The sequence below is a fragment of the Streptomyces sp. CB01201 genome (genome assembly GCF_002803085.1).
Classification (GTDB): domain Bacteria; phylum Actinomycetota; class Actinomycetes; order Streptomycetales; family Streptomycetaceae; genus Streptomyces; species Streptomyces hundungensis.
In genome coordinates this window covers 55848-112965 of the sequence record NZ_NNBJ01000023.1, presented here as the reverse complement: position 1 = coordinate 112965, position 57118 = coordinate 55848, and the positions used below count along the sequence as shown (strand labels likewise).

Here is a 57118-nt window from a genome sequence, read left to right as displayed (position 1 = left end):
CTCTTGGGGGATTCGTGATCTTGGCCTCCACAATCCCAGGTCGAGGCACCGCAAACCGGGCCGCGGGGCCGGGCATCCACCCCCGCAGGGACTCAGACGTTTCGAGGCCCGCCCAACCACCTCGACGGCGGATGCGGACGTGACAGACTTGCGGCACGTGATGCAGAGGAGCCAAGCACATGACACCATGTCAGGTTCAGGTAGGCCGGGGAAGGTCATGAGTGGGCTCCCGGTGCTGATCGTCGACGCCGCGAACGTCGTCGGGTCCGTTCCCGACGGCTGGTGGCGTGACCGCAAGGGCGCCGCCGAGCGACTGCGCGACCGGCTTGCCCTGCGGGACGCCGGCGAGGAGGTGATTCTCGTCGTCGAAGGAGCGGCCCGGGGCATCGAGTCCGTGCCCGGGGTGCGTGTCGAGTCCGCACCCGGCAGTGGCGACGATCTGATCGTGGAGCTCGCCGCCGCCTACGCCGACCGACCCTGCACGGTCGTCACCGCCGATCGCGCGCTGCGCGAGCGAGTCCGGGCGCACGGTGCCGAGTACGTCGGCCCCCGCACGGTGCGACCAGGCTGATACCTGATCCCTGACCTCTGCTCTCCCGTATTGCCCCAGGTGCTGGCCCGAATGGGCCGGTGATGGGTTGAGGTTTGCGCCGACTGGGCTCGCCCGAAATCGGCTTTCCGATTCGCCTTGGGCCAGTGCTGCCCTCAGCCGCTTCACCTCGGCGAGGAATCGCGGGACGTCCAGGCGTGCGGCTGCGATGAAGTCGAGGTCCGCATCGAGTGCGGTGTTGCTGTCCTGGACCTCGCATCCCCGCGGTGAAGCGCCTGACGGCCAGCCACAGCCCGCGTGCGTTAACAATCCGCCCCTCGACAGCGACGACACCCCGCACGACCGTCAGACCGTCAGACCGTCAGCGCTCGGATCGGCGCGTTCGCCGAGCCCAAACGGGCGGAGTTCCGTACGGATGCCTATGCCGGCCGATAGCTTCATGTCCACGACGAAGGGGCGCGGTCATGACAGGGCGAGCGGTACCGCCTCGCGTGGTGGCCGCGCAGTGTGCCGCCTCCGAAGCGGGTTTCACGAAGAGTTGCACCCCTGAGGTGGGCCGGTTGCTCAGGCTGGCCGCTGCCGCGAAACCCCACGGAATCATCGCGGAGAGCGGCACCGGCTCGGGAGTGGGTACAGCCTGGTTGCACAGTGGACTTGGCTCTCGGGCCCGCCTGACAACGGCAGAGCATGACGTGGTGCTGGCCCGTCGAGCGGCCGGCCTCTTCGCGGACGACGACCGCGTCCACGTCCTCGCCGGAGACTGGCGGCTCCTTGAGCAGCACGCCCCCTTCGACGTCTTCTTCTGCGACGGCGGAGGCAAGCGAGACGATCCCGAGAGGGTTGTCGACCTGCTTGCTCCCGGTGGTCTTCTCATCCTCGACGACTTCACCCCATCGCCTCACTGGCCGCCTCGATTTGACGGCGAAGTGGACGAGCTTCGTACGTTCTACCTCACGCACCCGTCCCTGGACGCGACTGAAATACTCACAACACCCGTCAGCTCAGCGGTTGTTGGGGCCCGCCGCCTCTGACGAGGAGGGGGCCAGCCTCTCAGATCACCGGAGGCAAGACGCCGGGCGTCACCAGGACAAAGCAGGCCACGGTACGGCGAGCTCGTGGACGACGGCGGATTCTCTGGAATGGGGGGACGGGGGGACGATCAGGAGCCGTCGACTCGCAGGGTTCGGGCGAACAGGTCCAGGAGTGCGGCCCAGTGGCGTTCCGTCGCCTCGGCGTCGAATTCGGAGGTGTCGGACTGGGTGTAGCCGTGGCCGGCGCCGGCGTACACCTCGCAGCGGTGGGTGATACCGGCCTCGGTGAGGGCCTTCTCCAAGAGAGCCTGCTGCTCGGGCGGCATCGAGCCGTCCTGGTCGGCGTGGCCGAAATACGCCTCTGCCGTCATCGTGGCGACCGCCAGGTGGGGGCTGTCGGGCTGGTCCGTCGCGAGTCGGCCGCCGTGGAAACCGCCGAGCGCAGCCACCCGGTCCGGGTAGGAGCCTGCGGTGTACAGGCCGAGGCGGGCGCCCATGCAGTAGCCGGTGATGCCGACCGGCCCGTCGGCCGCCTGCGGGCAGTCGGCAAGCCAGCCAAGGTAGGCATGTGCGTCCGCGACCACCAGGTCCGGCGTCAGGCCCTGCATCAATGGCATCAGTGTGGCGAACAGCGCACCGCGGTTGTCGTGGTCGATGTGCTCGGGGAGCGGGACCAGCGGAGCACGGCCATGGCGGTAGAAGACGTGGGGAACCAGCACGGCGTAGCCCTCGGCGGCCAGCCGGTCGGCCATCGCGTTCAGAGCCGGGCGCGGACCGAACGCGTCCTGGTAGAGCAGCACCGCGGGGTGGCGCCCGTCGCCCTCGGGGTGGACGAAGTACGCGTCGGCCATGCCATCCTGCGTCGGGATCTCGACAGCGCTGCCTCGTACGGCCTTCATATCCGTATCCTTCCTTCAGCGAAATGGGCTTTCGTACTCCACCCTTTCACCAAACGGAACTGGCTAATCCATCGCCCCCGGCGCGTCCCCGAGATGGGGCGCGTGTTTGCGGGCACGGCGCCGGTCGGCCCCCTGCCCATTGGCCAGGCTCGACGCGTTGGCCAGGCTCGATGCGCCTCACCACGCATGCTGCGGATCGCGTCAGCGAGATGCCTGCCCTCATCCGCCTCCGTCACCGTGTCCGCGGGCCGGGCTGATGCTGCGAGCAGGAGGTGATCGCGCGCGGCGACCGGCATGCTACGAACTCCCTTACAGATCCGGTGAGTTCACCTCTGCGACTGAGCATCACCACATCCACCTCGGTCGCCATGCCGCGCAGGGGCCGGTAGACAAGTTCCGGCAGATCGATGCGCTGCGTGGCGGCCGGGATCACTGCGACGCCCACGCCGGCCGAAGCGAGGGTGAGTGCGCCAAGGGTCGAGGTCACCATATGGGCGCGCGCCCGGTGCTCGGCCTGAGCCGCTCCGAACCGATTGAGCACGCTGTCGTCGTGCTGGTCCGCCGCGTACACGATGAGGCGCTCGCCCTCCAGGTCGGCGGGCGTGAAGGCGGCGGTGGAAGCCCGTGGGTGGTCATGGCGCAGGGCGATCGACAGCGTGGTCTGTGCCACTCGCCTCACCACCAGGTCCGCCCCCTCGTCGATCCCGTCGCTCGGGCTGTATCCGATGTCGAGCGTGCCGTCACGCAACCCCTGCGCCTGCGCGGTCGGCGGGAGTTCGGTCACGTGCAGCTCAACCCGGGGGTGCGCCAGGTGGAAGCGGCGCAGGTCCGTGGAGAGGGGTCCTTCCAGGACGGCGATCCCGGCGAATCCGATCCTTACCGAGCCGGTCTCGCCCCTGACCGACTGCCGGGCGACCTCCAGAGCTCGGTCCGCCTGCGCGAGCGTCCTTCGCGCCTCGACGAGCAACAGCTCCCCCGCCTCCGTCAGTTCGACGCGGCGGCTGGTGCGAACGAAGACCGGCCCGCCCATCTCTCGTTCAAGGGACTTCACCTGCGTGCTCAGGGTCGACTGGGTCACGTGCAGCCGGGCGGCCGCCCGGCCGAAGTGGCATTCCTCGGCGACGGCCACGAAGTACCGCAGGTGACGAAGTTCCACGCACAGGCTCCGATCGTTTTCAGCGAACGATAGATCAGATCTATGCATTGGCACGATCGGTAGAGCGGTCGGAGACTATGAACATGCCGATTCCGATCACCCTTCAGGACCGCCAGGACATCGCCGACCTCATGACGGGCTGGGTCCATCGGGACCAGGGTCGCTGGGACCGCCTCCGGGAACTCTTCCACCCGGACGCCCGGATCGAGATCACCTGGTTCGAGGGCGCGGCCTCGGACTTCGTGGACGCGTCCGCACGGATGGCCTCCACCGGCCTGCGCAGCAAGCACCTCATCACGTCGCCCACCGTGACGTTCTCGGCCGACGGCACCCGCGCGGTCAATGAGACCAACGCGGTCATCGTCGTCGAGAACAGCAGCCTCGGCCTGGGCTGCAACGGCCACAACCGGTTCATCGACCGCCTCGAACGCCGTGCCGGTGTCTGGCGCATCACGGACCGGAAGAGCGTGTACGACTTCGCCACGTTCACCTTTCCCGCCGGGGTCACCGAAGTCGACGCCGAGGTGGTGGGCAAGTACCCCCGCGCATACGCGGCCCTGGCCTACTTGCTCGACAAGAGCGGGTTCCCGGTACTGCGCACCTTCGCGACCCAGGGCAGCGAGCTGGAACGCGGCATCACGGAGTCCGCGCTCGCGTGGCTCGGCGACGAGGCGGACGCTTAGCACCGTCCTGTACGGACATGGCACCGCTGCACGAGTGCGGGACCGTCCTGCACTCCATCGCCCCGCGGCAGTCGGGCGCGGCCGTGGACGCCAGGCTCTCCCGCCACGTCGGCGCGCGGCGGAGCACCCCGGCGGCCGGCCGAAGCGTCACACCTGCGGCGGGTCGAGTTGGGCGGCCACGGCGTCGAGAACCCACTCCAGGCCGGTCGCGAACGACGACTCGGCGTCCACGTCCGTGCCGGCGTGCACGGCTTCGGCCAGCGCCGGAAAGCGGCCCGAGGCCAACGTGCGCGTCACATGCGGGCCGTGGGCGCGCTGCCACTCAAGCTTGGAGAGGCCCGTGGTGCGCTCGGCCCGCAGGTTGGCGACCTCCCGTCGGATCGCGCCGGTGCAGTACGCGCTGACGGTCTCCGCGGCGCGCAGGACGGTGTCGATGTCGGAGAGCCCGTGGAGAGCGGCCAGCCTGGCCTCGGTCACGGCCAGGCCGTTCGGGCCCAGGGTCGGGCGACCCCCGAGCAGGTCGGCCAGCCATACGTGTCGCAAGGCGGCCTGCCTGGTCCGGTGGGCGAGGGTGCGCAGCGCCGCGCGCCAGTCACCGGCCCGCTCCTTCGGGAGGATCTCGGCGTGGACCTCGTCGAGCATGAGGTCGAGCAGTTCCTGTTTGGTGGAGATGTATCCGTACAACCGCATCGGGCCGGCGTTGAGCCGGGCCGCAACCTTGCGCAGGGACACCGCGCCCGGCGCCGAACCGGGCTCGTATCGCACGTCGTCGGGGCCACCGCTCGCCAGGCCGGCCGGACGCCGGCCGGTCGGCCGCGTGGGCGATATGGCTCGGCGTCCGGCACGGCTCTCAGGCGCGGGCTGCCGCCGCGGCGACGATCCAGTTCCTGAACTCGACGGCGTAGTGCCGCAGATGGTGGTCGAGAACCTCGTCCGGGCACGTGACCGGGAAGTAGACCGACAGGTTCGCAGTGAAGCCCTCGGCGGTGTCACCGAACTGGATCAGCGCCCGCCCGACGACCGTGCCGTCGGCCAGGAACAGGTTCGAGGACATCTTGCGCGGAAACTCGGACTCCGGGAGGAGTTCCTCCGCGTCCTCGGCCCAGGCCATGGCGTCGGTGCCCCAGCCGCCCATGTAGAAGGAGCAGACGTGGGGGCCGATGTTCTCGACCACACGGGCTCCGATGTCGTCGGTGCCCATCACGTAGTGCTCGGGGTGCGCCGCGAGCAGTGCGCTCCCGTCGCCCGCGAACGCCTTATCCATCCAGGCGAGGAACGCGCCCGAGGTGAGGCCCCTGGCCGCGAGCACGGTGGTACCTGCCTTGAACCTGCCGTCGGACGTACGCGCGCTCTCGCGCAGGAAGGCATTGCCCTTCTCGATGTCCGCGGCCAGAAGGTCGAGAAGCCCTTGGCGTCCCAGCAGCGTCCGGAAGCGGTCCAGGGCCCGGCGGGCGTAGAACAGCTCGAAGTCGTCGATGCTCCCGGGCCCGGCGGGCCCCGATTCGAGCGTCACGGTCACGGGCGGAGAAGTCTGCGTGTCGGTCATGATCGAACCTCCGATATGATGTGAATGCGAATTCACATTCACATCGGGAAGTTACCCCTGGGAGTGCATCACTTGTCAAAAGAGCCAGGTCAGGCCCTCGCGGCTACCATGCCCGGCATGACCGAGGACCCAGAACGATCAGCGCCCTACCGGGAGCCCCGGCAGGCGCGCAGCGCCGCGACGCTGGCTCGTGTGCTCCGGGCCGCCGAGGACATCGCCTCCTCATCGGGCCTTGAGGACATGACGATGACCGGTGTGGCGGAACGTGCGGGCGTCGCCGTAGGCACGATCTACCGCCGCTTCCAGGACAAGGAACAGCTGATCACTGCCCTGAGCGAGCGGATGCTGGAACGGCGCGAAGAGTACGTCGCGGAGCGCTTGCGTGCGGCCGAGCCCACGCTGACGGGCGTCATGGACGCCTACGCGCACGCCCTGCTGCAATCGTTCAGCGACAGCAGCAATCTCTTCCCCGAGTTGCTGCGCACGCGAGGCGCCAAGTCGCTGGAGCGCGGAGCCCGCACCATCACCGAAATCCACCGGCTCCTCCTGGAAGCGGCAGCCCCCTACGCCAAGGAGATCCGGCGCTCCGACCCCCAAACGGCACTGGACACCGTGGCCCGCGGCATCCTGGGGGCCTGCTTCCACAACTCCGTACGCCCCGACCCCATCACCGGCGATACGGCCACGCGCACGTACGCGGACGAGCTCAGCGACATGGCGATCGCCTACCTGATGACGCCCGGCCGTCGCCACACCTCCCATCCCTGAACTCGGCGCCGGCCGCCCTCGCCTCGATCCGCGAGCCGACGGGAAAGCCCGACCGCAGCCGGATGCCGACGGCTCGGGTTCAGGACGAGGGCTGCAGCCAGCGCCGCGCCGCAGCGAGATCCACCTCGACGTCATCGCTCCAAGAGCAGACCTCCAGCCATGAGAGGTAGCCGCCCTGCACGAAGACCAGGACCTCGCCAGGGCATTCGCCGGTCTCGGTGACCAGCGGGACATCGACAGCCACGACGGTGCCGGGCCCCGTCGCCGCGGGCTCCACCGAGTCGGCGTCGAGTTCGAAGTAGGCGGTACCGCACCCGCACGGACAACGGGACTGCACGCTGAGATGGGGCACCTGCCGTCGGAGGGCGACGTGATCGGGCTCGTCCGGGCTCAGCATCAGGCCGAGCACCTCGGCAACGTCCTCAGGCAGGCTGTCATTCATGCCGCCACCGTAGCTGACCAGCGGTTTTGTGGTTCCATCAATTTCGGGTCCGTCGATCCTCCGCTGCCCTCATGCCCTGAGTCCCGTGAACCGGCCGGCTGAGGTGGCGCAGCCGCGCGGGGGAAGGCCGGGGCTCCGTCGTACGACGTGACGTCACGGCAGTCGCCGGTGGCCCGCATGATCGGAACGCATCAGCGGGATGTGTCACAGAAGGTGCAGCGCTTGGAGATCTGCGACGTACTTGGTGATCAGGTCCGGTGTCAGGTGCGGAATGTCCCGCGCGGCGTCGAGCTCGGCCATGCGGACCGCCGCGCGGAATTCGTGTGCCGGCAAGGCGGAACCGGGCAGATGCGCCTGGGGGTGGGCGAAGGCGTGGAGCAGTGGGAGCAGGGAGTGCCGCTTCTGGCGGTCCGGCAGGCGGTGCATGGCGGCCTCGAAGCGGCGGAGCCATTCGTCGTAGTCGTGGATGCGGCTGACGGGATGGCCGGCGGCCACCAGCCAGTCGATGAAGGTGTCGAGTGAGATTCCGTCCTCGTGCGGATTCACGACGTTGAAGGTCCGGTGTCCTGCCCGCGCGTGGTCACCGAGGGAGGCCACGGCCTGCGCGGTGAAGTCGACGGGAAGCGCGTCGTAGTGGGCGCCGCCTTCGCCGTTGCCCGGTGCGTAGAAGCTGCCCGGCGCGATCCCGGTCGCCAGCAGGCTGACCAGCAGCCGTGTGAAGACGTCCGGGACGTTGACCTGACCCCGGTAGTGCGGGTGGGCGAGGATCAGATTCGAGCGGAATACGGCCACGGGCAGACCGAACGTGTGGTGGGCCTCGCGCAGAAGTACTTCGCCGGCCCATTTGCTGGCCGCGTACCCGTTCGCGTACTGCGTGTCGTCGGCGTACGCCGTGCCGTCCGCGTACGCCGTGTCGCTCGCGTACGCCCTCCCGATCGCGCGCTCGGGGCAGGCCGTGCGGATGTCCGACGTCTCGTCCGCTGCCGCCGGGGAGTCGAAGGCGACGGCGACCGTGGAGATGAAGGTGACCTGCTTGACCCGGGAGGCGACGGCGAGCTTGATCACTTCTGCCGTACCCAGGACGTTCGGGCCGAACAACTGGCCATAGGGCAGGACGTGGTTCACCAGGGCCGCCGAGTGGACGATCAGGTCCACGGTCTCGGCCAGCCGCTGCCAGGCCGGTCCGTCGAGCCCGAGGTCGGGCTCCCCCACGTCGCCGGCGATCACCTCCAGGTGGCCCTTGGCCAAGTCGGCGTACCGGGCGGCGAGTTCAGGGTCGCCACCCTCGAACACCTCGTCCAGCCGTGCCCGGGCCAGCTCATTGGTCCGGCCGCGAACGACACACACCACGGTTCCGTTGCGTTCAGCGACGCGCTGGAGCCATTCGAGGCAGAGGAACCGCCCCAGATAGCCGTTGGCGCCGGTCAGCAGGACCGTCCGCGCCTCGGGCATCGGATCGGTCGGCGGGCCGGAGTTCGTCACGAGGGCGGTGTCGAAGAACGCGTCCAGGGTCAGGTCCTTGGCGGCGAGCCGGGTCGCGCCCTGCCCATGGACGGTGTCGGCGGTCGGCCGTCGGCGTTGCGACGCCAGCTCCCGCTCGATGTGCTCGCCCACCTGCCGCAGTGTGTTGACCGGGTTGATGATGACATCGACGGGGACGTCGACACGGTGGATGTCCTTGAGCAACTGGGAGTACGCCACCGCGGAGAGGCTGTCACCGCCCAGTTCGTGGAAGTGCGTTCCCGGGTGTACATCGCCCTGCTGCCGTCCGAGCAGTGCCAGAGCGGCCTGGAGTACCGTTTCACGCACCGGTCGGTCCGGGCCGTCCCGGCGCAAGGCCCCGATCTGGTCACTCTCGTGGTCGGCGATCTCGTTGTACAGCGTCTCCAGACGCTCGCCGTAGCGGCGTGCGAGGGCGGGTCGCAGCGGCTTGCGCAGCCCGGAGAGCAGGCCGTTGTCCTGGCTGAACGGCTCGACTTCGATCAGGAAGTCCCTCGGTATTTCATGGGAGTTGAGGCCGCTCTCGGCGGCCACTTGCCGCATGGATGCGCGCAGGCCCGGCCTGAGCTTGTCAGCGTTCCCGCCCACGTCCGCGAGTGCCTGCGCGGTGGGAACGACGACCGCGAGCAGATGGGGGCGCGAGCTGTTGGCGTACAGGAACACCTGCCGCACGAGCGGGCCGGTGGCGAAGAGGTTTTCCAGGCGGGAAACAGCCACGAACTCGCCCTGCGAGAGCTTCAGGACGCTGGAACGACGGTCGACGTAGGCCAGCTCGTGGCGGCCCGTACGGGCCATGATGTCGCCCGTACGGTAGAAGCCGTCCTCGTCGAAGGCCTGCGCGGTGGCGTCGGGGCGATGGTAGTAGCCCGGGATCAGCCGGTCGGACTTGATCAGCAACTCGCCCCTGGGGTGGGGCACGTCGGTGCTGGAGTAGCCCAGTTCGGGTACGTCCACCAGCTTGTGCGCGGTCACCGGCGGGGAGAGGACGCGGCCGTCCAGAAAGACGATGCCGGCTTCCGTGGATCCATAGCCGTCCAGGATCCTGACCCGTAGACAGCTCTGCGCGAACGCCTTCATCTCGGCGCCGAGGGGCGCCGAGGCGTTCACGGCCCACAGGAGGCGGCCTCCGACCGTCTTCTCCCGCAGCTCCGCTCCGGCCCGGACCCCGGCCTCCATGGCGAGGGCAGCGTCACCGTCGCTCTCCCTGCTCAAGCCGGCCAGCACGGTCTGGTGGCGCTGGAAGAGCATGTCGCAGATGCGGGGCACCATGATCAGTTCGGTGGGCCGGACCAGGGCCAGGTCCTCGAAGAGCGTCGACAAGTCGCTCGACGCCGCGAAGTAGGCGATACCGCCCCTGGCCAGCGTGCTGAACAGCACCCCGCGCCCCACCATGTGGCTCAGCGGCAGATAGTTGAGGACGATGGACGGCCGTGCCTCCTGGCCGGGGACGAAGTCGACCCAGAAGTTCTTGGCGAGGCTTTCGGTGTACATGGCTCCCTTGGGCGTACCCGTACTGCCCGAGGTGTAGATCAGCGTGTTGAGTGCGTCGGCTGACGCCGGGCGGCTGACGCAAGGCGCCGCCGGAAGGGTCCTTCCCCGTGCGATGACGGATGCCAGGGTGTCCACCGTGACGCCACGGCCCTGCGCCGCCAGTCCATTGCGCACGCCGGCCACCAACTCGCGGTGCCCGGTGCTCTCTTGGCGATGTCCCAGAACGACGATCCTGCGCAATGACGGGGCATCCGCCGCGACCTGGAGCGCGACTTCGAGTTGCGTTGCGTCGACGGCCAGCAGCCGCGGGGCGGACTGCGCGACGATGGGAGCCAAGTGGGCGGCCGTCGTGCCGGCCGGCAAGGGTACGCATACGGCGCCGGACCGGATGCAGGCCAGATCCGCCACGGTGTACTCGGCGCTCGCAGGGCCGAGCAGCGCGACGACATCGCCCGGGACGAGGGCTTCTTCGGGGTGGTGCGTCCACTCCGACGTCACCGCGCCCACCCGCTCCCACAGTTCGCCGTAGGTGATCGTGTCGAACCGTTCCAGCAGGCGCATCCCGGTGCGCCCCGTGTCGGGGGCGGTGACCGCCTCCATGGCACGCTCGCCCAGGGCGGCGCGGTCCGCGTAGCTCTCCATGACGGTGGCCACGAGTTCGCCGAGAGACAGCCCCGGCCGCCGGAGCGCGGTGGTGACGGACTCCAGGGGCGCGGCGCCACGGAACTGCGGGTCCGTCGAGGTCAAGTACTCGCCGCGCCGGGCGGTGTACGAGTCGAGTTCATGGGTCAACTCAGGTGCGGACATGGGTAAGTGGCCTCCTGTTGCGCTGGCGGGGCAAGGGAATCGAGGGGCGGGGTCCACGTGGTTCATGAGCTGTCGCCATCGGTGTCCCGGGTGAGCTGGACGATGGCGGCCGCCGCGGCACGGGCGCCGTCCCCGTCCCGGACCTCGATCGCCTCGACGAGGCGCCTGTGCAGGCCGGCATGCTCCTGCGCGGCGGCGGCGTCCCAGGGCAGCTCCCCCACCGTGGCGGTGAGGGCGGTACCGAGGTGGTCGTACACCTCCATCAGGAGGTCGTTTCCACTCGCGCGGACCACGGCCCGGTGGAACAGGGCGTCGACGTCCTTGGCCGCGGCCAGGTCCTCGCTCTCGCACGCCGTCTCCGCGTCGGCCAACAGCTCTCGCAGCTGCACGAGTTGATCCTCGCTGCGGCGCAGGGCGGCGGCCTTCGAGGCGAACTCCTCCAGCACGGTGCGCAGTTCGAGTACGTCGTTCCGCTGGGCCGAGCTCGCGCGGCGCACCATGACGGACTGGAGCTCACTGGACGCGCGGACATACGTGCCGTCCCCCATCCGGGCTTCGAGGAGCCCCAGGTGAACGAGCGCCCCGATCGCCTCTCGCAGGGTGCTGCGTCCGACCCCCAGCTCCTCCATGAGGGCCTGCTCCGAAGGAATCCTCGTTCCCACCGCCCATCCGCCCTCTTCGATGTGCGAACGGAGGCTGTCCACGAGCTGCGAGGCCAGGCTCGCCGACCTGCGTGGTGCATCGATGCGTTTCATGGACATCACCCTAGCCAAACATCAGACGTTTGAACATCGCATGTTTGAGACTGCCCGGGCCCTGCGCCGACTGCATCGCATCCCGGCGATCCCGGTTCGTCCTGTCCGACGGATTGCCTGACATATCGTCGTCCGCGCATACGAATTCCGGCGGCCCTCGCGGCCCTAAGCTGCGGAGATGATGAGGCACATGTCGACGCATTCCGCCAGGAGTCTCAGCCGGGTGCTCGCGGACCTCGGCTCCACGCTCCTCGATCCGCTGTACGGCGACTGGGAGCGGGCCGTCGAGATCGGCGGCGTCGGCATTCACGATCCGTATGACGAGCAGCACTACCCGCCGCACGCGATCGTCCTCGGCACCGGCGTCCGCGGGGCGGACGAGACGGCGGAGGTCCTGCACGGCCTGCGGCCCCATGGCGCCGCGGCCCTCGTGGTCAGGGGGCCGGTCGAGGACGCGGCCCGTCTTGAGCGGGCGGTGGCCGAGACCGGAGTGGCGCTGCTGACCCTCACCCGCGGGGCATCCTGGGCACAGCTGGCGGCCATGCTGCGCACGCTGCTGTCCGAGGGAGATGTCGGCGAGGCCGCGGAACACACCCTGGGCGGGGTGCCGTCCGGCGATCTGTTCGCCCTGGCCAATGCCATCGGCACGCTGCTCGACGCTCCGGTCACCATCGAGGACCGTCGCTCCAGGATCCTCGCCTTCTCCGGTGGCCAGGACGAGGCCGACACCGCCCGGGTCGAGAGCATCCTGGCCCGTCAGGTACCCGAGCGGTATCTGCGCCTCCACGAGGAGCACGGCGTGTTCAAGGAGCTCTACCGCAGCGAGGGCCTGGTGCACGTGCCGGCGCCGACGATGGAGGACGAAGTGGCGTTGCCGCGGGTCGCGGTGGCGGTTCGGGCCGGGGACGAGATCCTCGGCTCGGTGTGGGCGGCCGTGCGCGAACCGCTGACCCGCGAGCGGGAGGCGGCCTTCCTGGAGGCGGCCAAACTCGCCGCGCTGCACATGCTCCGCTTCCGGGCCGGCACCGACGCCGAGTACCGGCTGCGCGCCGACCTGGTGGCGACCGCGCTCGAAGGCGGCGCCGGGGCCATCGCGGCGCTGGGCCGCCTGGGCCTGGCCGACGAGCCGACCCTGGTCATGGCCATGGGCCTGCCCCCCGGCCGGGGCGTGGACCACGCGCACATCACCGCCGAGCACCAACGCCTGACCGCGGCCCTGGCCGTGCATCTCAGTGCCGTCCAGCCTCGGTCCGCCGTGGCCCTGCTGGGTGACGTGGCGTACGCGCTGTTCCCCGTGGCCTCGGACAGCGCCCGCGTGCGCGAACGCGCCGTACAGGTCGCCTCCAACTTCCTTGAGCGCACCGGCGACCGGGCGGGCGCCGTCATCGGCATCGGGTCGGTGGCTCTGGAACCGGCAGCGCTCGCGCGCTCCCGCACCAATGCCGACCGCACCCTGCGGGTGCTTTTCAGCGGCCGGAACTCCCCGCGCGTCGCGGCGATCGCCGATGTGTACGTCGACGCCCTCATGCTGGAGATACGCGACCTGGCGATCAGCAACCGCGATGAGCCGTCCGGCCCGCTCGCCCGCCTCGCGGCGTACGACGCCAAGCACAACGCCCATCTCGTCGAGACGCTGCGCGCCTGGCTGGACGCCTTCGGAGACGTCGTCGCCGCCTCCGCCAACGCGTTCGTCCACCCCAACACCTTCCGCTACCGCATCCGCCGGGTGGCCGAGGTGGGGCAGATCGACCTCCAGGACCCCTCCGCGCGGTTCGCCGCCATGCTTCAGTTGCGCCTGATGCCGATGGACAGCGGCGGGGCCCACCCCGATCGAACCGGGCGCAATGCGCCAACGGCCCGACAGTAAAGCCGAGTTCGGCGGCGGATGCTCGGCGGGACAGGTGGATCGGCGTGGGCCCGAATGACCGACCTCATTCAGCGCCACGGGGATGTGGCGGCCGGGGCGGGGAGCGGTTGACGAGGGAGTCGGACAGGATGGTCTCCATGAAGACCATCGCCTTCCCCCGGACCGAGCTGCGGTCCTCCAACGTCGTCCTGGGCCTGATGCGTATCGCCGCACTTGAGGACGAGGACATCCGAACCCTCTACGGCAGCGCGCGGGACTCCGGGATCAACACCTTCGATCACGCCGACATCTACGGGCCCTCACGCCACGCGTGCGAGGAACGCTTCGGACAGGCCGTCAAGCTCTCCGCCGCCGAGCGTGAGCAGATCGTCATCCAGAGCAAGGTCGGCATCCGGCCCGGCTTCTTCGACTTCTCGAAGGAGCACATCGTGCGCACGGTCGAGGAGTCACTGGCGGCCCTGCGCACCGACTACCTCGACGTCCTGCTGCTCCACCGTCCCGACACCCTCGTCGAGCCCGCCGAGGTGGCGGAGGCCTTCGACGAACTGCATGCGGCGGGGAAGGTCGTGAACTTCGGGGTCTCGAACCACACGCCCGGCCAGATCGCGCTCCTCAAGACCGCGGTACAGCAGCCGCTGGTGGCCAATCAGGTGCAACTGAGCATCACGCACTGCCCGTTGATCGCCACGGGCATCGCCGCGAACATGGGCGGGCTCGACCAGTCACTCGACCGCGACAACGGCCTGCTCGACTATGCGCGGGTGCACGGCATCACGCTCCAGGCGTGGTCGCCGTTCCAGAAGGGATTCTTCGACGGAGTCTTCATCGGCGACGTCGAGCACTACCCGGAACTGAACTCCGTCCTGGACGAACTGGCGGCGGCCTACGGGGTGACTCCGACAGGTATCGCCGTCGCCTGGATCACCCGCCACCCCGCGAACATGCAGGTGGTCCTGGGCACCACCAATCCGGGGCGGGTGGCCGAGTCCGCGGCGGGCTCGGACATCCCGCTCACCCGCGAGGAGTGGTACCGCCTCTTCAGCGCCGCCGGCCACACAATTCCCTGAGCCGGCCCCCATCACGGGGATCCATGGGAGACGCGGGCGGGTGGCGAACGGCAGGGCAGTCCTCGCCGTCGCCACCCGCGTGGGCGTCGTCCCATCCACCTCCCCGGTGTCGGTACGGGAGGGGTTGGCGACCGTCTCTGTACCGGAGGGGTGGCGACCGCAACCATGGAGGTGAGCGACACAGGACACGGGGAAGAAACCGGAGGAGCCGACGTGAACGATGAGGATCGCAGTGCGCACCAGCCTGCGCGGGTGCTGTTCGACTTGCTGGGAATCGCCTATGAAAGGGCGTTCGCCGGTTCGGAGGCGCACCAGGCGTCGTTGCGGCGGCTGCTCGGCGATTTGGCCCCTCGAAGCCGGGTGTTGGACGTCGGCAGCGGGACGGGCCGGCCGACCGCGGACGCGCTCGCCGCCGCGGGGCACGAGGTCCTCGGCATCGACATCTCCCCCGTCATGGTCGAGATCGCCACCCGGCAGGTGCCCGAGGCCGAGTTCCGGTGCGCGGACATCCGTGCCGTTCCGCTGAACGAGGCTCCCTTCGACGCCGTATGCGTCTATTTCGCCCTGCTCCAGATGTCGCGCGAGGAACAGGCCGATCTCGTGTCCCGGCTCGTACGCGCGGTGAAACCGGGTGGCCTCATGGTCCTGGCGACCGTTCCCGCGGACGTCGAGGGGGCCGAGGTCGTCTTCATGGATCAGCCCGTACGCGCGACGAGCTTCGCCCGCGATGATTTCGTCGCGATGCTCACCCGCGCGGGCCTGCTGGTACGGGCCGAGCAATCCTTGATGTTCACGCCGTCCCGACCCGGCGCCGAACCGGAACCGCACCTCTTCGTGCACTGCCAACGAGCCTGAGTGCCGAGCACCTCCGCCGGCACGCAGTCGTACGACCTGGTGCGTATGCGCGTATTCCTGCATGGTCCTGCATGGTCCTGGGTGGTCCTGCGTGGTACCGGGCACGTGATACCGGGGAGTCCTGCGTAGTACTGGCAGGGCCACCTACCCCCTTGGTGGCCGGCGGGGCGGACAGCAGACTTGCCGCATGGGCAATAACGACTTGGGCGATTTCCTGCGGGCCCGCCGTGCTGGACTGACTCCGGATGAGGCCGGTCTGCCGGTCGACTTCGGCGTCGGGCGCCGGGTCGCCGGCCTCCGGCGCGGTGAGGTCGCGCAGCTGGCCGGGGTGAGTGCCGAGTACTACACCCGGCTGGAACAGGGCCGGGCCCGGCAGCCGTCCGAGCAGGTGCTGCACGCCCTCTGCGACGCGCTGCGGTTCGACGACATCGAGCGGCGGCACCTGTTCGCCCTCGCGGGCACCGCAGCCGGACACAAGAGCCGGGCCGAGGAGTCGTCACGGCTGCGACCGGCGCTGCGGCAGGTGCTGGAGTCGATGGATCTCGCTCCTGCTTTCGTCAGCGACCAGAACCTCACTGTCGTCGGCGGCAACAGGTTGTGGGCGCTCTTGTTTCCCGATGTGGCCGAGCTGCCGCGCCGGGAACGCAGCATGGCCCGCTGGACGCTGCTGGATCCGCGTGCTCGCCTGGTGTGGTGCGACTGGGAACGCGTCGCCCGCGACTACGTGCACGGGCTGCGGCTGGCTGCCGCCGCCCAGCCGCGCAACCAGCACATCGCCACCCTGATCGGCGAGTTGCTGATGCGCTCACCCGAATTCCCGGCGTGGTGGTCGGAGCACCGCGTCCAGGAGCGCAGTACCGGCCTCAAACGCCTCCGCCACCCTGTCGTGGGCGACTTGGAATTGCAGTACGAGATCTTCACCTCGGTCGCCGAACCCGGCCAGTCGCTCGTCGTCTACTGCGCGCCCTCCGGTTCGCCGTCCCAGGAGCGTCTGCGCCTCCTGGCCAGCTGGGGCAGCGGGCCCGCCTCCGCCACCGCCCGGGACACCGCCGCCGAGTCCTGATCACCGCCCGAACCGGCGAGCCGCATCCGATCCTCCACACAGCCACGGCCCTGGCCCACCCGCCGGGCCGATGCCGCCGTGCCCACGCACATCCGGGGCGGCCCGACCCATATCCACGTAAGGAGACCCGAAGTGAGCAAGACATTCCTGATCACCGGTGTCAGCACCGGCCTCGGCCTCGCCATCGCCCGACGAGCCCTGGCGGCAGGACACCGGGTCGCGGGCACCGTACGCACCGAACAGCACGCGCGGGCCTTCCAGGCACTGCACCCCCACCGCGCCAGGGCGTTCCTCCTCGACCTGTCCGACACGGACCGGATCGACCCCACAGCGCGGGCCGTCGAAACGGAATTCGGCCCGATCGACGTGCTCGTGGCCAACGCCGGCTACGGACTCGAAGGTACCTTCGAAGAGACTTCGATGGCCGATCTGCGCCGCCAATTCGAGGTCAACGTATTCGGCACCGTGGCGAGCGTGAAAGCGGTCCTGCCCGGCATGCGGGAACGGCGCGGCGGCCACATCTTCGTCATCACCTCGATGGGCGGGCACACCACCTTCCCCGGTCTGGCGTTCTACGAAGGCAGCAAACACGCTCTGGAGGGCATCACCGACACCCTCGCCCAGGAGGTCACCCAGTTCGGCGTGCGGGTCACCGCCGTGGCTCCCGGCGCGTTCAAGACCGACTGGGCGGGCCGGTCACTGGTGCGCGCACCCCGCAGCATCGCCGACTACGACACGCTGTTCGACCCGATCCGGTCTCGCCGCCAGGCCCTCGCGGGCCAGGGGATCGGTGACCCCGATCGCGCCGGCGAGGCCATCCTCACGCTCCTGGACGCGGAGAAGCCTCCCGTTCATGTCCTGCTCGGCTCGGACGCAGTCCGCCTGGTCAGCGCCGGGCGCCAACGCGTCCAGGACGACTTCGACGCCTGGGAGGAACTCAGCCGCTCCACCGACTCCACCGAGGGAGGAGTAACTGTCGCCTGACACCGGGTAGTTCGCCGGGCCGTGGACGTTTCTCGGCGACCACACACGTTCCCCTCGCCGTGCCGCGGCCCGTTCCGCGCGAGGGTCGTGCGGCCAGGCTGCCGGCGTTCCCGCCGGGAGTCTTCGCCCGACGATGAGGCCACGGGGGTCGCAGAGGGGCGGCGTGCTGATGCGACGCGGTCGGAGCCGACGGGTCCGCCCTCCCGACGGGTTGCCTGGCGAGTGGCCCCCCCCTTTTTCCTGGCGAGCGGGCCCGTCGTTCGGCGCGCAACCGGCCCCGCGGCCGCCGCAGCGGATGCGTTCCGTATGCGATCCGGCGCGCCGCGACCAGTCCCCCGGCGGCAGGGCGTCGTAGTGTCGGACCTGTCTCCGAGGAGGTCCTCCCATGCGCAGCGTGACCTATTCCATGAACATCTCGCTGGACGGTTTCATCGTCGGGCCGGACGGCGGCGTCGACTGGACGACGCCCGACGAGGAAGTCTTTCGCTTCGCCACTGACGAGGTGCGAGAGGTCGGCGTCCATCTGCTGGGACGCCGCCTGTACGAGGCGATGCTGTACTGGGAGACGGTCGACCAGAACCCCGCGCTCGGCTTTTCGACGCTTGAGTTCGCCGCGCTGTGGAAGCCGCTCCCCAAGGTGGTGTTCTCCACCACCCTGTCGGAAGTGCAGGGGAACGCCCGCTTGGCCTCCGGCGACCTGGCGCAGGAGATCGGGCGGTTGCGGGCCGAACCGGGGGACGGCAACATCGCGATCGGCGGCGCGACTCTCGCCGCCGAGGCGGCCGCGCTGGGGCTGATCGACGAATACCGTGCCCGGGTCCATCCGGTGCTGCTTGGCGGTGGCGTTCCGTTCTTCCCCCAGCAGGGGCGCCGGGTGGATCTGGAGATGGTCGAGTCCCGCACCTTCAGCTCCAAGGTGGTCCACGTCCGCTACCGGGTAGCGCGCTAGCCGGCTGGCGTATCCCGGCTCCGCGACCTGGACCCCCCTCCGCATCGGCCCCCTCGCATCAGGCTTGACGCCGATCCCCTGCCACCGCTCCACGCTGCGTCGCCGCGCTCTCCCGAAGATGCGCCATTCAGTAGACGGACGCGCTGTCATTTCGGTTAATGCGCTTGTCGCGGGGCGATTCGGGCACGCGATGGGGGAAGCACCGTGTCGAGCGCCGCCGCCAGCAGTCTCGCCCCCGGCGAGAAGCACCCTCAGCGCGGGCGGCGCCGCCCCGTCCAGGAGGTTTTGCATGTCCGCACCCGCCGGCTCCGGCCCGCTTGCCGCTCTGTCCGCCGCGGGAGTGTCGGTCTGGCTCGACGATCTTTCCCGCGAGCTCCTGGCCGGCGGCGAGCTCAAGAAGCTGATCGCGGACAAGCACGTCGTGGGCGTCACGACGAACCCCACCATCTTCGCCTCCGCGCTGTCCAAGCGTGACCGCTACAACGAACAGCTGCGCCGCCTCGGCGACCAGGGCAGCAGCGTCGACGACGCGGTGTTCGCGCTCACCACGGACGACGTACGAGACGGCTGTGACGCCTTCCGCGGCGTCCATGAGCGCACCGGCGGCGTGGACGGGCGCGTGTCCATCGAGGTGGACCCCCGGCTGGCACAGGACGCCGATGCCACCGCCGCACTGGCCCGCAAACTGTGGGACGCCGTCGACCGCCCCAACCTCTTCATCAAGATCCCCGCCACCCGCAAGGGGCTCAAGGCGATCACCGCCGTCATCGCCGAAGGCATCAGCGTCAACGTCACGCTGATCTTCTCCCTGGAGCGCTACCGCGAGGTCATGGACGCCTACCAGAGCGGCCTGGAGCAGGCTCAGGCCACCGGACGCGACCTGGCGGACATCCACTCGGTGGCCTCGTTCTTCGTCTCCCGCGTCGACACCGAAGTAGACCGGCGCCTCGAAACGCTCGGCATGACCGAACTCAAGGGGCAGGCCGCGATCGCCAACGCCCGACTCGCCCACCAGGCCTACCGGCAGACCCTCGCGCAGCCCCGCTGGCAGCGCCTCGCCGCGGCCGGAGCCCGCGCGCAACGCCCGCTGTGGGCATCCACCGGCGTCAAGGACCCGTCCTACCCCGACACGATGTACGTCGGCGAACTCGTCATCCCCGGCACCGTGAACACCATGCCCGGGACCACCCTGGCCGCCTTCGCCGACCACGGCACCCTCCCCACCCACACACCGGCCGAAGGTGACTTCGCGGCGGCAGCCGCACACCTGGCAGCGCTCAAGGACATCGGCATCGACTTCACGGACGTCACCGACACGCTGGAGCGCGAAGGGCTGACCAAGTTCGAGGACAGTTGGGCCGAGCTGGGAGAGAGCGTGGAGCGCGAAATGCACTCCGCGGCCGCCCCCCTGGGCTCGGGCGATGACGGCGGCGCCGGCCCCTCCGAGAGCGCGGCTCTGCTCGCGACCTACCTCGACGACCACTACACCGGCGCCACCAGCGGCCTGGAACTGTGCCGGCGAGCCGCGGAAGCCCGCACGGACGAGTTCGGCCGCGCGACACTGGCCGAACTCGCCCAGCAGATCGACGAGGACCGTGACGCGCTCGCCGGGATCATGGCGGATCTGGACCTGCCCAGGAGCCAGTCCAAGGCGGCCATCGGCTGGCTCGCTGAGAAGGCCGGCCGCCTCAAGACCAACGGCCACCTCTTCACCCGCTCACCGCTCAGCGACGTCCTGGAAGCGGAGTCCCTGCTCCTCGGGGTCCTGGGCAAAGCAGCCTGCTGGCGAACCCTGCGCATCCTGGCCGAATCCGACGAACGCCTCAGCCCCGAAGACCTGGACACCCTGCTGGACCGCGCCGAACAGCAGAGCGCCACCCTGGAGGAACTGCGCTCCACGGCCGCCGTCCGGGCCCTGCTCCCCCAGCCCTCCCACCCGCGGTGATGGCCGGAACCTCCGCGTGTGCCCGGACTTCCGCGCGCCACCGCCCCCACCGCGGCGCAGCCGCGCCCGTCGGCGGGCTGCCCCCAGAGCCCCTGCACCAGCCCGACGTACTGACTGAATCGAACGAACTCGACGCATGTGACGAAGGAGTAGCGCCATGACGAACGAGCAGTCCCGCGGAGCACGAACCCTCAGGTCCGTGGCAAGCCCCGTAGCGGAGCAGGCGGGGTGGGACGAGGTGGATGTCCGGGCCGTGGACACCGTGCGGCTGCTGGCGGCCGACGCGGTGCAGAAGGTCGGCAACGGCCACCCGGGAACGGCGATGAGCCTGGCCCCGTTGGCGTACCTGTTGTTCCAGAACGTCATGCGCCACGATCCGAGCGACGACCAGTGGCTCGGCCGGGACCGGTTCGTGCTCTCCTGCGGGCATTCGAGCCTGACCCTCTACATCCAGCTCTACCTGGCCGGCTTCGGGCTGAAACTGTCCGACATCGAGGCGTACCGGACCTGGGACTCCGCCACTCCCGGGCACCCCGAGCACGGACACACCCGGGGCGTGGAGATCACCACCGGTCCGCTGGGCCAAGGCCTCGCCAGCGCGGTGGGGATGGCGATGGCCGCCCGCCGCGAGCGCGGGCTGCTCGACCCCGACGCCGAGCCGGGCACCAGCCCCTTCGACCACCACGTCTACGTCATCGCCTCCGACGGCGACATGATGGAAGGCGTCACCTCCGAGGCCTCCTCCCTGGCGGGACATCAGGAACTCGGCAATCTGACCGTGTTCTACGACTCCAACCACATCTCGATCGAGGACGACACGGACGTCGCCTTCAGCGAGGACGTCCCGGCCCGGTACGCCGCGTACGGCTGGCACGTACAGACCGTCGACTGGACGGTCACCGGCGAGTACGTCGAGGATGTCGACGCGCTTCTGGCCGCCGTGCGCGCTGCCCGGGACGAGACCGGCCGCCCCTCCCTGATCATGCTGCGCACCCTCATCGGCTGGCCGGCCCCCACCAAGCAGAACACGGGCAAGGCACACGGCTCCGCGCTCGGTGACGAGGAGGTCGCCGCCACCAAGAAGGTGCTGGGCTTCGACCCCGACCAGCACTTCGTCGTCGACAAGGACGTCCTGGCCCGGACGCGCCAGGCCCACGAGCGCGGCCGTGAGGCACACGCCGCGTGGAACGAGGACTTCACCGCCTGGCGCACCGCGAACCCGCAGCGTGCGGCGCTGCTCGACCGGCTGCGGGAACAGCGGCTGCCCGATGGCTGGGAGGACGCCCTTCCCGCCTTCCCCGCCGACGAAAAGGGGATGGCCACCCGCGCCGCGTCGGGCAAGGTCCTCAGCGCCCTCGCGCCGGTACTTCCGGAGCTGTGGGGTGGCTCCGCCGACCTGGCCGGGAGCAACAACACGACCATGGACGGGGAGCCGTCCTTCGTGCCGGCCGACCGCCAGACCAAAGACTGGAAGGGCGGTCCCTACGGGCGCACCCTCCACTTCGGCATCCGCGAGCACGCGATGGGCGCGATCCTCAACGGCATCGCCCTGCAAAGCCTGACCCGGCCCTACGGCGGCACCTTCCTCACCTTCTCCGACTACATGCGGCCCGCTGTGCGCCTGGCCGCCCTGATGCGGCTGCCGGCCACGTACGTGTGGACCCACGACTCCATCGGTCTCGGTGAGGACGGCCCCACCCACCAGCCCGTCGAACACCTCGCCGCGCTGCGGGCCATTCCCGGCCTGGACGTAGTACGTCCTGCCGACGCGAACGAGACCACCGCGTGCTGGCGTGCCATCCTCGAACACCACGACCGGCCCGCGGGTCTCATCCTGAGCCGTCAGAACCTGCCGGTCCTGGACCGCGACGGCGAGTACGCACCCGCGCGGGAAGCGGCCCGGGGTGGCTACGTTCTGGCCGACACGGCTGACGGAGGCGACCCCGACGTCATCCTGATCGCGACCGGCTCCGAGGTCCATATCGCCCTGGAAGCACGCCAGTTGCTGACCGCCGACGGGCTCGCCGTACGGGTCGTCTCGATGCCGTGCCGGGAGTGGTTCGCCGCCCAGCCCCAGGACTATCGCGACCAGGTCCTGCCGCCGGCCGTCCGCGCCCGCGTCAGCGTCGAGGCAGCCGTCGGGCAGGGCTGGCGCGACATCGTCGGGGACGCCGGCCGGATCGTCTCCCTGGAGCACTACGGCGCCTCCGCCGACTACGAGCGCCTGTACTCGGAGTTCGGCATCACGCCCCGGGCCATCGCCGCAGCCGCCCACGACAGCATCCACGACACCCGGCAGCCGCCGCGCCCCGGTGGCGCGCAGAGCACGTCAGCCCCCACGGAGGGGGGCACCGGAGACAGGCCCTGACCACGCCTGCCCACACGGTCAAACCTCTCGTGCCGCCCCTGGCCCACGCCCGGTGGACATCAACCGCGCGCCGTGGGCCGGGCCTCGGGGCCTTCGCGTCGACCGACGTCGAAGGGCCCGGGGCCCGGTAGCGGCCGCTGCCCGGCGGGAGTGCGGGGAGACTGCGGGGAGGCGCCCCCACCCCGCCGGGGCGAAGAGCGTTCAGCCAACGAATGCTCACACGAGCGATCAGACCGCATAGCCCGGCACGGACGGCCACCGAACGGTGAGCACCACCGACTCTTCCTCCGCGAACCATGAGTGATCGACTCCGCGACCCCACACGACGTAGTCCCCCTGCTCCGCCAACAGCACGCTACGACCGGGCAGTTCGACCCGGAAGCGGCCGCTGATGAGCACCAGCAGAGCCGTCCGCTCCTCGCCCCTCACCCACTGGGATCGCGCATCGGCGCGAGGGTGTACGCCCCATTTGATCTCCACGGCCTCGCTGTGGCGCGGATCGCCGGCGTCCTTGAAGTGCCCGAGGAGCCATCCTCGGTCAAGTGCCGCGTCCTTGCCCGCTTTTCCCACATACACGCTGTCGTTCACGCGACCGACGCTAACAGCCGCCGCGCACTCACCCGGCGTGCCCAAGCCCGCCCCGCCCGGCAGCAGTTCAAGAGGCGGGGGCCTTGCAGGCGTCGGTCAGGTTCGGGAAGAGCGCGAGGGCCAGGTCGGCGCCGGTGATCTCCAGTACGCGGAGGAGTTGGGGCTGCGCGCCCGCGATGCGCAGGGTGGTGCGGCGGTGGATCTGGAGCAGGAGGTTCAGGGTGGAGGAGTCCGCGAAGGGCACTGCGGAAGCGTCGAACACGACGATTTCCCGGATGGCTGCGGCTTCCTCCAGGGCTTGTTTCAGAGGGGCCAGCGTCTCGGCGTCCAGCTCGCCCTCGGCTGCCACCACCCAGCTCTCGTTCCGTGCGTACTGGTGAACAAGAAGGGCAGGGCTGCGAGGAGATGAGGACATGCGGTTCGCTCCTGTTGTGCGAGGTCTGGGCCCACCCGCCCATCTTGTCGCGTGCGGAGGGTCGGAAGCCACCCCGGCCTGCCGCTTGCCGTTTTGACGCCTGCTCCCTGCCTCTGCTCCCGGCTCCCCTGCTGCCTGCTGCCTGCTGCCTGCTTCCTGCTGCCTGCTGCGCCTGAGGTATCAGCGGGACGGCGACCGACAAGCGTGCTCGACGGCCGCCCCGCCCCGTCCGCTCAGTCCGGCAGCGACTCCCGCAGTGCGTTCTCGACCACCTCGGTCAGGGCCGGATGGATCCAGAGCGGGCCGTCGGCGAGCTGTCGCGCGGTCAGGCCGTACGTCATGGCGACGACGATCGGCTGGATCAGCGTCGGGGCCTGCGGGCCGAGCAGATGGGCTCCGAGCAGGCGCCCCGAGTCGCGCTCGACGAGGACCTTGCAGAAGCCCTGTGTGTCCTCCAGCGCCCAGCCGTACGCGACGTCCTCGTAGCGGCGCGTTCCGGTCAGGAAGTCCCGTCCGCTGGTGCGGGCCTCCTGTTCGGTGAGACCGACCTGGGCGATCTGCGGGTGGGCGAAGATCGCCGAGGGCACCACGTCGTAGGACATCGTGCGGGGGTCCTTTGGATGCAGCAGGTTGTGCGCGACGACCGCTGCCTGGCGGTTGGCGACGTGCTTGAGCTGGGGCCCGTCGGCGGCGATGTCTCCGAGCGCCCAGACGTTCTCGGCGCTGGTGCGCAGTTGCCGGTCGACCGTGACGAGTCCCTGGTCGTCGCAGTCGATGCCGGCCTTTTCCAGGTCCAGGGTGTCGCTGTTGGGGCGGCGTCCCACCGCGACCAGCAGCAAGTCCGTCTCGATCCTGGACCCGTCGTCGAGGGTCACGACGAGCGTGCCGCCCTGGCCGCACTCGTCGCCCTCGCCAGGGTCCCCGGCCACCTTCTCCGCCGACGTCACCTCGCGCCCCAGGCGCAGGTCCCACACGGACGAGGCGATGGCGGTGAATGCCTCGGCGATCGACTCGTCCTGCTGGCTGAGCAGGGTGTCGCTCTGTTCGACGACGGTGACGGCGGCTCCGGCCTCGTGGAAGACGTGTGCCAGTTCGGCGGCGATGTATCCGCCGCCGATGACCAGGAGCCGCGCGGGCACCGCGTCCACACGCATGACGGTGTCGGAGGTCTCGTACGGCACGCCCGACTCGGCGATCACCGGCGGCACGGCCGGGCGGCCGCCCGCGGCGAGGACCACCTTGTCGGCGGTGAGGCGTTCGGTCCCCTGCTCGGTGTGTACGAGCAGCTCGCGTTCGCCCGTGAAGCGGGCGTGGCCCCGCAGGACGGTGACCCAGTCGGCGTCGCGGCGTCCCTGTTCTCCGTCCCGTGCGTCGGCGTCGAGCCGGCCGAAGACGCGTTCCTGCACCTGTGGCCACGAGATGCCCTCCAGGCGAGCGCGCACATTGTGGCGGTCGCTGTGGCGGACGGAACCCGCGACTTCGGCGGTGGCCGCCAGCATCTTGCTGGGGATGCAGCCGGCGTTCAGGCAGGTCCCGCCGAAGGGGCCCGCCGAGACGATGGCGACACGCTGGGATGAGAAGCGGTCGTCGAGCAGGGCGTTGCCGGTGCCCGCGCCGAGCACGACCAGATCGTAATGCGACATGGACCATAGGTAGCCCGTGAGCCCGTGTTCACACCCGTCTGCGGCGGGTTCGCCGGGCGCACGCGCGTTTCACGGTGGAGAGTGGTGCGCGAGCACGGTGTCCACCCGTTCACGAATTGTGCGCCCCCCGACTGCGCGGGACGCCGTCCGCGGGCGGATCGGGCGGCAGTGCGCCCGGCACGTCTTCACCGAAAGCGAGTGACGCATGAGCGGACGGAGCGGCTCCGGCACCGCCGAGGGATCTTTGCGGGTCCTCGTCCTGTTCGGCGGGACCGGCGGTCAGACCCTGCGCAAGCTCCTCCCGGCCCCGTACGGCCCGCACCGGCACGGACGGCCGCCCGCGTCCTGGCGTGTCCCCTGGGAGGCGTACGAGCGGCTGCTGTTCGTCCACCGGGACCGGGGAGGCGCAGATGCCGGCGCACGCGTGTGGCGGGGACGGGGGCCACAGGCATGATCCGTGACGAGACGCAGGAGCCCTCCGCGTACCTGCCGATCGCCGAGCACGGCCTGATCGGCGATCTGCGCAGTGCCGCCCTGGTCGGAACGGACGGGCGGATCGACTGGTTCTGTGCCCCGAGGTTCGACTCTCCCAGCGTCTTCGGCTCGCTCCTGGACGCGGAGCGCGGCGGCGTGTGGGAGATCGGGCCCGGCTGCGGGACCGCGTCGCGCCAGCAGTTCTACTTCCCCGACACCGCGATCCTCATCACCCGGTTCCTGACCGAGGACGGCATGGTCGAGGTGCAGGACTTCATGCCGGTGCTGCGGGCCCATGACGAGAGCCACCGCCAGCGCCTGGTGCGCCGGGTGCGGTCGGTGCGTGGCAGCATGCGGATGCGCACCCGGATCGCACCACGGCTGGACTACGGCAGGGCGCGGCACCGGGCCGAGGAATGCGAGGGCGGGGTTCGGTTCGTCTCGGACGACCTCGTCCTGAGGCTGCGCAGCGACAGCGACCTGACCGTCGAAGGCGGCGACGCGCAGGCCGAGTTCAGCCTGGACGAGGGCGATCAGGTGCTGTTCGTCCTGGAGGTCGACGGCGACGCGGACCAGGAGGGACCGCTGGAACAGGCCGCCGCGGAGGGGCTGTTCGACGCGACCGTGGCGTACTGGCGCGGATGGCTGGGCCAGTCGCTCTACCGCGGGCGCTGGCGCGAGATGGTCCACCGCTCGGCGCTCACCCTCAAACTGCTCACGCACGAGCCGACGGGCGCGGTCCTGGCCGCCCCGACGCTGGGCCTGCCCGAACGCATCGGCGGCAACCGCAACTGGGACTACCGCTATGTGTGGATCCGCGATGCGGCGTTCTCCCTGTACGCCTTGCTCCGGCTCGGATTCACCGAGGAGGCCGAGGCCTTCGTCGGCTGGCTCACCCGCTGCCTGGACAAGGCCTGCGCCCACGGCGAAGCGGGGCCGCTGCGTGCCATGTACACGATCGACGGCGACTCGGAGCTGCCCGAGTGTGAGCTGAAGCATCTGACGGGCTACCGCGGCTCGGCCCCGGTGCGGACGGGAAACGGGGCGGCGGACCAGCTACAACTCGACGTGTACGGCGAACTCGTCGACGCGATCTACCTGTTCAACAAGCACGGCTCCGGCATCTCCTACGAGGCGTGGCAGAACCTGACCACGATCCTCGACTGGCTCCTGGAGAACTGGGACGGCGAGGACGAGTCGATCTGGGAGACCCGCGCGGGGCGCCAGCGTCACACGTACTCGCGGATCATGTCGTGGGTGGCCGTGGAACGGATGGTCCGGATGGCCCGCCAGCGGGGGTTGCCGGCCGACCTCCCGCGGTGGACAGCGGCCCGCGACGCCATGTACCGGCAGGTCATGACGGAGGGGTGGAACGACGAGCTCGGCAGCTTCGTGCAGCGGCTGCACGGCGAGGGCGCGGCACCCTCCCGGGTGCTCGACGCATCCGTGCTGATCATGCCGATGGTCAAGTTCCTGTCGCCGACGGACCCGAGGTTTCTGTCCACGATGAAAGCCGTGCGCGCCTCGCTGGTGGCCGACTCACTGGTGTTCCGCTACGACCCGTGCGAGGCACCCGACGGCCTGGACGGCCTCGAAGGGACCTTCTCCATCTGCTCGTTCTGGTGGGCGGAGGCTCTGGCACGCAGCGGCAGGACCGACGAGGCGCGCCTCGCCCTGGAGAAGATGTTCACCTTCGCCAACCACGTCGGGCTCTACGCGGAGCAGATCGGCACGACCGGTGAGCAACTGGGCAACTTTCCCCAGGCGTTCACCCACCTCGCCCTGATCAGCGCGACCGTCAACCTCGACAAGGTGATGTGACGGCGACGGCCGGGCCCCTCGCTCGGGGCCCGGCCCGCAGGGTGTTCGGCGTCAGGACGCGGCACTTCCGAGCGTGTCGGTGTCGATGACGGCGCGGTAGCGGACGTCGCCGCTGACGACCTTCTCGTAGTACTCGTCCACCTGGTCGGCGGAGATGAGCTCGATGACGGCGGTGATGCCGTGCTCGGCACAGAAGTCGAGCATTTCCTGCGTCTGTTCAAGACCGCCCACCATGGAACCGGCCACCGCCCTGCGCATGGTGAGCAGCGCGAAGGCCGGAATCTCCAGCGCATCGCTGGGGGCGCCGAGATTGACCATGGTGCCACCCCGGCCGAGGGTGCCGAGGAACTTGTCCAGCGGGATGCCCGCGCCGACGGTGTTGAGCAGGACGTCGAAGTGGCCCGCGAGGCGATCGAAGGCGCTCCCGTCCTGCGTGGCGTAGTAGTGCTGGGCACCGAAGGCCAGGCCGTCCTCCTTCTTGGAGTCCGTCCGGCTCAGCACCGACACCTCGGCGCCGAGCGCCGCCGCGATCTTCACGGCCACATGGCCCAGGCCGCCCATGCCGATGACCCCGACCTTGACGCCGGGCCCCACCCCGTACCGCTTCAGAGGCGCGTACGTGGTGATTCCGGCGCACAGCAGCGGGGTGGTCGCGGCCAGGTCCACTCCGTCGGGAATCTTCAGGACGAAGTGGTCACGCACGACGATCTGCCGGCTGTACCCGCCGTAGGTGACGTCACCCTGGTAGTCCTTCTGGGCGTACGTCTGGACGACACCACGGGAGCAGAACTGCTCCTCGCCGTCGCGGCACGCCTCGCACTCCAGACAGGAGTCGACGAAGCATCCGACGCCGACCACGTCACCCACACGGTGGGCGGTCACCTCCGGACCCACTTCGGTGACGGTACCGATGATCTCGTGCCCCGGGGTCATCGGGAAGATCGCGACACCCCATTCGTCCCGGGCCTGATGGATGTCCGAGTGGCAGATCCCCGCGTAGCGGATGTCGATCCGCACGTCGTTCGGTCGGAGGTCCCTGCGCTCCAGGGTGATCCTCTCGAACGGTGAGCCGGCCTTGCTGGTGGACAGCGCCGGAACCGTCGTGGACATCGCGTCACGCTCCTTACCCGAGTTACCAGTGATCGATACGTTTCCCCCATACCCTCACAAAAGCGGCCTGCACGCATTCAGGGGTGGGAGAACGAGTACCTGCCCTCGGGCATCGCAAACGGCCGTTCAGCCTTCCTGGAGGCGGGTGAGCTCACGCGTCAGGGTGTCCACGCTCTGGAAGGTGGCGCCGAGCAGCGCCACGTGTTTCCAGAAGAGCGTGCCGTCGGGAGCGACGAGGAAGACGGCCCGCCGCAGGCCGATCCCGGGAGCGGCGATGCCGAAGGAGCGGGCCACCGTACGGTCGGTGTCGGCCAGCAACGGCAGGGCCAGCCGGTGCTTGCGGGCGAACGCTTCGTGGCTGTCCAGCGACTGCGGGCTGACGGCCCAGACGTCGGCTCCGCAGTCGGCGAAAGCGCCCATCCCACTGGAGTAGGAACACAGTTGGCGGGTGCACACCGAGGTGTCGTCACCCGGGTAGAAGGCGAGCACCAAGGGACGACCGCGCTCGGCGCCCAGCCGGTACTCGCCGCGTTCGAACCGGCCCTCGGCCAGGACGCCACCGGGCAGGTGGAAATCCGGAACGGCCTGCCCCTGCTGCGGAATGGATGCCACGGTCGGTCCCTCCTCGTCTGATGCGTTCACCTTACGGTCGGGGCGGGCCGCGTTACGGCCCGCCCCCGACCTCACTACTGCTCAACCTGCCGTCAGCCGCGACTACTTGGGCATCAGGACACTGTCGATGATGTAGACGGTGGCGTTGGCCGTGGGCACGTTGCCGCAAACCACGTTGGCGCTGTCGTTGACCTTGTACGCGGTGCCCGAGCCGGTCGTGGTGACCTTGCCCTTCTCCAGGGTGTCGAAGGAGCCGTTGTCCAGCTGCTTGGGCGCGAGCTTCTGGCCCACGACGTGGTAGGTCAGGATCTTGGTGAGCATCGCCTTGTCGTTGAGGACCTTGTCCAGGTCGGCCTTCGGGATCTTCGCGAAGGCGTCGTTGGTCGGGGCGAACACGGTGATGTTCTGGGCGTTGTTGAGGGTGTCGACCAGGCCCGCCTTCTTGACCGCGGCAACCAGGGTGGACAGCGCCGGGTTGTTCGAGGCGGCGGTGGCGACCGGGTCCTTGGCCATCCCGTCGAACGAACCGGCACCGTCCTTCGGCACCGACGCACACGCCGACCCGAAGGGCTTGTCCGTCATCGACGCGTCGCTCCCGGTGGCGGACTGCGAGGCCGGCGGAGCAGCCGCCTCCGTGGCGGCCGAACTGTCCTTCTTGCTGTCGCTGCCCCCGCACGCGCTCAGCGCGAAGGGCAGGACGGCGGCGGCGGTGACGGCGATCGCGGTACGACGGAAACGCAGGGCGTTCATGACTGCTCCAAGAAGAATGAGGATGGGTTCGGCAACAACAGGTAGCGCCCGACAGGACTGGGCACGCCCGTGCGAGTGGCGCGGGGTGTGGTCGAGACGGCGGCGAGGTTCAGTCCCTCAGCAGCGGCGCGGTGGCCGGTGCGAAAGGCGCGGTGGCCGGTGCACACGGGTGCGGCGGCCCGCTCCCTCCGGTTCGCCGCGACCCCGCCGGGCCGTCCGGACGGGACGGCGGGCGGAAGGCGTATCCCGCTGCTCGGAATGTTCATCACGGGACGTATTCGGAGCCTGCGCGCAACGGGATTGGTCACTCACTCCAATGAGTGCGCAGCGACTACGTGTTGACGGGCGACGCCCCGCACGTTCCGCTGCGCTCCCGAGCCCTCACCCCGGGGATGCCTTCGCCGTACGGGCCCACACGGCGGCCGGCCCGGGCCGGCTACGACACCTCGTGCACGGTCAGCGCGGCGCGCGCCAGTCCGCGTAGCCAGGCGTGGGCCTGGTCGGTGTCGTAGCGCTGATGCCACGACAGGTATATCGGCGCCGACGGCAGTTCGAGCGGAAGCGGGAGCACGGCCAGGCCGAGGTCGGCGACCGCTGACCGCGTGGTGGCTTCGGGAACGCTGACCAGCAAGTCGGAGCCGCGCGCGAACTCCAGCGCGGCCGCCTCCGTGGGCGCGGTCGCCACCACCCGGCGGGTGAGCCCGAGCCGGGCGAGAGCGTCGTCGAGGGCGTTGCTGAGGTTTCCGCGCCGCGAGACGGTGACGTGTTCGGCGGCGGCGTACCGCTGGGCGGTGACGGCCTTGACGCGGGTGAGCGGGTGGTCGTGCCTCACGACGACGACAAGGCGGGTCTCCCCCACGCTCTCGGTCCGGATGTCGGGTGCGCTCGGCCCGTTGGCGTTCGCCTCCAGATCGACCTCGCCGCGCCGCAACTCGGGGGTGTCGATGCCGGATTCCGCGACGAAGCGCAATCGCACACCCGGCGCCTGTTCGCGTACGGACGCGAGCAGTTCGGGGCCGCTCAGGGCGACCAGGGAGTCGTGCCAGCGCAGGGTGAAGGTGCGCTCCAGCGTCGCCAGATCGAGTTCGCGACTCGGTGCCAGCACGCCATGGACCTGGTGCAGCAGCTCGTGCACCTGTTGCCGGACGGCGATCGCGTACGGCGTCGGGGTCATCGTGCGGCCCGTGCGCACCAGGATCTCGTCCCCGGTCGAACGTCGAATGCGTCCCAGGCTCCGGCTCATCGCGGGCGCGGTGACATGCAGGCGCGCGGCCGCCCCGGCCACGCTTCCCTCTTCCAGCAGTGCGTCGAGGGCGGTGAGCAGATTCAAATCCAATTGCATGCGAGTAATCCTATCCGTGCCTGACATGCAGTTGTAGTTAATCCAGGGGCTCTATACCTTCGTGGTGAAGGCGCAAGACGGAACACGCGGTCAGGCCCAACCGGCCTCATCACCCCACCTCATAAGGGAGTACCACCATGTCCGAAACGCTTCAGACCACCGATGCAGCCGCCTCCGACGCCGAGCTGCTCGGCGAGACCGAGAGCGCGGTGCGCGCAGCCGGTTCGGTATTGCGCGAGCGCTTCGGCGAGGTGGTCCGGTACGGGACCCGCGAAGAGCTGATGCGCGCCCTCGCCGCCAACGACGACGCGGCTCTCGACATCCTGCGCCCCCGCCTCACGCGGCTGCGGCCCGAAGCCGGCTGGGTGGAGGACGAGTTGGACGGCGGAGCGCTGCCGACCGGCGAATGGTGGGTCGTGGATCCGGCCGAGGGCAACGTCAACCACCTGCACGCGCTGCCGGATTGGGCGGTCACGGCCACCCTGGTACGGGACAACCAGCCGGTGCTCACCGTGGTCCACCTGCCGCTGACCGGCGAGACCTACACGGCGCTCAAGGGCGCGGGCGCGTACCTCGACGGCCGTCCGCTGCACGTCTCCCGAACCGCGGACCTCGGCCTGGGCATCGTGGCCACCAGCCAGGCCCGGCCGGACGAGGACGAGAGTGTCGTACGGCGCGTCGGCGCCTCGATCACCGCGATGCTGTTCGACGCACTCGTCGTCCGGACCTCCGTGCCCGCGACCCTGCATCTGGTGAACGTGGCCGCGGGCAGGATCGACGCCTTCTGGCAGTTCGCCGGAGCGCGCGCGGACCTGCTTCCCGGGGCTCTGCTCGTCAGCGAGGCCGGCGGACGGATCTCCGACGCCGAGGGCCGCCCCTGGACCCCGCAGAGCGAGAGCTTCCTGGCCGCAGCACCCGGCGTCCACGCCGAGGCCGTCACCACGCTCTCGCGCTGACCGCACACCACTGCCCGCACACACGCACGCACCCACCCAGCGCACATACACACTCACCAACCCACCCGCACAGGAGATCAGCATGACCACGATCGCAGTTCTCGGAAACGGCCGCGTCGGCGGCAACCTGGCCGCGGCCCTCACCCGGGCCGGGCATGAGGTGACCGTGGCGGACCGCACGCCGGGCGCCGCCGCCGGTGCTGCCCGGACAGCCGGCATCGTGATCAACGCCACCCCGGGCGCAGGCTCGTTGGAGCGGCTCGTGGCCCTGCGCGAAGAACTGCGCGACACGATCCTCGTCGACGTCTCCAACGCCACCGTCGACGGACCGGACGGACTGCCCGCCGACCTCGTCTACCCAGGGTCCAGCCTCGCCGAGCAACTCCAGGAAGCGCTCCCCGAAACGCGCGTCGTCAAGACGCTCAACACCATGCTCTTCCCGGTGATGACCGCGCCCGCAGCGCTCACGCAGGCCCCCGACGCCTTCCTCTCCGGCGAGGATCCGCAGGCCAAGCAGACGGTCCGCGACCTGCTCATCGACCTCGGCTGGCGCAAGGAGTGGATCACCGATCTCGGCGGGATCCAGACCGCCCGCGCGACCGAGGCGGCGATACTGTTCGTACCGCATGTGATGCGCTCCAGCGGGTTCGCGCCCTTCGCGATCTCGATCGCCCGCTGACCATCCTCGCCCCTGACCTGGGGAAACGCGGGCCCGGAGCGTATAGGGTTCTCGTGCTGGCGAAGGTGCGGGACCTGGGTGGGCCGGGAGGCGGGTGCGCGGACATGGGTGAGGATCCGCTGATCGCGGCAGTGCGGAGTGGCCATGCCAAGCGGGTGAGGGCCCTGCTGGCCGCGGGCGCCGACCCCAACACGGCCGACGAACACGGCACACCGGCACTCTGCCTGGCCGTGGACGCCTTCGACCTCCGGGTGATCGACGAACTGGCGATGTCGGAACGGCCGGTCCACCTCGACCAACCCGCCGCCGACGGCCGTTCGCCCCTGCTGCGCGCAGTGGATCTCGGTGCCTGCGAGATCACGTCCGTGCTCATCTGCTCGGGAGCCGATCCGGGGTTCACCGACCCAGAAGGGCGTAACGCCCTGGAGCTCGCACGGCATTGGCACCTGACGGGTGCGGAGGCGGAGCTGCGCCGCAGGAGCGGCAGCACTTCGGAACCGATGGTGCGCAAAACCGCTGTCGACTGCTGGGGAAACGTCTGCGAAGAGCTGTCGCTCGGCGGCCTGACGGTCCGCAACGGACACACCGCGCTCCTCACCGAGCTGGAGCCCCGTTATGGAATCAAGCCGAGCTTCGCAGAGTTGATGGGCCGCGCCCTCGCCGAGCCGGACGTCGAGCAGCCGGTGTGGGTGGCGACGACGCTCGCACTCCAGGCGCGCCGGGCCACGGACGTCTGGCCGCAGGCCGTCACCCTGCGGGCCAGCCCGAACCCTCTGGAGCGGTACTGCGGAGCCGAGGTGATCCGTCTCATCCATCTCTTCGACGAGAACGTCACCGAGGACGGACACGGCGCCTTCGACATGCCACTCGTCGACCTCTTCCTCCCGTGGGCCGCCACGGAGGAGGATCCCCGGGTGATGCGGGCGCTCACCGCCGGCCTGTCCCAGGCCGTGGATCCCCGGGCCCAGCAACCGCTGTCGGCACTCACCCGGCACGCCGACCGGGAGGTCCGGCTGAACGCACTCTCCGGCCTTCACGAGATGGTCGCGCAAGGAGATCCCGAGGCACTGGCCGCCGTCGTGACGTGCACCCGGGACGCGGACGCCCTGGTGCGCGCAGGGGCCTGCCGGGCAGTCGCACGGGCGACCCCGGATTCTCCCGCCCCCTCGTACGCCCTCGCCGCCCGTCTCCAGGACGAGTCCGAGGCCGTACGGGTGACAGCGGCGATCCAGCTGTTCCTCCGCGACGATCCGCGCGGCGACGAGGTGGTGCGCGATCTCGAACCGGTCGACGAGGACTCGCCCTACTACGGCGAGTTCCACGCCGTCCGGTACCACCACCGGGCGCTGCGCCCCGCCGGCTGAACCACTCGACCGCGCCGGAATCACCGTGATACGGAATCACCGTGATGCGGAATCACCGTGATGCGGAATCACCGTGATGCGGCCAGCACGGCCGCGAGGCCCTCCCGCAGATCTTTGACGAAAAACCCGGGGACCTCCAGCGACGGAAAATGCCCTCCGTGCTCGGGCGACCTCCAGCGCACGATCCGCCGGTACCGCTCCTGCGCCCAAGGACGTGGGCACTTCTCGATGTCGCGGGGATACATGGTGATCGCCGACGGGACGTCGACCCGGAGTTCGGGATCCAGCGAGTTGTGGCTTTCGTAGTAGATGCGGGCCGCCGACGCGCCGGTTCGCGTCAGCCAGTACAGGGTGACGTCGTCGAGAACCCGGTCGACGGAGATCGTCTCGAACGGGCTGTCCCCGGTGTCCGACCACTCGGCGAACTTGTCGAGGATCCAGGCGAGCAGCCCGACCGGTGAGTCGACGAGCGAGTAGCCGATGGTCTGCGGCCGGGTCGCCTGCTGCTTCGCGTACGCCGCGCGGTGCCGCCAGAAGTCGCGGGTGTCCTCGGTCCACTTGCGCTCGGCCGCCGTCAGGCCGTCCGTCGTCAACCCGGGTGGCGCCTCGGCGAACAGCGTATGGATGCCGAGCACGTGCGAGGGGAACCTGCCACCGAGAACGGTGGTGATGTTGCCTCCCCAATCGCCGCCGTGAGCTACGAACTTGCTGTAGCCGAGCCTTCCCATCAGTTCCACCCACGCGGCCGCGATCCGCTCGGTTCCCCAGCCGGTGGTGGTCGGCTTGTCGCTGTAGCCGAATCCCGGGAGCGACGGAACCACGACGTGGAACGCCGGCGAGCTCGCGTCCTGCGGATTCGCCAACTCGTCCACCACATCGACGAATTCGGCAATGCTGCCCGGCCAGCCGTGCGTCAGGACCAGCGGGGTGGCATCCGCGCGCGCGGAGCGGCGGTGCAGGAAGTGAATTCCCAGCCCGTCGATGGTCGTACGGAACTGGCCGATTCGATTGAGCTGCTCCTCGAAAGGCCGCCAACTGTACTGAGTGAGCCAGTAGTTCACGACCTCCACGAGGTCCGCGAGAGGAACGCCCTGCTCCCATCGGCGCGGGCCGGGCCCGGCACCGGCGACCGTCTCGGCCTCCGGCAGTCGCGCCGCGGTCAGCCGCGCGCGCAGATCGTCGAGTTCGGCGTCGGTTGCCCGAGTCGCACATGCTTCTACGTCGTCGATGTCGCTGGTTGGGCGGGGCATGAGACCTCCTGGCCATCGCGGAGCCGCCGGCGCCTGCTGCGAACCGGCTATGACGGTTCTAACAGCCTTTCCGGCCGTGCCGCAACCGGCTAAGGTGGTTCCATGAGCGCCTCGTTCCCCGATTTCCGCCTCGGCAGTGTGCTGGCCACCAGCTTCACGGGGACGCTGTCGGAGCGTCATGGCGACGCCCTGGAGCGCATTCCCACGCCACGACGCCTCGTCGACTGGCTGACGGTGAACGGCCTGCCCGTGGACGCCTGCACCGCTGCTCAGCTCGACCTCGCCCGGGAGCTGCGGGAGGCGATTCACGCCGCCGCGACAGCGGCCGCGGTCCAGGAGGCCCTCCCCCCGGCCGCCGTAGACGTCCTCAACGGCTTCAGCACCCAGGGGCGGGCCACGGTGACGCTGACGCCCGAAGGCAAACGGCAGTGGCGGCTCAACTCGGCCACCGGCGTGGAGGATGCCCTCGGCGTGATCGCCGCCGATGCGATCAGCATCATCGCGGGCGAACGGGACGGCCAACTGGCCCTGTGCGCATCGCCGACCTGTCAAGCCGCCTTCTTCGACACGAGTCGAAGCCGCACCCGCAAATGGTGCGACATGAACACGTGCGGGAACCGTCAGAAGAAGGCGCGATTCCATGCCAACCAGCGTGCAAAACCCGGCCCTCCCTCGACACCGCAGAGGTCGCGATGACGGAGATCGACAACGCATGCACGGCCTGCGCATTCATCGGTGGCGATCGTCCGTTACCGGGTGGAACGCTTTTCAGGACACCTCTCTGGGTCGTACAGCATTCGGTGGGCCCGCTCGGGCTGGGCACCTTGGCCGTCATGCCGATCCGACATGTCGTTCACGTCGCCGACCTGACCAGCCGCGAGTCCGCGGAACTCGGTCCCCTGCTCCAGCGAACCAGCGCAGCGGTCACCGCGGTTCTGAAGCCCGACCAGGTCTACGTCTGCCTGTGGTCCCACGCCGACGCGGTGCCGGGCCACCTCCACTTCCTGGTGCAGCCGGCCCGCAGGGAGGACATGGCCCGCTTCGACGCCTACGGGCCGGTGCTGCAACTGGCCATGGCCGAGGCGAACCGTCCACCGGGCGCGGCAGCGGTCGAGGACATCTGCGCACGGCTGAGGGCGGCGCTCGGCACTTGATCGCACGAGACCAGCGGACCATGGTCCCGGGGAGCGGGACTTGGCATCTCGTCGGTTCTGGACACTCAGCAGCCAGGGCCCGCACCGCGAATGGCGGTACGGGCCCTGTTTGCCATGAGCCGCCGCCCTGCGGCGGCGGTGCTTCAGCTCTGCGGGGAACCTTCGCTTCCCTGCCCGGCTTCCTCAGCCGCGCCTGCCTTCTCGCGCATCTTGCGTACCAGCTCCGCCTTCTGGTCGGCCGCTGCCCGGCGGTCGAGATTGCGGTGCGGCCCGTTGTTCTGGCGTTCGGCGCGAGACAGCTTCTTGCGCTGGCCGCCGCCCATGCCCACGGGGTTGTTGATGTTCTTGCTCACGGTCACGGGTTCTCCCGGTATTGATGTCGAAGTGATCTGCGGCTGCCTCGGGGGCGCCGGCCGACGAGGCCGAAGGGCGTCAGCGGGGGCCCCTCACGGCTCACTCGTAAATCGGCGTCTGGAAGAACATGACAAAGACATTACCCGCTTCTGGGAACGCCGGGCACCAGCTTTTCCACGACCCCGGACCCGGTGACCAGGCCGGCCCTCTTCAGGCAGCCGCTTCCACCGAGCCTTCCGCCGGCTCTTCCGCCGCATGCTCCTCGACGGTGCGGGCGTTGGTGAGACTCAGCGCTCCGCCGGCGGCGATCAGGCCGACGAGCACGGCGAGAACGGCGTAGGTGATTCGCTCGCCGTGGAAGAACGACGTGACGAGCCCGCTGCTCCACGTGCCGGCCGGGAGCTGGGTGGTGACGAGGGCGGCGATCAGGGTGCCGACCACCGCCGTGCCGACGCTGGATCCGACCTCCTGCGCCGTGTCGTTGAGGGCGGCGCCGATCGAGGTGCGGTTGCTCGGCATCGCGTCGACGAGGGCGACCGCGCAGATCGTCATGACGGTGCGCAGCCCCACGGTCATGAGGACCATGCAGACCGCGATGGCGGCGTACCCGTGGTAGACGCCCCAGGACAGACCGGCCAGCGCACCGGCCAGGCAGGCAGCACCCACCAGGCAGGCGATGCGGTGGCCGAAGCGGCGCGCGAGCCACTCGGAGAGCGGGGTGGCCGCGAGCATGGTCACGATGATCGGCAGGTTCGCCAGCCCGGCCCGCACCGGGCTCCATCCGTACGCGTACTGGAAGTGCAGGATGAGTCCGAACATCACGCTGGCCATCGCGATGGACGTACCGATCTGCGCGACGGCCGCGCCTCGGACCGTTCCGTTGGAGAAGAGGCGCAGGTCCAGCATGGGTGCCGCGCTGCCGCGCTCGTGGCGGACGAAAGCGATCGCGGCCACGACGGCGCCCGCGATCGAGGCGAGGGTGGCCGCGGAGAGCCAGCCGTGGTCGACACCGCTGGTCAGCGAGTAGCACGCGAGTCCGATGGCGGCGACGCTCAGGACGGCGCCGGGCAGGTCGAGTGCGTCCCTGGTCAGGTCCTCCGGGCGGTCCGCGGGGACGCCGAGGCGGACGCCGATGCAGGCGATCAGGGCGATCGGGGCGTTGATGACCAGCAGCCACTCCCAGCTCACGTGGGCCAGCGCGGTGCCGCCGAGCAGCGGTCCGAGGACGAAGCCGGACATGCCGACGACGATCATCACGGTCATGGCCCGCATCCGCAGGGCCTTGTCGTCGAACAGCCGGAAGACCAGCGAGTTCGTGATCGGGGCCATCGCGGCAGCGGCTATGCCGAGCAGGGCACGCAGCGCGATGAGCTCCCCGGCCGTGGTGACGAGGACGACGCACAGGCTCAGCGAGCCGAACACGGCGAGTCCGACCAGCAACACCCGGCGGCGGCCGAGCCGGTCGGCCATCGAGCCGGCAGTGAGCAGCAGTCCGCCGAAGGTCAGGGAATACGCGCCGGTGACCCATTGCAGCGCGGTGGTGCCGCTGCCGAGGTCGCGGCCGATCGTGGGCAGCGCGATCGAGAGCAGGGTGTTGTCGACCATTTCGACGAAGAAGGCCAGGCAGAGGGCTGCCAGGGGGATCCACGCCGCGCGCAACGACGGATAGGCGCGCGAGGGAGTTGGAGGCGGGGCGGTGGTCATGGCAGTCCTTGTCATCGAACAGCGTTCCGTTATCGAACGGCGTACGATGAGCTACGATAGAACAACGTTCGATACGATGCAAAACGAGAGGTGAAGCCATGGCTCCCCAGCAGGACCGCCCCCGCGGAGGACGTCGACGGGCTTCGCACTCGATGGAGTCGGTCCTCACCGAGGCAGTGGCCCTGCTCGACGAGGCAGGAGAGCCCGCGCTCACCTTCCGGGCGCTCGCGCAGCGCCTCGGGGGCGGCGTCGCCAGCATCTATTGGTACGTGGCGAGCAAGGACGAGCTGCTCGACCGCGCCACCGACCACGTGATCGGGGCCGCGCTCGCCGACATCGAGGCACTCCCGTCCCACGACGACCCGATCGACGACCTCCGCGCGATGGCCGTCTCCCTCTTCGACGCGATCATGGAAAGGCCCTGGCTGGGGGCGTATTTCATGCGCAACACGGACGTCCAGGGCAACGCGCTGCGCCTCTACGAGAAGCTCGGGCAGCAGACCCTCCGGCTGGACCTCACCGCGCGTCAGCGATTCCATGCCGTGTCCGCGGTCGTGGGGGTCGTCGTCGGCTCCGCCATCGACCTGGGCCAGGAGCCGCCCCAGGAGGTGCTCGACGGCGCGGTGGGCCGCGACGAGTTCCTGGGCCGCTACGCCCAGGCCTGGCGAGAGCTCGACCCGGCGGACTTCCCGTTCGTGCACGAGATCGTCGACGAGTTCGACGGGCACGACGACATCGAGCAGTTCCGTTCGGCGTTGGAACTGACCCTGGCGGGCCTGCGTCTGCAAGCGGGGGCCTGAGCGGGCCGAGGCGAGCCCGCTGCGCCTGGCGTGAGGCACCGGAAGCACCCACCCCCCGAACCCGTACCCGTGCCCCTCCGGCCCGGCAGCAACGCGCCGCGTCGCAACCGATGTTGTCGGCCCGACGTCTCCACTGCGCAAGTCCGACCGGACAGTTCAAAGCACGCGAATGCCGTTCATCGGCATGAAGGCGGCGGGGCGGCAGAGGGCGGCTGTCCGACGGTGACCACGCGTGGTGAAGCCGTGCGGCCGGGCCGTGCCAAGGGGTGGACCGGCGACGTTGCCCGAACCGCGGTGTGGCACTGTGAACTGGGCCCGCACGCCCGCCGGAACAGACGTCGGAAAGGAACCGATTGTGACCGACCCCAAGGACAGGCTGGACGCACTGCGGGCAGACATCGAGCGCCGCAACCCCGGGCAGCCCGAGTTCCACCAAGCCGTACGGGAGGTCCTGGACACCCTGGGTCCGGTCCTCGCGGCCCGCCCGGAGTACGCGGAGGCCGGGCTCGTCGAGCGGCTCCTGGAGCCGGAGCGGCAGATCATCTTCCGGGTGCCGTGGACGGATGACCACGGCCGGGTGCACGTCAACCGCGGCTACCGGGTGGAGTTCAACAGCGCGCTGGGCCCGTACAAGGGCGGCCTGCGCTTCCACCCGTCGGTGGACATCGGCGTGGTGAAGTTCCTCGGCTTCGAGCAGATCTTCAAGAACGCCCTGACCGGTCTCGGCATCGGCGGCGGCAAGGGCGGCAGCGACTTCGACCCGCACGGCAAGTCCGCGGCCGAGGTCATGCGGTTCTGCCAGTCGTTCATGACCGAGCTGTCCCGGCACATCGGTGAGCACACCGACATCCCGGCCGGCGACATCGGCGTCGGCGGCCGCGAGATCGGCTACCTGTTCGGCCAGTACCGCCGCATCACCAACCGCTGGGAGGCGGGCGTCCTGACCGGCAAGGGCCAGGGCTGGGGCGGTTCCGCGATCCGTCCCGAGGCCACCGGTTACGGTGCCGTGCTGTTCGCCGCCGAGATGCTGAAGGCACGCGGGGAGTCCCTCGACGGGCTCAGCGCGGTCGTCTCCGGCTCCGGCAACGTGGCCCTCTACACGATCGAGAAGCTCCAGCAGCTGGGCGCCAACCCGCTGACGGCCTCCGACTCGTCCGGCTACGTGGTCGACGACAAGGGCATCGACCTGGCTCTGCTCAAGCAGATCAAGGAGGTCGAGCGGGGCCGCGTGAGCGACTACGCCACCCGGCGCGGTTCGTCCGCCCGCTTCGTACGCCAGGGCCGGGTCTGGGAGGTTCCGGCGGACGTCGCCTTCCCGTCGGCAACGCAGAACGAGCTGGGCGTGGAGGACGCACGCGCGCTCACCGCGAGCGGCGTCAAGGCGGTCTCCGAGGGCGCGAACATGCCCACCACCCCCGAAGCGGTGCACCTCTTCCAGGAGGCGGGCGTCGCCTTCGGCCCTGGCAAGGCCGCCAACGCGGGCGGTGTCGCCGTCAGCGCGCTGGAGATGGCCCAGAACGCGGGCCGGGTGGCATGGAGCCGTGAGCGGGTGGAGGACGAACTCGCCGGCATCATGCGGTCCATCCACGCGGTCTCGTACGAGACGGCCGAGCGGTACGGGGCCCCGGGCGACTACGTGACGGGCGCCAACATCGCCGGCTTCGAGCGGGTCGCCGACGCCATGCTCGCCCAAGGCGTGATCTAAGCCGTTCGGTCCGCTCGCCTCGCCGGCCATGTGGGGATGGCGGCGAGGCGGGCGTTCCGCGGCGAGGACGCGGTGATGCGGTCTCGCCGGGGATCGATCCGTACCCGGCCGCTACGAGGCGGACCACTCGATCAGAGGTGGCCGGACAGCCGCGCACAGCGGGTTCCCCTGCGGGTCCGTCAGCCCCAACCTCCCCACCAGCAGGCCCCCTTCGACAGCCGACGCAAGAATCGCGGGCGCGATGCCGTCGAACAGAAGCTTCGCCCTCCGGAACATCGCGAACGTCCCGTGTGCGTCGACCGTGCCCCAGGACAGGTAGAGGAACCTGCCGCCCGGACGGCCCTGGACACAGGGGCCCCTCAGGTCCCACCCTCCCTCAACGGGCGTGGCCGTGACCTCCAGTTCCCACTCCGCCGATGGCGCATCGCCGGGGTGCGGCCCGAGCAGCTCCGTGGGTCGGTCACGCCGCTGTACGGCAACGTGGACGTTGCGGTGTTCGGGACCGCACTCCCGGCCGGGCAGCCGTGATCCCTCGATGCGAACGAGCATGGCTCCATCATCCACCGCACGGCAGCCGGCTCCGCCGCGGCATCCCAGGAGGCCGGTCCGGCAAAGGCAGCTGAAGTTCTGCTCTGGATATTCCCATGTCCATGTTCACCGCACCCAGAGCGCCGGATGCTGCGCTAGCCGCCCGGTCTTACTCAAGGGGCGGTCGGGGCAGACGAGTTGTTGGGGAGAAAGTCAGTGATAAGACGTGCAGCACAGTGGGCTGTTGCCGGGGCGGCCGCGTTCGTGTTAGCGATATCGACACAGGTGTCGGCGTCGGCGCCCGCGTTCGCGGACCCGGCTCCGCAACTGGATCTGAAGGTCCTCCTGATCGGCGGCGGCCAGGAGGATCCGACCACGCTCGCGTGGCAGCACGCCCTGGACACCGAAGGGGTCGCGTACAGCCTGGTGAACTCCACCGGCGACCTGGGCAGCGAAACGGTCTCGCTGCCGCCGCTCTCCAGCGGGACACACGGCTACTACAACGGCGTGGTGTTCGCGGATTCGCCGGTGTGGTTCAGCTCAGGACAGCTGACAGCCCTGGACAGCTACGAGTCGAGCTTCGGCGTACGTCAGATCGACGGATACGTATATCCCTCGGCCTCGGTGGGACTGACCCCCGCCGGCTCGGGTGCGATGAGCGGGACCGCGCAGCTGACGTCGTCCGGTGTTGCCGCGCTGCCGGAACTGAAGGGGCCGGTGCCTTTCGAGACCGGGTCCTACGGCTATCCGGCGACTCCGGTCAGCGGCGCACCCGTCACCCCCTGGCTACAGAACGCGGCCGGCCAGACGCTCGCCGCCGTCTACCAGCATCCGGCCACCGACGCGCAGGCCGGTGTCGCCGAGTTGGCACTGACCTTCAACTACAACGCCACCCAACTGCCGTGGCTGCTGCTGAGCCCCGGATTGATCAACTGGGTAACGCAGAACACCCACTTGGGCCTGTACCGGAACTACTTCGGGCAGGACGTCGACGACGTGTTCATCGCCGACAACGAGTGGAGCAACAAGTATCAGTGCACCCCGGCGGCCACCGATCCGAACGACGTCCTGTGCCCGCCGGGCGTGGGCGGCAACGCGGCCGACGCTCCGCCCGACACCCAGATGAGCGCCGCGGACGTCGACTACGTGGCCAACTGGGAGAAGCAGACCGGCATCAAGCTGGAGTTCGCGTTCAACGCGATCGGCGCGTGCACCACGCCCACCGCGGCTGACGCGTCGAACGCCAACTGCTCGGGCAGCACCGCGGTGAACGGCACCACCTACACCGACCCGGGGCAGACCGTCGACCCCGCCTACCCCAACGACGCGGCCTTCGTGAACGAACTCCTCAAGCAGCAGGCGTCGTTCAACTGGATCAACCACACCTGGTCGCACATGTTCCTGGGCTGCACGGTCGCGGCCCCGCAGCCCGCGGACGTACCGGTCGCGGGTACGAACGGCGCGCTGGCCTCGGGCGGTTACAGCTACGAGATCACGGCGGCCACCGCCTACGGCGAATCCGAGCCCTCCACTCCGCAGCAGATCACGGTCGCGGCGAACGGATCGGTCGCCTTGTCCTGGCCCGACGCCCCCAACGGCGGCGGCCCGAGCCTGGCGCAGCTGGAGTCCCGGTATTCCGGCGGCACCGGCTTCTGGGGGTACAACGTCTACCGGGCCCCCGCCGGCTCCACCGACTTCGGTCTGGTCGGCCAGGTGAAGGAGGACCCGGCCGGCTCGGCCACGTCCTACTCCTTCACGGACACCGGGGCCACCAGCCCGGGCGGCGGCCCCGGCAGCACCGCCACCTACCCGACGGCCACCGACCCCGGCATCGGCTGCGCGAACGCCGCCGGCTGGGTCCCCGCCAGCAGCTCCACGGCCGACTCCAGCATCGAGCAGGAGATCGGTCTGAATGACGCCTTCGCCGCCAACAACGGCCTGAGCAACTTCTCCGCACACTCCGTCGTCACCGGCGAGCACTCCGGCCTGGAGAACCCGAACACCCCGAAGGCCTTCGCCGACACCGGCGTCAGCGTCTTCGGCGCCGATGCCTCGCGCCAGCCCCAGTCGTACACGATCAACGGCACCAGCGCGGGCGGGACCAGCAACAGCGCGGCCTCGGCACCCCGTTACCCCAGCAACATCTACTACAACGCGGCCAACTGGGCCGACGAGCTGAACGAGTACAACACCGCCTACGTCGCCGCCGGCTCCTCGATCGGCGACGGCCAGTATCCGGCCGAGACCGGAAAGTGCTCCAACACACCGTCCACCACCTGCACCACGACTCCCGCCACCGAAGCCACCGTGCTCGCCTCCGAGTCCCGGATCATGCTCGGCCATGTGCTGGCCGACGACCCGCGCATGAACTACGCCCACCAGTCCAACCTGATCGGGCCGGCGTCGAAAACCGTGGGCGGAACCACCTCCGACTACGGCTATACGCTGCTGACGCTGCTGAGCAACATGCAGGCGCAGTACGCGAGTTGGTCCACCGCGCCGCTGGTCCAGATGACCGACGCCACGCAGTCCCAGGTGCTGGCCGAGTCCGCGGCCTGGGCGACCGCGAGGAACGCCGCCGACGTCACGGCCACGGTGCAGAACGGCTCCGTCGTGGTCGCGAACTCCGGCGGCTCCGCGGTCTCGGTGCCGGTCACCGTCCCCGCCGGCAGCACGGTCAACGGGGCCGACTTCGGCGAGTCCTACGGCGGCACCCGATCGGCCTGGGCCCCCGTGGGCGCCGGCAGCTCGATCACGGTCACCGTGCCCGCCGGCGGCAGCACCCCCGGCACCGCACCCGTGGTCACCGGCCCGACCACCGCCTCCGCCACGGTCGGCACCGCGTTCAGCACCACCGTCACCACCACGGGTACGCCGGTCCCCGCGCTCACCGAGTCCGGGGCTCTGCCGTCCGGGATCACCTTCAAGGACAACGGCAACGGGACCGCCACCGTGTCCGGCACCCCTGGGCCCGGGAGCGGGGGCAGCTACCCGCTGACCATCAGCGCCGCCAACAGTGCGGGCAAGGCCACCGGCCCGCTGACGATCACCGTCAGCCAGTCCCCGGCCTTCACGAGCAAGTCCAGCGCCGTCGCCGGAATTCTCACCCGGTTCGCCTTCACGGTCACCACTACGGGCAGCCCGACCGCGACCCTCACGGAGAGCGGCACCCTGCCGGCGGGCTTCAAGTTCACCCCCGCGAGCAACGGAACGGCGACCATCACCGGAACCACTCTGGTTCCCGGCACGTACCACCTCACGCTCACCGCCAAGAACACGGCGGGAACCGCGACCCAGCCCTTCACCCTCACCGTCGGTCTGTAGGACCGACCACCGTCGGGTGGGACCTCGCGCCACAGCACGGCCCGTTCCGCATCCAGAGCAATGCGGAACGGGCCGTTCTGGTGCTCTGGCGGCGTGGAACCCGGCACGCCGGGGAGCGCTCGTGTCACTTCCTCCAGAACAGGTGGTGCGTCACACCGCTCGGGCTGGGCACAACATCGAGGTGGAACCGGTCGAGCAACTCATCGGGCGCGTCCCAGAGCCGGAGACCGGATCCGAGCTTCGCGGGTGTCACGACGACATGCATGGTGTCGACCAGGTCGGCGTCGAGGAACTGCCGGATGGTGGTGACTCCGCCGCCGAGCCGGACGTCCTTGCCCTGCGCTGCTTCCCGCGCCTGTTCCAGGATCGCTGCCGGATCGCCGGAGACGAAGTGGAAGGTGGTGTCGGAAAGCGTGATCGACGGACGTTCATGGTGGGTCATGACGAACACCGGGGTGTGGAACGGGGGCTCCTCACCCCACCAGCCGCGCCACTCGTGGTTCTGCCAGGGCCCGCGCTGGGGACCGAACTTGTTGCGGCCCATGATCTCGGCGCCGATGTTGCGGGCGTAGTCCCGCGTCAGGTAGTCGTCGAGGCCGCGACTGCCGCCACCGTCGGTCCGCATGGGCCAGCTGGCCGTGGCTCCGGCCCAGGTGAACAGTTTCGCGGGATCGATGCCGGGACCGAACGGGTTCTCAAGCGTTTGGCCCTCACCGGCGCCGATACCGTCGCTCGAAATGGTGAAGTTCTGGACTCTCAGTAGCTGGGCCATCTTTCCTCCTGCATTGGCGGTGACGACGAGGTGACACCTCAGGTACGCAATGACTCTTCAGGCAGCGAGAACTCATCGCCGTGTCCACGACTGGCCAGGATTGTGACACCACGGACACGCTGAAAGCCGCATTGCGGGGTCACGGTCCCGTACAGCCGCCGCGGGTCGGCGGGGTGGGTCGGGCGAGGCGTGCCCCGCCCGACCGGTCGCCTATTTCTGACCGATCCGCTGTCGGCCCGTTCGCTGGGAGGCGGCCACGATCGGGAAGGCGTACTCCGTCATCCGGATCTCGTAGGCGCGTACGGCGTCCACGAGCGGCGTGCGGGAGTCCGCGGCCACGGCCAGGGTCCGGGTCAGCTCGGCGGCGTCGCGGATCGCGGTGTTCGCGCCCATGGCCAGCACCGGGCTCATGGCGTGGATCGCGTCCCCGAGCAGGGTGACGGGGCCCGCTTCCCACGGTGGTACGGGACGAGCCGTGGAAACGCGCAGCGGGAACAGCGAGCTGGGGTCCCAATGCGCCAGGAGGCGGTGCACATCGGGGTGCCAGTCGTCGCCCATCAGACGCCCGGCCAGCTCGCGCAGGGCCGGGCCGCCGAGACCGCGCAGTTCGGGGAACGGGGGTACGTCCGGGTGGTCGGCCGGCGCTCCCACCATGCAGGCGATGTAGTCGCCGACGGGGGCGAGAGGGACGGCCGGCGAGTGTGCCGGACCGGCCTCGCCGGGAGGGCGGTCGAACCGTACGGGCCCGAACCCGACGTGCGGGCTTCCCGGCCCTCCGGTCACCACCGTGAAGATGCTGTCGAACACCCACGGGGGCAGTACGTCCGCGCTCCCGTCGGCTTCGGCAGCCCGGCCCGCCTCCCCGGCGCGGGCGGCCCGCGGGTGCAGCGGGATCCGCCCGTAGATCAGGCGCAGCCCGGCATCCTCGACCCGGGCCTGAGGGAGCAGCAGTGCGCGCACCGCCGATCCGACACCGTCCGCGCCGACCAGAAGGTCGGCATTCGCGCTGCGGCCGTCGGTGAACCGCGCGGCGACCGTCCCGTCCTGCCGCCTCTCCCAGCTCAGCAGTTCCGCGCCGTAGCGTACGGTGCTCTCCAGCCCGAAGAGCAGGATCTGGCGCAGAGTTGGGCGGTTGAAGGCGTACGAGCGATGGGGGCGGTCCGTGCTGCCGGACGGGTCCGGGCTGGGGGCGGTGGGCCGGTCCCCGAGTACGCCGAGGTGGCGGTCCCGGACGGAGACCCGGGCGGGCGGCGAGGCCGCGGTCGCCAGGCCGAGCCGGAAGAGGTGCTCCGGCAGGCAGCTTTCCAGACCCGCGAGCCCGGGTTCGTCGAGTTGTACGCGGTAACCCTGCGGGCGGTGGTCCGGGTGCGGGTCGCGCTCGTACACGGCGACGTCGAAGCCGCGGGCGCGCAGCCCATGGGCGAGGGTGAGGCCGCCGAGGCCGGCGCCGATGATGATGACACGGTGCTGGTGCACAGTCTTCTGCCTTCGTTGTGGTCACGAAGGAAGCACTGGGTTCCGGGAAGGGAACTGACACCGTGGGGCGCCGCTCAGAAACACCATTCAGGAGCGATTTTTCGCGCGTTCCATTGATTCTGGACACACGGTAGCAGTGCCCGCAGTGCGCCGACCCGGCCCTGGCGGTATCCGCAGGATGAGGCCGAGCACGCGCCAGGTGCGGCGCCGCCCTGCCGAGTTCGGCAGCGGCAGGGCGGGAGGGCGATAGGGCGCAGGGCATGTCTAGCCGGCGCGCAGTGCGGCGACGAGCCTGGTCCGCAGGAGCTGTACGGCTGGGGAGTGCTGGCCTCGGCGAGTGATGATCCCCAGCCGGGCGTGGGTGGCCGCATCGGTGAGCGGGACGGTCCGCAGGCCGGTGCCCCGTGTCGAGGACGGGCTGAGCACGACGACGCCGGCGCCCCGCTCGGCGAGGCGGAGCAACGTCGCCGGGGAACTGGCGTCGATGTCCACGCGTGCGTCGAGGCCGATCCGGTGGCAGGAGTCCTCGTAGGCGGCGCGAATGCCGGTGCCCGGAGACAGGCAGAGGATCTTCTCGCCACCGAGGTCGGCGAGACGCAGCCCCGTCCGGTCGAGGGGGTGTCCGGGCGGAACGAGGGCGGCGATCGGCTCGTCGAGGACGATGCTCACCTCAAGGCCCGGGGCGACGTCGCCCGCGTAGGCGATCAGGGCCAGGTCGAGGGCGCTGGAGAGGACCTGGGCCTGGAGCTCGCTGGAGTGGCCCTCGTGCAGGCTGAGTTCGACCCCGGGGTGGCTGCGGCCGAGGTCTGCGACCGTGTCGAGGAAGGGCGGGATCGCGCAGCCCATGATCATGCCGAGCCGGACCCGGCCGCGGACCGCGTCGCCGAACTCGGCGGCGGTGTGCTGGATCGCTTCGACGGCGGCGAGCGCATTCTTCGCAAGAGGGAGCACGGCTTCGCCGACCGGGGTGAGGCGGATGCGACGGCCTGATCGGTCGAGCAGTCGCTGCCCCAACTCCGTTTCCAGTTTGGCCACTTGAGTGCTGATACCGGACTGGCTGGTGTGCAGGCGCTGGGCGGCGGCGGTGAAGGTGCCCTCGTCCATGATCGCGGCGAAGTAGCGCAACTGATGCATCTCCATATCCAGTGATGATAGGTGCTATCTCGACTATCTGTTGGACGGATGGGTGAGGTGGGCCGGAAAATGGAGTCATGACGACGACGAAGACCGCGCGAGAGCTTGCCGAGACCTATTTCACCGCCTGGGAGGCGGGCGATTTCGAGAGCCTGCGAGGACTGCTGGCCGAGGACGTCGACTTTGTCGGGACGCTCGGAACGGCGTCGGGCGTGGAGGAGGCCCTGGCCGGGCTGAAGGGGCTCGGCCAGGTGCTGGAGAAGATCGACGTGAAGGTGCGAGTGGCGGAAGGTGATGAAGCAATCACCTGGTTCGACCTGCACACGAGCGTTGCGCCGCCCACCCCGACGGCGAACTGGATGCAGGTACGGGGCGGGAGGATCGCCCGGATCCGGGTGACCTTCGACCCTCGCGGACTGCTGGCGGGCTTCGAGAGCAAGGGCTGAACGGGACGGACGGCCCGGAGGGCCCGTTGGCCAAGGCGCCCGAAGAATGCTGCCCATGGCAGCTCCCGACGGGCGCCGACGAACCGCGACCGCACCCGAACGTGCCCCAACGCCGTGCCTCAACACCGCGCCTCAACGCCGGTTCTCCACAACGACGTTGAGGCATCACACCGTCACTGAACGCCACTTACCATGTGCCACGCGCGAGCACCGCGGCCTGAAGGTCAAATTTTGCCCACGGAAATTTGAGCGAATCACAACCTGGTCACTAAGGTCATCTCTCAAACCTTCGCGCGACCAGTCACCCAGCCGGGGTGTCGGCGAAGAAGCCGCCATGGCAGGGTAGTTCGGCGGCTCTGAGGAAGAAGGAGCTGCCTCCCATGGGGTCCCATCGCCGTCCCAGACAAGCGGGCCGTGCCCGAGTCACCGTCCTCACGGCGACTGCCGCAGCAGCCGTGGCGCTCAGCTCTCAGGCCGCCGAGGCCGCGCCCGCCAAGCCGAGCAAGGACGAGGTGAAGTCGAAGGTCGACGAGCTCTACCACCAAGCGGAAAAGGCGACCGACGAATACAACGGGGCCAACGAGAACCAGGCCGCCCTCCAGAAGGAAGTGACGTCGCTGCAAGAGGAGGCGGCCCGCCGACAGGCCGATCTCAACGCCCTGCGCGCCGGCATCGGTTCACTCGCCAGTGCCCAGTACCGCTCGGGCGGCATCGACCCGGCCGTCGCCCTCTTCCTCTCCGCCGACCCGGACACCTATCTCGACAAGGCGTCCGCGATGGACCAGCTGGGCGGTCGGCAGGCAGAGGCGCTGCAAACCGTCCAGTCGAAGCAGCGGGCGCTGGCGCAGAAGCGGGTCGAGGCGGGCCGCAAGGTCGCTGAACTCGCCGACGTCCGCAAGACGGTCGGTGAACGCAAGAAGGCGTACCAGGGCAAGCTCGCCGAGGCCCAGAAGCTCCTCAACACCCTCACCGCCGCCGAGCGCACCGAGCTGAAGCAGGAGGAGACGCGGGCCAGCCGCAGTGCCGGCGAGCGCGTCAACCTGGGCCGGGAGAAGCCTGCTTCCGGGCGTGGCTACGCCGCGATGCAGGCAGCCGCCACCCAGATAGGCAAGCCGTACCAGTCCGGCCACGAGGGCCCCGACTCCTATGACTGCTCGGGCCTGACCCAGTGGGGCTTCCGCCAGGTGAACGTCCACATATCCCGCGTCACCTACACCCAGATCAATGAGGGCAGCCCGGTCAGCTTCAGCCAGCTGGCCCCCGGTGACCTGGTCTTCTTCAACAACCTCCAGCATGTCGGGTTCTACGCCGGCGACGGCATGGTGCTTCACGCACCAAAGCCCGGTGCGTCGGTCCGCTACGAGAAGATGAGCTATCTGGGGAGCTTCTACGGAGCCCGGCGCATCTGACCCGGCGTTACCCAACCCCTTCCGACCCCGGCCTTCCTCGGGCCACCCTTCAAGCGGCCCGAGGGGAGGCCGGGGAGCGCACACCCACCCGCCTGGAACAGCGATGTCTCCGGCGCCTAGGGCGCGGCGGGTGGCGTCGGGGCCGGGCCGCTCCACTCCTGGGCGATCCAGGCGTCCACGCGCGACCACTGGTCGGTCAGCCAGGACTCGCGGGCCTCTCGTCCGGTCGGTATGGCGCGGTCCGGCACCCTCCACCATGTGGCGCGTACTGGCGTGCGCAGGGGGATCGACGGCAGCAGTCGGGACGGTGAGTCGATCTGGTCGAGGCCGGTGTGCGCGACGAAGACGACCTCCGCGCCGGCGTCGGCCGCCCCGGAGAGGGCCGCGAGCGAGCCCTCCATCCTGGGCGGCAGCACGTGGTGCTGGCGGCGGGCGCGAGCCGCACGTCCGGCCTGGCCGGTGCGTTTGAGCCAGCCGATGGCCCGCCGCCTGCGCCGCTCGGTGAAGTTGCCGCCCTCGGGGAACACCACCAGCGCCTCCCCCGGGTGCAGGGCGGCCGCCAACGCGCCGATGGCGTCCGAGGTTTCGGATCCGGTCTCGGCCCGGTGCGGAACGAAGCAGTGCGGAAGGCGGCTGAGCACGATGTCGAGACACGGGTCCCAGCGCAGGAACTGCTTGAGGACGACCTGGGGACGCAGTCCCGCGCCGCAGAGGAGGCCGTGCACCAACAGGATCGAGTCCCCGGGGCCCGCATGGCGGGCGAAAACCACGATGCCGTCGCGCGGCCGGTCCGTCCGCGCCGGGATCGGCGGGTCGACCTGCACGCGCACCGAGAAGATCCGCCCCGAGCATGTGACCAGGAAGTCGAGCAGCCGTGCCAGCACCTGGTAGGTGAGCGTCACCAGACGCTCCTCGGCGGCTCGGCCGCCATCCAGGCAGCGCAGCCGCGCGACCCCCGCTGCGAGCACCCCGGCAAGGTCGGCGACGAGGTACACGAGGAGGTAGAGGGCCAGGCGTTGCGGCTGCCAGCGCCGTCCGGACCGTCCGGCGAGCAGCGTCAGCGGGGCGAGGACCACCGTCAGGAGGAGCAGGACCGCGGCGACGGGAATCAGGGCGACGAGCAGCGGCACGGTGACGCATCGTCTGGCCACGTCACGCGCTCCGACCGCACGGCTCATGGCGTTTCGTCCGTGCGGGCCTGGTCGGTGCGGGCCTCGTCCGTGCGGGTCTTGTCCGTGCGGGTCTTGTCGGTACGGGCCTCGTCCTTGCGAGGCTTCCCCGCTGCTTCCAGATAGGCGGCCGACGCCTCGTAGGCCATCTCCATCCGCCGCCCGGAAAGGCCGAAGTCGCGGTGCCGGAACTTGCGGCCCGCGATGTCCTCTCCCTTGCCGGAAGCCGCTCCCGTGGGCAGCAGATGCACCTCGACGCCCTCGGGCAGGTCGGTCATGTCTCGGGTGAATCGGTGGCGGCGTGCGATCTCAAAGGCCACGGCTGCCACCTCCCAGGGCGCCCGGGGAACTTGCAGAGGCCGTTCGACGCGTCCGACCTGTAGCACATACACGGTGCGGGCGCCGGCGGCGACCGCGCGGCCCACGGGGATGCTGTTGATCAGACCGCCGTCGAAGAAGTGCTCGCCGTCGACTTCGAGCGGCGGCAGCAGCCCGGGGACCGCGCACGAGGCCATGACCGCAGGGATCAGGGGCCCCTGGGTGAACCAGTGCTCGGCGGCGCTCTCGATGCTCGCCGCAACGCACTGGAAGGGCACGGCAAGGTCCTCGATACGCCTCGCCGGCAGCCAGGTCTCCAGGAGTTCGCGCAGTGGTGCGGAGGAGTAGACGTGGGTCCGGTTGCGGGCGGCGAGCCGGAGGCGCTGGAGGACCGATCCGGAGAACACGCCCGAGCGGCCCAGGCTCCCCCACAGTTCGCCCAGCTCCGCCACGGCCCGGGCTGTCGGTTCGGCCGCGATCGCCGCTCCGTTGATCGCGCCCACGGACGTTCCGACCACCAGGTCCGGGCGGATACCGGCCTCGATCAGTGCCTTGAGCATCCCGACCTCGTAGGCGCCGAGCGCCCCGCCTCCACCCAGGACGAATGCGCAGCGGTAGTCCGTGCCCGGCCCATCGTGTCGCCGTGTCACGGCATCGTCGCCCATACTCAGCACCTGCCCCGTCCCGGCCGCACCATCCGCGCCCCGGTCGAGCCCACCGTGGCGCGCTGTGCCAGCGGGCCCGCGGGCGGGCCCCCGCCGTGCCCTCGGCGCCCCGGGCCACGACGACGGGACCGCCCGCCCGCAATGCCCGCGATCAGGAGCGGCGCTCGCCCGGGATGCGCTCCAGGAGACCGCGCAGGTCGTCCGCGTGCTCCTCCTCCTGCGCCAGCAACTCCTCGAAGACCCGACGGGTGGTCACGTCCCCGTTGCCGAGCCACTGAACGATCTCGGTGTACGACGCCACGGCGACACGCTCGGCGACCAGGTCCTCCTTGATCATCTCGATCAGGTCGGTGCTGGCGTCGTACTCGGCGTGGGAACGCGAGGTGAGTGTGTCCGGGTTGAAGTCGGGCTCACCGCCCAGCTGCACGATGCGCTCCGCGAGCTTGTCCGCGTGCTGCTGCTCCTCCTGCGCGTGCTCAAGGAACTCCGCGGCGACCGGCTCCGAGTACAGCCCCGAGGCCGTGTAGTAGTGCCGCTTGTACCGAAGCGTGCAGACGATCTCCGTGGCGAGCGCCTCGTTGAGTACGAGCAGCACGCGTTCGAGGTCGGCGCCATAGGCATCGGTCACCGGTCCCTGGTCGATCTGCTGACGCGCCCGGTCCCGGATCGTCTTGATGTCGGTCAGGAATTCGGCCATGGATACATCGCTCCCAGGTCTTCGTTCTCGGGTTTTCGTTCTCGCGTTTTCGTTCTCGGGTCATCGGTCACGGGTCGCCGAAGCGCGGTTGCTTCACTTCCGTGAACCACTGCCCTGACACCCATACCCACTTATCCCGATTCCTCTACCCGGCCGGTCGCCACCCGCGCACCCCCGCATGGGTCACCCCGCCCCACCTGATCCCCTGTCCCCATCACGGTCCTTATCACGGCCCCGCTGCTCGAACGCGGCGTGAAGGTATGCGGAGGGTGCTTGTACGGGATGCGTACGGACGGTACACCGAGCATGACACTGTGTGCTGCCTGAGGAGTCGATCATGAGCGTGACGAGCAAGTACCGGAACGCCTGGGAAGGCTTCTGGCGCGAAGCGCCGGACACGACGGGCGCGGTGCTCTGGGACGCGGAACCGGCCCTCACCTCTGCCCGCCATCTGGCCCACTTTGCGGCCCGGATCGAACACCCCGAACTGCCCCTGGTGGACCTCGGCTGCGGCAATGGCACCCAGACCAGGTACCTCGCGGCCCACTATCCGGACGTCATCGGGGTCGACCTCTCACACACCGCGGTCGAGCGCGCCCGCAGCCAGGACCCGGACGGTACCGCCCGGTTCGAGCAGCTGGACGCCACCGACGCTCGTCCCGTCCGCGATCTCCACGCCCGGCTCGGCGACTCCAACGTGTACGTGCGCGGCGTCCTGCACCAGTGCGACCCGGCCGACCGCCAGCCGGTCGCCGACGCCGTGGCCAAGCTCCTCGGCGAACGGGGCCGGGCCTTCGTGGTGGAACTCGCCGAAGGCGCGAAGCGCGTGCTGACGGATCTGGCCCGGAATCCGCAGGGCCCGCCGCCGAAGCTCCGCCCGGTCTTCGCACACGGCATCGCGCCGGGCGAGGTCTCCGACACCGGCCTGGTGGAGCTGCTCACGAACGCCGGTCTCGATGTACTGGCCGAGGGCACCCTCCCCCTCATCACCACGGAACACACGGCGGATGGGCTGCGCATCGAGGTGCCGTCGAGGTGGTTCGTACTCGCCCCGGCCGGCGCCACAACGTCCGAACAGGCCTCATCCGCCTGAGAGTACGGGAGAGCGCAGGGCACGCACCACACCTCGACTACCGGCGGGCACCGGGCCAAACCGATGCTCCCGGACCGATGCCCGCCGCACAGAAACGACGTCACGCGGGCCCCTGTCGAGGCACCCCGAACGAGCTCAACATCCTTGCGCGTAGGGCTACTTCACGAATTTCCAGGTGATTCCGTTGATCACACCGACGTTCAGGGGTGCGAACTTGAGGAACGCGGTCTGGCTGAGGTCGATGTGGGTCGCGTCGCAGGACAGACACTTGTCCCGGACCGGAACCTTGATCGTCTTGCCCTGGTAGGTCACTTGGACCGAAATGCCCTTGCACAGCGGGTCGTTGTTCGGGTTCGCGGAGGTCCACCAGGCGGGCGACACGGCGACCAGGTCCTGGCTCGACGCGTCGATGAGCGTGCCACAGGCGCCGTAACCCTTGTCGTTGTAATACGTGGCCTTTCCCGACATCGACTTGCCTATGGGTATGTCGGCGTGCGCCGTTCCGGTGCCGAACGCGAGACCGATGACCGCGGCGGCCACGACTCCACTCCATCTCGTCAATCTCATGGGGCGATGCCTCGTTCCCGTTGCGGCGCCCTCCTTTTGAGAGCGCTCTCATGCGGCGGGAGCATGGTCGGCAAGGACACGCCCCTTCAAGGGGACGATGCGGCGAGTGGCGTCAACTCGCCTTACTTCAGGCTCTGTTGACGCTCACGCCGATCGCGATTGACGTCGTACGCGACCTCACCGGCCGGACGGATCCGGAATCGCCCCCGTGATCGGAAGAAGGCGCGATGCACCCACCCCGTGCACCCCGTGCCCGCGACACGGACGAAGCCGCACCGTCCGGCTCGGGGCGTCCGGCTCGGTTCGGGGTGCGCGGCTCGGTCCGGGGTCGGCGGCTCGGCCCGGCAGCAGGCTGGGCAGCAGAGGAAAACCGCCACTGCGGCTGAATCCGTCGTGCGAGGGAAGCGGTTTCAGCGGCTCGGGGCAGGAAGGTCTAGGGTGGAGTCAAGCGCCCCAGCCCCCGGCCGCCCCATCCCTCCGGCCGCAGGTGGTGCGGATCATGAACCACATCCTCCCGAGCACGATGGGCCCTCGTCGGCGCAACCGGTCCAGCTCATCCGCCGGTGATGGGGTTCCGCGGACGGCAACCGAGTTCGCCGCGCTGTACGACGACCATGCTCACCCCCTGTACATGCTCGCCCACCTCCTGTGCCAGGACGGTTCCACGGCGGACGCCGTGTTCGTCGTGGCGATGAGCAAGCTGGGCACCCGCCCCGGCGCCCTGGCAAGCGACCCGCGCACGCAGCGTCGCCATCTGGCCGCCGGGCTGTGGCAGGCGGTGTGCAGTCCGCCCGCAGACGGGCCTCGATCCCCCACCCGCGCACCCACCGAGCGCGGCGGGCCCGGCACGCACGAGTCGGCGGGCGCCGCCGCTCAGCCACCGCCAGTACAGCCCCCACCGGCCTGCACAACCCAGGAGGCCTTGCTGGGCTTGACGCTTCTGGGTGGACACACCTATCAGGAAGCCGCCCACCTCATCGGCCTGGCACCCGATGCGGCGGCCCGGCAGCTTCGCGCCGCCCTTGTGACCAAGCGACGGCAGGCCGGTTCGCCACGGGCCGACCGCGCGACATCATTGCCGTCAACGCCGACGCCGACGGCCGGCGCGCGCGGGGCCGGTGCTCGCGGGACCGGCGCTCGCGGGCGCGATGCGGCCTATCGCACCGAACCCGAGCGCGGTGGCCGGTAGGAGCGGGCCAGGTGGTGCTGGAGGCGGGCATGGCGGAACTGGTAGACCGCGCCGGCTTGGCGCAGTACGCCTCGCTGGTAGGCGTCTTCGAGGAAGGAGACGACTGACCAGGGGAGCCTGCCGGTCATCGGCAGCCAGATCCGTGAGAAGACCGTCCACTGGCCCCAGGAGGTCAGGCTGAACACGTAGCCGAAGGCGCCACCGAGCCCGCTGATGACGCCGAGCTTGAGGGCGGCCGTGAGGTTCCACACGACCGGGCCGAGGACCACCGCGGCGGCGCGGATCACCACCGTGGAACCGAGCCCGACGAAGAGGCCGAAAGTGGGCGCCCAGACGAGGAGTTGGGTGGCGACCGTGCGACCGTTGGCCCGCAGCAGACCGCGGGGATTGACGGCCGAGCGGAGGTCGAGCGGCGCTTCGAAGAGGGAGAGCAGACCGAGGGTGGGGCCGGCCGCGAGGGCGAATATCAGGCCGTAGATGGTGCCGTCGCCGAGGCTGCCGGCCAGAAGGTCGGCGAGGCGGGCGTGGAACAGGACGCCGTTGACCGTCCCGCGTACGAAGCCGTACCCGAAGCCGAACACCAATCCGCAGAGCACCCCGGTCAGTAGCCGGCGAAGAGGGCGCCCGCGTGTTCCGCGCTCTCTGCCGCGCAACCTCATGCGGACGACGGAGGGCTCCACGGCGGTGTCCCTGGCCGCGACCATCAGCCAGTATGCGAGCCCGAACAGGAGCCCGCCCAGAAGGCCCGCCACCGGCCCGTCCACGAGCTGATAGGCGAGCGGGTCGAAGGGGATGCCGGCCAGGCCGTCGACGAGCGTGATGGCCAGGCAGATCACCAGCGCGGTCGCCAGGGTGCGGGTGCCACGGCTCAGCCCGTGGCCCAG

At 69.8% G+C, this 57118-nt stretch carries 51 protein-coding genes and 1 pseudogene (1 of these 52 running past the window's edge); 26 read left to right on the top strand and 26 right to left on the bottom strand.

Annotated features, from left to right (window positions below):
* The first annotated feature begins 217 nt into the window (after positions 1 to 217).
* Entirely contained in the window at positions 218 to 571 is a 354-nt protein-coding gene (locus tag CG740_RS34520; protein ID WP_100579263.1) for an NTP pyrophosphohydrolase, read from the top strand.
* A 443-nt stretch (positions 572 to 1014) separates the two neighbouring features.
* Positions 1015 to 1581 (top strand): O-methyltransferase, encoded by a 567-nt coding sequence (locus CG740_RS34515; RefSeq protein WP_100579262.1) that lies wholly within the window; start codon positions 1015 to 1017, stop codon positions 1579 to 1581.
* Between the two features lie 128 nt (positions 1582 to 1709).
* Here the strand turns inward: CG740_RS34515 and CG740_RS34510 are convergent, their stop codons facing one another.
* A complete protein-coding gene (locus tag CG740_RS34510; RefSeq protein ID WP_100579261.1) occupies positions 1710 to 2480 on the bottom strand; it encodes a dienelactone hydrolase family protein in 771 nt (256 codons plus the stop codon).
* Positions 2481 to 2712: 232 nt separating this feature from the next.
* Positions 2713 to 3636 (bottom strand): LysR substrate-binding domain-containing protein, encoded by a 924-nt coding sequence (locus CG740_RS34505; protein WP_100579260.1) that lies wholly within the window; start codon positions 3634 to 3636, stop codon positions 2713 to 2715.
* Between the two features lie 83 nt (positions 3637 to 3719).
* Here CG740_RS34505 and CG740_RS34500 point away from each other — a divergent pair, with 83 nt between their 5' ends.
* Positions 3720 to 4319: a nuclear transport factor 2 family protein gene (locus CG740_RS34500; protein ID WP_199846659.1), complete on the top strand. Its 600-nt coding sequence runs from the start codon at positions 3720 to 3722 to the stop codon at positions 4317 to 4319.
* Positions 4320 to 4466: 147 nt separating this feature from the next.
* Here the strand turns inward: CG740_RS34500 and CG740_RS34495 are convergent, their stop codons facing one another.
* Positions 4467 to 5084 carry a TetR/AcrR family transcriptional regulator C-terminal domain-containing protein gene (locus tag CG740_RS34495; protein WP_234376650.1) on the bottom strand — a complete coding sequence of 206 codons (618 nt, stop codon included), beginning with the start codon at positions 5082 to 5084 and terminating at the stop codon, positions 4467 to 4469.
* Between the two features lie 85 nt (positions 5085 to 5169).
* Positions 5170 to 5865 carry a hypothetical protein gene (locus CG740_RS34490; protein WP_100579259.1) on the bottom strand — a complete coding sequence of 232 codons (696 nt, stop codon included), beginning with the start codon at positions 5863 to 5865 and terminating at the stop codon, positions 5170 to 5172.
* Between the two features lie 117 nt (positions 5866 to 5982).
* Here CG740_RS34490 and CG740_RS34485 point away from each other — a divergent pair, with 117 nt between their 5' ends.
* Entirely contained in the window at positions 5983 to 6633 is a 651-nt protein-coding gene (locus CG740_RS34485) for a TetR/AcrR family transcriptional regulator (protein ID WP_234376649.1), read from the top strand.
* Between the two features lie 79 nt (positions 6634 to 6712).
* On the opposite strand, the gene CG740_RS34480 is transcribed toward CG740_RS34485, so the two are convergent.
* The 3 genes from CG740_RS34480 to CG740_RS34470 form a co-directional block, all read right to left on the bottom strand.
* Complete coding sequence (locus CG740_RS34480) at positions 6713 to 7075, bottom strand: hypothetical protein (protein WP_100579257.1); 363 nt, start codon at positions 7073 to 7075, stop codon at positions 6713 to 6715.
* A 204-nt stretch (positions 7076 to 7279) separates the two neighbouring features.
* A complete protein-coding gene (gene car / locus CG740_RS34475; RefSeq protein ID WP_100579256.1) occupies positions 7280 to 10873 on the bottom strand; it encodes a carboxylic acid reductase in 3594 nt (1197 codons plus the stop codon).
* Between the two features lie 62 nt (positions 10874 to 10935).
* Complete coding sequence (locus CG740_RS34470; protein ID WP_100579274.1) at positions 10936 to 11628, bottom strand: FadR/GntR family transcriptional regulator; 693 nt, start codon at positions 11626 to 11628, stop codon at positions 10936 to 10938.
* A gap of 190 nt (positions 11629 to 11818) precedes the next feature.
* Here CG740_RS34470 and CG740_RS34465 point away from each other — a divergent pair, with 190 nt between their 5' ends.
* From CG740_RS34465 to tkt, 8 genes and pseudogenes are all read left to right on the top strand, one after another.
* Positions 11819 to 13495, top strand: a complete 1677-nt coding sequence (locus CG740_RS34465; protein WP_100579255.1) for a PucR family transcriptional regulator — start codon at positions 11819 to 11821, stop codon at positions 13493 to 13495.
* Positions 13496 to 13632: 137 nt separating this feature from the next.
* Positions 13633 to 14562, top strand: coding sequence for an aldo/keto reductase (locus CG740_RS34460; protein ID WP_100579273.1), 930 nt, complete (start codon positions 13633 to 13635; stop codon positions 14560 to 14562).
* A 213-nt stretch (positions 14563 to 14775) separates the two neighbouring features.
* Positions 14776 to 15417: a class I SAM-dependent methyltransferase gene (locus tag CG740_RS34455; protein WP_234376648.1), complete on the top strand. Its 642-nt coding sequence runs from the start codon at positions 14776 to 14778 to the stop codon at positions 15415 to 15417.
* A gap of 187 nt (positions 15418 to 15604) precedes the next feature.
* Positions 15605 to 16480 (top strand): helix-turn-helix transcriptional regulator, encoded by an 876-nt coding sequence (locus tag CG740_RS34450; protein ID WP_100579253.1) that lies wholly within the window; start codon positions 15605 to 15607, stop codon positions 16478 to 16480.
* Between the two features lie 132 nt (positions 16481 to 16612).
* Positions 16613 to 17464 carry an oxidoreductase gene (locus CG740_RS34445; protein WP_100579252.1) on the top strand — a complete coding sequence of 284 codons (852 nt, stop codon included), beginning with the start codon at positions 16613 to 16615 and terminating at the stop codon, positions 17462 to 17464.
* Between the two features lie 385 nt (positions 17465 to 17849).
* A complete protein-coding gene (locus CG740_RS34440; RefSeq protein ID WP_100579251.1) occupies positions 17850 to 18413 on the top strand; it encodes a dihydrofolate reductase family protein in 564 nt (187 codons plus the stop codon).
* Positions 18414 to 18702: 289 nt separating this feature from the next.
* A pseudogene (gene tal, locus CG740_RS34435) lies at positions 18703 to 19809 on the top strand (transaldolase); the annotation flags it as partial.
* Between the two features lie 748 nt (positions 19810 to 20557).
* Positions 20558 to 22726: a transketolase gene (gene tkt, locus CG740_RS34430; protein WP_234376647.1), complete on the top strand. Its 2169-nt coding sequence runs from the start codon at positions 20558 to 20560 to the stop codon at positions 22724 to 22726.
* Between the two features lie 228 nt (positions 22727 to 22954).
* Here tkt and CG740_RS34425 read toward each other — a convergent pair whose 3' ends face one another.
* The 3 genes from CG740_RS34425 to CG740_RS34415 form a co-directional block, all read right to left on the bottom strand.
* Complete coding sequence (locus CG740_RS34425) at positions 22955 to 23314, bottom strand: signal peptidase I (RefSeq protein WP_100579248.1); 360 nt, start codon at positions 23312 to 23314, stop codon at positions 22955 to 22957.
* A gap of 67 nt (positions 23315 to 23381) precedes the next feature.
* Positions 23382 to 23729, bottom strand: a complete 348-nt coding sequence (locus CG740_RS34420) for an STAS domain-containing protein (protein ID WP_100579247.1) — start codon at positions 23727 to 23729, stop codon at positions 23382 to 23384.
* A 233-nt stretch (positions 23730 to 23962) separates the two neighbouring features.
* Positions 23963 to 25372 carry a mycothione reductase gene (locus CG740_RS34415; protein WP_100579246.1) on the bottom strand — a complete coding sequence of 470 codons (1410 nt, stop codon included), beginning with the start codon at positions 25370 to 25372 and terminating at the stop codon, positions 23963 to 23965.
* A 205-nt stretch (positions 25373 to 25577) separates the two neighbouring features.
* On the opposite strand from CG740_RS34415, the gene CG740_RS34410 reads away from it, so the two are divergent.
* Both CG740_RS34410 and CG740_RS34405 read left to right on the top strand, forming a co-directional pair.
* On the top strand, positions 25578 to 25826 hold the full coding sequence (locus tag CG740_RS34410; protein WP_159030479.1) for a hypothetical protein: 249 nt from the start codon (positions 25578 to 25580) through the stop codon (positions 25824 to 25826).
* Complete coding sequence (locus CG740_RS34405; RefSeq protein WP_100579244.1) at positions 25823 to 27667, top strand: glycoside hydrolase family 15 protein; 1845 nt, start codon at positions 25823 to 25825, stop codon at positions 27665 to 27667. The genes CG740_RS34410 and CG740_RS34405 overlap by 4 nt, the downstream gene beginning before the upstream one ends.
* Positions 27668 to 27718: 51 nt before the next feature.
* Here the strand turns inward: CG740_RS34405 and CG740_RS34400 are convergent, their stop codons facing one another.
* The 4 genes from CG740_RS34400 to CG740_RS34385 all read right to left on the bottom strand — a co-directional run bounded on the left by CG740_RS34400 (position 27719) and on the right by CG740_RS34385 (position 31481).
* Complete coding sequence (locus tag CG740_RS34400; RefSeq protein WP_100579243.1) at positions 27719 to 28777, bottom strand: NAD(P)-dependent alcohol dehydrogenase; 1059 nt, start codon at positions 28775 to 28777, stop codon at positions 27719 to 27721.
* Positions 28778 to 28903: 126 nt separating this feature from the next.
* Positions 28904 to 29389 carry a peroxiredoxin gene (locus CG740_RS34395; RefSeq protein WP_100579242.1) on the bottom strand — a complete coding sequence of 162 codons (486 nt, stop codon included), beginning with the start codon at positions 29387 to 29389 and terminating at the stop codon, positions 28904 to 28906.
* 102 nt (positions 29390 to 29491) lie between these two features.
* Positions 29492 to 30139 carry a fasciclin domain-containing protein gene (locus tag CG740_RS34390; protein ID WP_100579241.1) on the bottom strand — a complete coding sequence of 216 codons (648 nt, stop codon included), beginning with the start codon at positions 30137 to 30139 and terminating at the stop codon, positions 29492 to 29494.
* A 436-nt stretch (positions 30140 to 30575) separates the two neighbouring features.
* On the bottom strand, positions 30576 to 31481 hold the full coding sequence (locus tag CG740_RS34385) for a LysR family transcriptional regulator (RefSeq protein WP_100579240.1): 906 nt from the start codon (positions 31479 to 31481) through the stop codon (positions 30576 to 30578).
* Between the two features lie 137 nt (positions 31482 to 31618).
* Here CG740_RS34385 and CG740_RS34380 point away from each other — a divergent pair, with 137 nt between their 5' ends.
* The 3 genes from CG740_RS34380 to CG740_RS34370 all read left to right on the top strand — a co-directional run bounded on the left by CG740_RS34380 (position 31619) and on the right by CG740_RS34370 (position 34480).
* Positions 31619 to 32437 (top strand): inositol monophosphatase family protein, encoded by an 819-nt coding sequence (locus CG740_RS34380; RefSeq protein WP_100579239.1) that lies wholly within the window; start codon positions 31619 to 31621, stop codon positions 32435 to 32437.
* Positions 32438 to 32519: 82 nt separating this feature from the next.
* Positions 32520 to 33116, top strand: a complete 597-nt coding sequence (locus CG740_RS34375; RefSeq protein ID WP_100579238.1) for an NADPH-dependent F420 reductase — start codon at positions 32520 to 32522, stop codon at positions 33114 to 33116.
* Positions 33117 to 33220: 104 nt separating this feature from the next.
* Positions 33221 to 34480: an ankyrin repeat domain-containing protein gene (locus CG740_RS34370; protein ID WP_100579237.1), complete on the top strand. Its 1260-nt coding sequence runs from the start codon at positions 33221 to 33223 to the stop codon at positions 34478 to 34480.
* Positions 34481 to 34548: 68 nt separating this feature from the next.
* On the opposite strand, the gene CG740_RS34365 is transcribed toward CG740_RS34370, so the two are convergent.
* A complete protein-coding gene (locus tag CG740_RS34365; protein WP_100579236.1) occupies positions 34549 to 35730 on the bottom strand; it encodes an epoxide hydrolase family protein in 1182 nt (393 codons plus the stop codon).
* Between the two features lie 102 nt (positions 35731 to 35832).
* Here CG740_RS34365 and CG740_RS34360 point away from each other — a divergent pair, with 102 nt between their 5' ends.
* Positions 35833 to 36426: a CGNR zinc finger domain-containing protein gene (locus tag CG740_RS34360; RefSeq protein ID WP_100579235.1), complete on the top strand. Its 594-nt coding sequence runs from the start codon at positions 35833 to 35835 to the stop codon at positions 36424 to 36426.
* Positions 36427 to 36563: 137 nt separating this feature from the next.
* Positions 36564 to 36884, top strand: a complete 321-nt coding sequence (locus CG740_RS34355) for an HIT family protein (RefSeq protein WP_234376646.1) — start codon at positions 36564 to 36566, stop codon at positions 36882 to 36884.
* Positions 36885 to 37027: 143 nt separating this feature from the next.
* On the opposite strand, the gene CG740_RS34350 is transcribed toward CG740_RS34355, so the two are convergent.
* Together CG740_RS34350 and CG740_RS34345 are read right to left on the bottom strand one after the other, a co-directional pair.
* Positions 37028 to 37243, bottom strand: coding sequence for a DUF6243 family protein (locus CG740_RS34350; RefSeq protein ID WP_199846658.1), 216 nt, complete (start codon positions 37241 to 37243; stop codon positions 37028 to 37030).
* Positions 37244 to 37448: 205 nt separating this feature from the next.
* On the bottom strand, positions 37449 to 38942 hold the full coding sequence (locus CG740_RS34345) for an MFS transporter (protein ID WP_100579233.1): 1494 nt from the start codon (positions 38940 to 38942) through the stop codon (positions 37449 to 37451).
* 152 nt (positions 38943 to 39094) lie between these two features.
* Between CG740_RS34345 and CG740_RS34340 the strand changes: the two genes are divergently transcribed.
* Complete coding sequence (locus CG740_RS34340; RefSeq protein WP_100579232.1) at positions 39095 to 39742, top strand: TetR/AcrR family transcriptional regulator; 648 nt, start codon at positions 39095 to 39097, stop codon at positions 39740 to 39742.
* 355 nt (positions 39743 to 40097) lie between these two features.
* A complete protein-coding gene (gene gdhA, locus CG740_RS34335) occupies positions 40098 to 41447 on the top strand; it encodes an NADP-specific glutamate dehydrogenase (RefSeq protein ID WP_100579231.1) in 1350 nt (449 codons plus the stop codon).
* A gap of 111 nt (positions 41448 to 41558) precedes the next feature.
* Here the strand turns inward: gdhA and CG740_RS34330 are convergent, their stop codons facing one another.
* Positions 41559 to 41996, bottom strand: coding sequence for a DUF5990 family protein (locus CG740_RS34330; RefSeq protein ID WP_100579230.1), 438 nt, complete (start codon positions 41994 to 41996; stop codon positions 41559 to 41561).
* A gap of 264 nt (positions 41997 to 42260) precedes the next feature.
* Between CG740_RS34330 and CG740_RS34325 the strand changes: the two genes are divergently transcribed.
* Complete coding sequence (locus CG740_RS34325) at positions 42261 to 45299, top strand: putative Ig domain-containing protein (RefSeq protein WP_100579229.1); 3039 nt, start codon at positions 42261 to 42263, stop codon at positions 45297 to 45299.
* 124 nt (positions 45300 to 45423) lie between these two features.
* On the opposite strand, the gene CG740_RS34320 is transcribed toward CG740_RS34325, so the two are convergent.
* The 3 genes from CG740_RS34320 to CG740_RS34310 form a co-directional block, all read right to left on the bottom strand.
* Positions 45424 to 46071 (bottom strand): dihydrofolate reductase family protein, encoded by a 648-nt coding sequence (locus tag CG740_RS34320; RefSeq protein WP_100579228.1) that lies wholly within the window; start codon positions 46069 to 46071, stop codon positions 45424 to 45426.
* A gap of 210 nt (positions 46072 to 46281) precedes the next feature.
* Positions 46282 to 47547 carry an FAD-dependent oxidoreductase gene (locus CG740_RS34315; protein WP_100579227.1) on the bottom strand — a complete coding sequence of 422 codons (1266 nt, stop codon included), beginning with the start codon at positions 47545 to 47547 and terminating at the stop codon, positions 46282 to 46284.
* 264 nt (positions 47548 to 47811) lie between these two features.
* On the bottom strand, positions 47812 to 48687 hold the full coding sequence (locus CG740_RS34310) for a LysR family transcriptional regulator (protein ID WP_100579226.1): 876 nt from the start codon (positions 48685 to 48687) through the stop codon (positions 47812 to 47814).
* Between the two features lie 71 nt (positions 48688 to 48758).
* Between CG740_RS34310 and CG740_RS34305 the strand changes: the two genes are divergently transcribed.
* Both CG740_RS34305 and CG740_RS34300 read left to right on the top strand, forming a co-directional pair.
* A complete protein-coding gene (locus CG740_RS34305; protein WP_100579225.1) occupies positions 48759 to 49127 on the top strand; it encodes a nuclear transport factor 2 family protein in 369 nt (122 codons plus the stop codon).
* Between the two features lie 380 nt (positions 49128 to 49507).
* On the top strand, positions 49508 to 50536 hold the full coding sequence (locus CG740_RS34300) for a C40 family peptidase (RefSeq protein WP_100579224.1): 1029 nt from the start codon (positions 49508 to 49510) through the stop codon (positions 50534 to 50536).
* A gap of 116 nt (positions 50537 to 50652) precedes the next feature.
* Here CG740_RS34300 and CG740_RS34295 read toward each other — a convergent pair whose 3' ends face one another.
* The 3 genes from CG740_RS34295 to CG740_RS34285 all read right to left on the bottom strand — a co-directional run bounded on the left by CG740_RS34295 (position 50653) and on the right by CG740_RS34285 (position 53385).
* Positions 50653 to 51714 carry a 1-acyl-sn-glycerol-3-phosphate acyltransferase gene (locus CG740_RS34295; RefSeq protein WP_100579223.1) on the bottom strand — a complete coding sequence of 354 codons (1062 nt, stop codon included), beginning with the start codon at positions 51712 to 51714 and terminating at the stop codon, positions 50653 to 50655.
* A complete protein-coding gene (locus CG740_RS34290) occupies positions 51711 to 52688 on the bottom strand; it encodes a patatin-like phospholipase family protein (RefSeq protein ID WP_100579222.1) in 978 nt (325 codons plus the stop codon). The genes CG740_RS34295 and CG740_RS34290 overlap by 4 nt, the downstream gene beginning before the upstream one ends.
* Positions 52689 to 52839: 151 nt before the next feature.
* Complete coding sequence (locus CG740_RS34285; RefSeq protein ID WP_100579221.1) at positions 52840 to 53385, bottom strand: ferritin-like domain-containing protein; 546 nt, start codon at positions 53383 to 53385, stop codon at positions 52840 to 52842.
* A gap of 337 nt (positions 53386 to 53722) precedes the next feature.
* Here CG740_RS34285 and CG740_RS34280 point away from each other — a divergent pair, with 337 nt between their 5' ends.
* Entirely contained in the window at positions 53723 to 54478 is a 756-nt protein-coding gene (locus CG740_RS34280; RefSeq protein WP_100579220.1) for a class I SAM-dependent methyltransferase, read from the top strand.
* Between the two features lie 156 nt (positions 54479 to 54634).
* Here the strand turns inward: CG740_RS34280 and CG740_RS34275 are convergent, their stop codons facing one another.
* The gene (locus tag CG740_RS34275) at positions 54635 to 55045 is read right to left on the bottom strand and encodes a cysteine/serine endopeptidase inhibitor (RefSeq protein WP_100579219.1); all 411 of its coding nucleotides are present in this window, start codon (positions 55043 to 55045) and stop codon (positions 54635 to 54637) included.
* Positions 55046 to 55544: 499 nt separating this feature from the next.
* Between CG740_RS34275 and CG740_RS39985 the strand changes: the two genes are divergently transcribed.
* Entirely contained in the window at positions 55545 to 56234 is a 690-nt protein-coding gene (locus CG740_RS39985) for a hypothetical protein (RefSeq protein ID WP_159030478.1), read from the top strand.
* Here CG740_RS39985 and CG740_RS34270 read toward each other — a convergent pair.
* Positions 56201 to 57118, bottom strand: the final stretch of a protein-coding gene (locus CG740_RS34270; RefSeq protein ID WP_100579218.1) for an NACHT domain-containing protein. It continues 1467 nt past the right edge of the window; 918 of the gene's 2385 nt are visible here — the last part of the coding sequence; the start codon falls outside the window, past its right edge; it ends in the stop codon at positions 56201 to 56203. The genes CG740_RS39985 and CG740_RS34270 overlap by 34 nt on opposite strands.

Coding starts and splice junctions, on each gene's coding strand:
- CG740_RS34520 (WP_100579263.1), top strand. CDS start 218: ATGAGTGGGCTCCCGGTGCTGATCGTCGACGCCGCGAACGTCGTCGGG.
- CG740_RS34515 (WP_100579262.1), top strand. CDS start 1,015: ATGACAGGGCGAGCGGTACCGCCTCGCGTGGTGGCCGCGCAGTGTGCC.
- CG740_RS34510 (WP_100579261.1), bottom strand. CDS start 2,480: ATGAAGGCCGTACGAGGCAGCGCTGTCGAGATCCCGACGCAGGATGGC.
- CG740_RS34500 (WP_199846659.1), top strand. CDS start 3,720: ATGCCGATTCCGATCACCCTTCAGGACCGCCAGGACATCGCCGACCTC.
- CG740_RS34490 (WP_100579259.1), bottom strand. CDS start 5,865: ATGACCGACACGCAGACTTCTCCGCCCGTGACCGTGACGCTCGAATCG.
- CG740_RS34485 (WP_234376649.1), top strand. CDS start 5,983: ATGACCGAGGACCCAGAACGATCAGCGCCCTACCGGGAGCCCCGGCAG.
- CG740_RS34480 (WP_100579257.1), bottom strand. CDS start 7,075: ATGAATGACAGCCTGCCTGAGGACGTTGCCGAGGTGCTCGGCCTGATG.
- car (WP_100579256.1), bottom strand. CDS start 10,873: ATGTCCGCACCTGAGTTGACCCATGAACTCGACTCGTACACCGCCCGG.
- CG740_RS34470 (WP_100579274.1), bottom strand. CDS start 11,628: ATGAAACGCATCGATGCACCACGCAGGTCGGCGAGCCTGGCCTCGCAG.
- CG740_RS34465 (WP_100579255.1), top strand. CDS start 11,819: ATGTCGACGCATTCCGCCAGGAGTCTCAGCCGGGTGCTCGCGGACCTC.
- CG740_RS34460 (WP_100579273.1), top strand. CDS start 13,633: ATGAAGACCATCGCCTTCCCCCGGACCGAGCTGCGGTCCTCCAACGTC.
- CG740_RS34450 (WP_100579253.1), top strand. CDS start 15,605: ATGGGCAATAACGACTTGGGCGATTTCCTGCGGGCCCGCCGTGCTGGA.
- CG740_RS34440 (WP_100579251.1), top strand. CDS start 17,850: ATGCGCAGCGTGACCTATTCCATGAACATCTCGCTGGACGGTTTCATC.
- CG740_RS34420 (WP_100579247.1), bottom strand. CDS start 23,729: ATGTCCTCATCTCCTCGCAGCCCTGCCCTTCTTGTTCACCAGTACGCA.
- CG740_RS34415 (WP_100579246.1), bottom strand. CDS start 25,372: ATGTCGCATTACGATCTGGTCGTGCTCGGCGCGGGCACCGGCAACGCC.
- CG740_RS34410 (WP_159030479.1), top strand. CDS start 25,578: ATGAGCGGACGGAGCGGCTCCGGCACCGCCGAGGGATCTTTGCGGGTC.
- CG740_RS34405 (WP_100579244.1), top strand. CDS start 25,823: ATGATCCGTGACGAGACGCAGGAGCCCTCCGCGTACCTGCCGATCGCC.
- CG740_RS34400 (WP_100579243.1), bottom strand. CDS start 28,777: ATGTCCACGACGGTTCCGGCGCTGTCCACCAGCAAGGCCGGCTCACCG.
- CG740_RS34390 (WP_100579241.1), bottom strand. CDS start 30,139: ATGAACGCCCTGCGTTTCCGTCGTACCGCGATCGCCGTCACCGCCGCC.
- CG740_RS34385 (WP_100579240.1), bottom strand. CDS start 31,481: ATGCAATTGGATTTGAATCTGCTCACCGCCCTCGACGCACTGCTGGAA.
- CG740_RS34380 (WP_100579239.1), top strand. CDS start 31,619: ATGTCCGAAACGCTTCAGACCACCGATGCAGCCGCCTCCGACGCCGAG.
- CG740_RS34375 (WP_100579238.1), top strand. CDS start 32,520: ATGACCACGATCGCAGTTCTCGGAAACGGCCGCGTCGGCGGCAACCTG.
- CG740_RS34370 (WP_100579237.1), top strand. CDS start 33,221: ATGGGTGAGGATCCGCTGATCGCGGCAGTGCGGAGTGGCCATGCCAAG.
- CG740_RS34365 (WP_100579236.1), bottom strand. CDS start 35,730: ATGCCCCGCCCAACCAGCGACATCGACGACGTAGAAGCATGTGCGACT.
- CG740_RS34360 (WP_100579235.1), top strand. CDS start 35,833: ATGAGCGCCTCGTTCCCCGATTTCCGCCTCGGCAGTGTGCTGGCCACC.
- CG740_RS34355 (WP_234376646.1), top strand. CDS start 36,564: ATGCCGATCCGACATGTCGTTCACGTCGCCGACCTGACCAGCCGCGAG.
- CG740_RS34345 (WP_100579233.1), bottom strand. CDS start 38,942: ATGACCACCGCCCCGCCTCCAACTCCCTCGCGCGCCTATCCGTCGTTG.
- CG740_RS34340 (WP_100579232.1), top strand. CDS start 39,095: ATGGAGTCGGTCCTCACCGAGGCAGTGGCCCTGCTCGACGAGGCAGGA.
- CG740_RS34330 (WP_100579230.1), bottom strand. CDS start 41,996: ATGCTCGTTCGCATCGAGGGATCACGGCTGCCCGGCCGGGAGTGCGGT.
- CG740_RS34320 (WP_100579228.1), bottom strand. CDS start 46,071: ATGGCCCAGCTACTGAGAGTCCAGAACTTCACCATTTCGAGCGACGGT.
- CG740_RS34310 (WP_100579226.1), bottom strand. CDS start 48,687: ATGGAGATGCATCAGTTGCGCTACTTCGCCGCGATCATGGACGAGGGC.
- CG740_RS34305 (WP_100579225.1), top strand. CDS start 48,759: ATGACGACGACGAAGACCGCGCGAGAGCTTGCCGAGACCTATTTCACC.
- CG740_RS34300 (WP_100579224.1), top strand. CDS start 49,508: ATGGGGTCCCATCGCCGTCCCAGACAAGCGGGCCGTGCCCGAGTCACC.
- CG740_RS34295 (WP_100579223.1), bottom strand. CDS start 51,714: ATGAGCCGTGCGGTCGGAGCGCGTGACGTGGCCAGACGATGCGTCACC.
- CG740_RS34290 (WP_100579222.1), bottom strand. CDS start 52,688: ATGGGCGACGATGCCGTGACACGGCGACACGATGGGCCGGGCACGGAC.
- CG740_RS34285 (WP_100579221.1), bottom strand. CDS start 53,385: ATGGCCGAATTCCTGACCGACATCAAGACGATCCGGGACCGGGCGCGT.
- CG740_RS34280 (WP_100579220.1), top strand. CDS start 53,723: ATGAGCGTGACGAGCAAGTACCGGAACGCCTGGGAAGGCTTCTGGCGC.
- CG740_RS34275 (WP_100579219.1), bottom strand. CDS start 55,045: ATGAGATTGACGAGATGGAGTGGAGTCGTGGCCGCCGCGGTCATCGGT.
- CG740_RS39985 (WP_159030478.1), top strand. CDS start 55,545: ATGAACCACATCCTCCCGAGCACGATGGGCCCTCGTCGGCGCAACCGG.